Below are 56,807 nucleotides of genomic sequence, written 5' to 3' on the forward strand. Positions count from 1 at the left end.
CGGCAGCACCCTAAGCCTGACGATCCTCCTGCTCCTGGTGCCCTTCCCCCTCGCCGGTCTGCTGGTCGCGGCCATCCCGCCCGGCCAGATCGGGCACGCCGTCACCGTCACCTCCCTCCTGCAGGCCCTCGGCCTCTTCACCGCCTTCGCCCGGCTGCGCACCCTGCGCACCACCCCTGCTTGAGCCCTCGTCCCGAAAGGAACCGACGCCCCCGCATGCCCTCCACCGTGCAGGTCGGATTGCCCAGCCTCGACTTTCCGCACCGGGACGGACTCACGATCACCGAACGGTTCCGCGCCTTCGACTCCCAGCACCCCTGGATCTACCGGGCTCTTGAACGGCTCGTCGAGGAGCGTCTTGCTGCCGGAGCCGAGCGTGTCGGGATGAAAGCGCTGTTCGAGGCTCTGCGCTGGCGCCGGCCGCATGGGGTCAAGGGCCTGAACAACAACTACACCGCCTTGTACGCCAGGCGGTTGCTTGCCGCCCATCCGGAGTGGGCGTCCGTGATCGAGGTTCGCCGCCGGCGCAGCCCGTAGAGCCCCTCGGCCACCTGTCCATTTCTGATCTTTGAGGAGTTCGTTCTTGTCCGACCGTCCTGTCGTCCTGATTGTCGCAGCCGCCGACAAGGAAGCCGAGGCATACCGCGGCTACTGCCTTGATTCCGTGGCTGCCGCCTACGACGTCGTCCTGATCACCGGCGAGGAACCGTCGTGGGAGGTGCCGTACATCCGGGACTGCGTGGTCGCCGATCCGACTGATCAGGCGGCGCTGTCCGCTGCCGGCCGAGCCCTGGCCGAACGCTACAACCTGGCAGGAGTGTTCACGTGGACCGAGTGGTACCTCGTGCCCGTGGCTCGCCTCGCGCGCCAGCTCGGCCTGCCCACCACCGGCCCGGAGGCCATGCAGGCGTGCCGCAACAAGGCCACCTCGCGCACCCTGTTCGCCCGGCACGGGGTCCCGTCGGCCGCCTCGGCGAGCGTCCGCACCCTTCAGGAGGCACGTGGCGCGGCCGAGCGGATCGGCTATCCGGTCGTGCTGAAACCGGCCGCGCATGCCGCAAGCATCGGCGTCGTCCGCGCCGAGACCCCCGAACAGCTCACCGCCGCCTTCGAGTTCGCCAACAAGGCCGCCGGTCTGGGGCGGGAGAGCACCAGCGTGCTGGTCGAGGAGTATCTCGACGGGCCCGAGGTGTCGGTCGAGTGCGTCACCCACCGCGGTGAGACCACCGTGGTCGCCCTCACCCACAAGACCGTCAGCGACCCGCCGTACTTCGAAGAACTGGCCCACTGTGTCGACGCCGCCGATCCTCTGATCCACGTGGTCGCCCCGGCGGCACGGGCCGCGATCCGTGCCCTGGGGATCACCGACGGCATCGCCCATGTCGAGATGCGCCTGGTCGACGGACGCCCCCGGCTGGTCGAGGTCAACGGCAGGATCGCCGGAGACATGATCGGCCACCTGGTCCGTCTGTCCACCGGCATCGACCTGCCGCGCGCCGCCGCCGACATCGCCTGCGACCGTGCACCGGACCTCACCCCCACCCGCTACTCGGCCGCCGCGATCCAGCTCATCTACCCGGAAACCTCCGGCATTCTGCGCCGCCTCGACTTCGACGGGCCGCGCCCGCCGTGGCTGGAGCGCGTCCACTTCCAGCGCCACATCGGCGACCAGCTTCTCCTCCCGGCCGATGGCGGCGACATGTTCACCGCCCGTATCGGCTACCTGATCACCACCGCGCCCACCGCCGACCTCGCCCAGGCCCGCGCCGAGCAGGCCGCCCGCAGCCTCCGCATCGACGTCACACCGCACATAGCCGGTTACGTGGTCGCGGGCGGTCGGGCTGCATGAGCCATACCACCGCCTCCGCCCGCCATAGCCGGGGGCTGCTCACCTGCTACTTCCTGGGCCTGGGCATGGTGATGGCCGTGTGGGGCGCCCGGATGCCGGCCGTCCAGCAGGCCGCCCACCTCAGCACCGCCCAGCTGTCTCTTGTCCTGCTCGCCGCCGCTCTCGGGATGGTTGCCGGCCTGTGCAGCGGCGGCCGGCTGGCCCGGCCCGAACGGCTCCCTCTCCTCTTGATCTCGGGAGCTGTCGGCATGGCCGGAACACTCGCCGTTCTGGGCCAGTGCCGCACTCTGTCGTCGCTGCTCGTGGCGGCACTCGCCTTCGGCATCGCACACGGCGTCCTGGACGTCGCAACGAACTCCGCCGCGGTGCGCTGCCAGAACGCCTATGGCCGGCCCATCATGTCCTCCCTGCACGCCGCCTACTCGCTCGGAGCGCTCGGCGCCGCTGCCCTGGCCGCCACCGTCGGCACCAGCCACAGCACCCTGTTCCTGGTGACCGGCCTGGCGCTGATCGCTGCTGTACTCGCTGCCGGACCGCGCACCCTCGCCCTGCACGGCACCGATCAATCTCCGGCGCCTGCCGACGCCGGCTTCGGCGCTGCCCAGGCGGCACTGCCGCCCACGAGGCTGTGGCTGCTGGGTGCACTGGCGGCCGCAAGTCTGCTGGGGGAGGGGGCGGCAGCCGACTGGGCCGCCGTCCACGCTTACTCCCTGCACGCCACCACGGCCGTCGCAGCGAGCGCGTTCGCCTTCTACAGCGCCGCCATGGCCCTGGGACGGCTGAGCGGCGACCGGCTCACCACTGCCTTCGGCGCTTACACAGTGGTCCGTGCCGGCGCACTGCTCGCCGCAACTGGCCTGGCGGTCGGTGTCCTGGTCGACAACGTGCCCGCGGCGCTGGCCGGCTGGACGGTCTTCGGACTCGGTCTGTCCGGCACCGTCCCGTCCCTGATCACCGCCGCCGGGACCGGCGGACCGAAGGCCGTGGCCACGGTCTCCGTCACCGGCTACCTCGGACTGCTGGCCGGCCCCGCACTCATCGGCGCCCTCGCCAGCACCACCACCTTGCCCACGGCCCTGATGCTGCCCGCCCTCCTCGCAGCCGCCATCGGCTTCTTCGCCCACCGCGCCCTGGAGAACACCACCCCTTGACCCCTACCACTGGCCTCGACGCCGTGATCCTCGACTACAACGGCGTCATCGGCCTGCATCCCACCCGCAGCCAGTGGCTCCGCCTCGCCCGCACCGCGTCCTGGCCTGACGACGACCTCACCGGATTCCAGCGCGCCTTCTGGAGCGCCCGCGAACCCTACGACGCCGGCCAGCTCAGCGACAGGGCGTACTGGGCCCGCGTCCTCGGCTCCCACCCCGGCCCCCGACTCCTGCGCGAACTCCTCAGCGCGGACACCGACATGTGGACCGGAACGGACGAGCGCGTCCTGGCCGTCCTCCGCCGCGTCCACCGGACGGGGCTGCCGATGGTGCTCTTGTCCAACGCACCCCGCCACCTCAGCGAGGTGCTCGACACCCACCACTGGCAGCAGCTGATGACCCGGGCCTTGTACTCGGCTCGGCTGGAGCTGTGCAAGCCCGACCCGGCGGTCTACCACCACGCCCTTGTGGCCACCGGCGCCCGCAACCCGGAGCGCGTGTTGTTCGTAGACGACCGCGCCGACAACTGCCACGCCGCTCGCAGCCTGGGGCTGACCGCGCTGCACTACACCGGCCGGCCCGCCGACCTTGAAGCGGCACTGCTCGCCACGGCGTGAACCGCCCCCACCTCACCGTCCCAGGACCCTGTGCTACCCCACGACGACACCACCGACGGGGACGTCTACGTCTCCCCGCGCTACCTTGCCCGCGCCACCGCGATCGGTGATCCCGGCCTCGAGCCGCTGCGCAACCTCGGCTGGGAACTCCGCCACGACGATCTGGGCAACGCCTACCTGACCGCGCCCGACAGCAAGGTCCGTCTCGGCTACCTTCCCGAGGGCGAGGACGACGGCCTGTGGCGCATCAACGCCTACAAAGACCCCTTCGGCCCGCCCGTCTGGGGCGTGTGCTTCAACGACTCCTGCCCGACGGAGTTCGTCATCGCCTTCACCACCGCGCTCGCCGAGGCGTACCAGCAGGGCCCGGACAGCTACTTGGCCAGGCCCCTTTCCGGGAGCAAGGACCATGACCCCTTCCTCGCGGTCGCACCACTGATCAAACGGGGCTGGCTCATCGAGCGGCCTCGCTGGGGGGTCTTCGCTGTCCAGTCACCCGACAGGCTGGCCGGGCTCGAATACACGACCGGTGACCTCGACCCGGAAACCGAGCTGACCACGCGAGAGGCACGCTGGCAGCTGTGGGCCGGCACCTCCATCGACCGGCCTTACTGGTATGCCACCGCCAGCACGGACACCCCCGTTGCTCTGCTCAAGGCCGTCACCGAGTGCCTCTCCGACCCTGCCCCGCTGCCCCGCTGGCGAGAGGACACCTACAGCTACGTCAAAGGCAAGGCCCAGATCACCTCGATCATTCCGCCGGGGCCGCCAGCCCCGACCCCGCTCGACGTCCAGCGTGCCGTCGGCCGCAGGCCAACCGCCCGGCCCGCTGCCAGCGTCCCGCGCTGGAGCACCACCAGCCGCCCCGCGCTGACCGGGCCGCGCCGCTGACATTCCCGGGAGACCCACGTGGCAATGCACGCCCGCGAGTTCTTCGCCGAACTCGAGTTGCCCTTCGCCGACAGTGCCGTTGTCGGCGACACCTACTACGCCACCCCCATACCCGGTGGCCCGCTGCGGCTGCGGATCGACTTCAGCCCCACCCAATGGGCCAACGAGTACACCGGCCTCCGCATCGCCACCCTCCACCAGGACCGAGGCGAACTCGACGTCACCGTCCTACGGTTCGCCGATCACAAGACCTTCGATCACCGCGACTCCACGCGCGGCCTTCAGCCGCACAATTCGGGCTACGGCACGTTCAAGGAGTTCAAGGACCGCCCCGACTGGGTGCCGTGGGAAGGCGCCCACACCAACGGCCTGCGCGATGCGATCGAGCAGTACAGCGCCGTGTGGTTCCCCGGCATGTGGTCGGCACCCACCCCCAGCCACGCTGCGGGCCGAACGGCGCGGCCGGCCCCGTCGCCGTCGGCTCAACGTAGGGCTGCGCGAGCCCGCTGACCATCACAACCCACAGGCAGGACCCTTTTCTGTTGCACGACCCCTTCGAAGACCTCGACCGCGACCAGACGGTGCGAGTCCTGCCCCGCCACCTGGCAGGTCCCGGCTCGGCCGACCTTCGTGCCATCTGGCCATTCCCCTTCGACGACGACTGGTCCCTGCACCAGCCTTCCGTGGAGGAAGGGGCGGTCGCATGCAGCCCGTGCCTTCGGCTCCGTACCGGCTGTGTCCCCGACCCCGACAGGCGGGGCGGCATGCAGTGGATCACCGCCGCACACCGCGACCCCTTCGGCCCGGCCACCTGGCAGATCACCTTCGCTGGCACCACGCCCGTCGAGCTGCTAGGCGACGTGCACAGCGAACTACTCGACCTGTACCTCGAAGACCGACACAGCGACAAAGATCATCTGTTCGAGTCCCAGACGTCAGCGCAGGAGGCGTACGTACCGCTGCTCGCACGCGGCTGGAGGCACACGGTCAAGACCGACGGCACCCAGATCTTCCTCGCCCCAGACACCCTTGGCGGGGTGCAGCATCAGTACGACCGGACCCTCAGCTCCCGCCTCGCGCCGTCCTGGCGAGCCTGGGGCGGTCAGCCGGATGAACCCCACTGGAGCGTGCAGTTCTCCCCATCGACGCCCACCACCCTGGTCGCAGCCTTCACCGCCTCCCTGCTTTCCATCGAGCCGGTAGAGCGCACCGTGAAGGACATCCCCTTCTTCACGCGCCACCACGTCTCCATAGCGGCGGCCACAACGGCCAAGCCGCCCAAGCCGTTTACGCCGGTCGCCACGCCGCCCCTGAGGCCGACCATGAGCAGAACCCGCTGACACGCCAGTACCCACCACCAAGGAGCCCCTCTTCGTGCACGCCCGTATCGTCCGCGGCACCCTCCGATCCACTGCCATCGCTGCCGCGTTGACCGGCATCCTTACCTGGGCACCGACAGCTACCGCACAGCCCGCCCAGCCGACGCCCTCCACCACCGCCCTCACCGAGAGCGAGACCCCGGCACCCGATGCCGGAAGCGTCACGCTCACCACGAAGGATCCGGCCGGAGACGTTCTCCAAGGCGCCTCGTACCTGCTTCTCGACGCCACCGGCCAGGAGGCCGGGCACGGCACGACCGACGCACAGGGAACGCTGACCTTTCCCGGCCTCGCGCCGGGCGTCTACCGGTTGAAGGAGACCGCCGCCGGCAGCCCCCTCTACGACGTCGTCGCCGACCAGGACGTGATCGTCACGCCCGGCGGCACCACCCGCCTGGCCATCGTCGCCCCGTTCAAGTCCGCCCACGTCCTGCTCCAGGCCAAGGACGACAAGACCGGCAAGCTCCTGTCCGGCGTCACCGTGAACATCGGCAGCAGCGATACGACCCTGCTCACCCTCACCACCGGGCCGAAGGGCACTGCCACCGGTGACCTGCCCGTGAGCAGCCGGAGGGCCGATTTCTGGATCAAGGAGACCAAGGCTCCCGCCGGATACGACCTATACACGCGCACCAAGACCTTCACCGCAGGCCCCGGCGCCCCGGTCACCGTGACCGTCACCAACTCGAAGCGCTCGACCTCGCCGAATCCCCCGCCGACCAAGAAGCCCACCCATACCCCGTCCGCACCGGGGGACAAGCCGACCAGCGGAACCTCCGGGGGATCCGGGCCCAGCCCGACGACCTCTGACACGTCCGACAGCGTTCCTTCGGCTGCCCCGGTGCAGGACGCGACCGATGATGCATCGCCCACGGCTCCGGTCGGCTCCCTGGCCCACACCGGCGCCGACGCCAGCCCGTGGCTCCTGGGCGGCGCTGGACTCCTTGTCGCCGGCGGCACCGCGGCCGTCATTGCCGCTCGGCGCCGAGCCAGGACCGAAAGGGAGGACACCCCTGCCGACAACTGACCCCAGCTGAGCCCGCGCCCATTTGCCCCCGGAACCTCGCGGACCGGGGGCTGTCGGCTGTTCAGCCCATCTGTGAGCGGTGGCTTTCACCAGACGGTTTGGAAGAGCACCGGAAGCCGGCCCGTTACGGGTTGCTCGGCGTGTTGGTTCCTGCGGCGAGGAACTCCCGGGCGCCGCGCAGCGAGGTGACCAACTCTCGTTGGGTCGCGCGGCAGTCGAGACGGACGTCGAGCCCACCGGGGATCCCTGATTCGCTGCGCCGTCCTGCCCGCAGCCTGGAGACGTCGAGCCCATCGCGGCGAGCGATGAGGACACCGAGGTCGTAACGGCTGACAGGCTCGGCCCCCGCAAGATGGCGCACACCGGAAGCGTCTGAGAACACCAGCTCCAGCAGAGCGGCGGCCAGATCGGATACATGCACCGGGCAGCGGACGTCGTCCGTGAACAGCGCCCCGTCCCACCTGCCCGACGTCAAGTCATGCACTGCCCGGACATGAACAGAGCGTCGGTCGCCAATGATCAGAGAGGTACGGGCGACGACGGCGTCCGGGTACACGAGGCGGACGCCGGTCTCGGCCGCTGCCTTCGCCGCGCCGTACGGGGTGACAGGATCGGGTAGCTGGGACTCGTCATAGTGGACGCTCGCGCCGGAGAACACCGCGTCGCTCGACACATGGACCAGTCGACAGCCGCGCCGGGCGGCGGCCAGCGCGAGCCGCACAGGTCCCTCTGCCGTCACCGCCCAGTCGGCTGCGCAGCTGGTCGCGTTGATGATGACGCACGGCGCCAGGTCAGCAACGACACTTTCCACACGCTGTGGACTCCTCAGGTCAAGGGCGTGCCAGGTGGCTTCCGGGACCGAGCCCGGCCGAGTCGCGAACGTCGCGGCCGTGACATGCCCCGCAGCTGTCGCCTGACGGACCAGCTCGCTTCCGAGGAACCCGCTGCCACCAACGATTAAGACCGACATAACGCGACACCATAGAGAATCACGGATGTCTCCAACCGGTCTTCCATAAACAGGCATACGGGCAGGGTGCCAGTGTGCGGACTGATGAGTATTGGCCCAGGGTGGCGGTGGAGGGCGGCCCTGCGACACGATGCTGCGATGCACGAGGAGCCCTTGGAGGAGTGGGCGAGGCGGCGCGAGGAGCCCCGGAACGCCTCCAAGGGGAAGCTGCGCGCGATGCCGCTCACCTCGGGCCCCCACCGAGGGGCGCACGTGGGGCCCGGCGCGCCCAGGGCGATCGAGGAGTGGAACGGCACTCAGTGGGTGACCGTGGGCATCGTCCCAAACCTGGCCGCCGCGCAAGCGTTGCTGTATCCGCGACTGGCGGTGGAGGAGAAGACCGCTGAATGGGACCGACCTGCACTAGGCAAGGGGCGGGGCCGCCACCGCAAACCGTCCCCGGCGGACGAGCAGAAGCGATGACAATCCGCGGTGCAGAAGAGGCCCATCGATCAGCCTTCGCTGAGAACGTTCGGCTTCGGTGAGACGAACAAACGGACAGGTGTGGCACGACATGCGCAAGAAATCGAACACGTGATTGAATCTGGCCATGAGCCCCATCCCCAGCGACCTCACTCGTGCACAAGAGGAGTGGCGCGCCGTCTACCGCCAGCTCGCCGCGCGACCGCAGACCGCTCGGCGGCGCCAGCTCATCCACCTGTCCGCGCAGGTGCTGTTCCACCCGTACTGGCAGGGCCGGAGGACCGGGGTCTGGGCAGCGCTGCACAGTGCTCGCCATGTCCGAGCTGCCTCCTGACCCGCCCCGCCTTCGGGCGATCCTCGCCTACCTTGAGCGGCAGATCGCGGAGAACGACACGGTCGGCAGGTACCTGCGCCTTCAGCGCGACGCCGTACAGAAGGCTCTAAACCGCGCCGAGCGGCCGGCGCCACCGGCGCGGCGCCCGAGCCGCCCTGTATAGGGTGGCGGCTCACTGTCCGCCTTCGCTCCGGCGCAGGCGAGGGTCGGCTATGTCGTGCAGCGGAAGCGCACCCCGACCGGTCCGGAGCCTGCCCTCATTCACCTCACAGATTGCTCCATGATCGAGGGCACGCCGCACCCGATCAGAGCAGACGAGGCACGAGCCGCGCTCACCGATCCCACCATCGAGCCCTGCGCCTTTTGCAGACCGGACACGGAGCTGGGTATGGATCTCGCGTGACCCTCCTCGCTGTGCGCGCGACCCAGTGTGGCCGGATATATTCGCACTTATGGACGGGGTGCTTCAGCGCATCGACCCGGAAACGGACCGGACCGTCGCGGCACGCCTGCTGGGCTGTGCACCCGACGAGGTCGGGTACTGCCCACGCTGCCAAGGGCTGACTCACCGATACGGTCGTAATGCCAAGATCATCTGCCCGGCCTGCCGGGCCGCCGAGCCCACGCTGGCGGCTGGCCCTTCGGGGTGACATGGTGCTTCGACCACCGGTGGAACCGATGCTGGCGCAGGCCCGCAACAGCCTGCCCCCACCCAGCGCGCTTCCGGGCGACCTGATATTTCAGCCGAAGTGGGACGGGTACAGGGCGATCTTGTTCACTCCCTGCCCGTCCCCCGGACCGGTCCTGCTGCAGTCCCGCCGGGGGGCACTTATTCAGGCGCGATTCCCTGACCTGGTGGGCGCGGCGTCCAGCCTGCCTGACGGCCTGGTTCTGGATGGCGAATTGGTCGTACTTGCCGGTGAGCGACTTTCCTTCGAGGCCCTCCAACGCCGTGCGGCCTCCGGGGGACGGACCGCTGCCCGGCTTGCTGGGGAGTTGCCGGCCCACTTCGTAGTGTTCGACGCCCTTCAGATCGATGGGCGTGAACTGTTGCGGACGCCGTACATCGAACGACGCGCCTGCCTGGAGGCAACGTTCACCGAACACCGCCTGAGTGACCCCTGGAGACTGTGCCCGGAGACGACTGACGTTGCCCTCGCGCAGGAGTGGTTTACCTCCTGGACCCAGGCTCCCGGCATCGAGGGCCTTGTGATCCGAGGTAGCCAGCAGCGCTACCTCCCCGGGGCCCGAGCGCTCATCAAGGTGCGCCGTCGGGACACGACGGAGGCCATCGTCGGGGCGATCACCGGCACGCCGCGCCGCCCTCAGACCCTGCTGCTGGGACGCCTTGATCAGGGCGGGGTCCTGCGTCCTGTAGGGCGGAGCACGCCGGTGCGACCGGACGCCGCCCAGCACCTGGCCGAGCAGCTGACGCTCGCAGGGCCGGACCACCCATGGCAAGGCGTACGGTTCACCACCTCGTGGGGCTCACGTACCCCACTTGACGTCGTACTGGTCAAGCCTGACTTGGTAGCCGAGATCGACGTCGACACCTCTCAGAACCGTGGAGCGTGGCGGCACCCGGTTCGTTTCATCCGGCTGCGCTTGGACGTCACCGTTAGGGACGTGCCTCGCTTCGGTGCGGGTGCCATACCGTCCGCAGGATGACCAGAGCCTTCCGGCCCGCAGATGGCAGATCGGCACGTTGTGATGTAGGATCCGCAATTCCGTGAGCACTGGTTCTGCGGGAACGTCAGAATCCGGACCGGGTGAGCAGAGGCCATGTCGGTCGATCATGAGCAATGGGGCTCAGTCTGAGCGCGGGCGAAAGTCGATTGGGCCGATCCGGGTCGGTGCCGTACAGTTCACCGTACCGACGCGGGGTGGAGCAGCTCGGTAGCTCGCTGGGCTCATAACCCAGAGGTCTTCTCTGAACTAGACTCGCCCGTCTTCCCGGCGCGCTAGTGGCACCCGGGGCTGCATAACGATGGACGTTGTGCCTGCCTCCATGCTTCGATGCGATCAGCGTCGCGCGATCGGGGGCAGGCTTGAAGCAAGCAACTCGGGTTCTGAAGCGGAAGGCCATCGCCTCACTCAAGAGAATGACGGCCGCGTTCAACGCAATTGATGAGGAAGGCCGCACCTCATCTGTTCTGCTAAGCCTCCAGCATTCATTTGAGATGCTCGTGAAGGCGGCGCTGGTTCACAATAATGTGCCGGTCTTCGATAAGAGCCTTGGGCGATCGATCGGTTTCGAGAAATGTCTGCAGCTTGCCCGTCAAGAGCAAGGCATAAAGATCACTGACGCCGAAGCCGGAACGCTGCGCGCGATCGACGCCTTGCGCGATGACGAGCAACACTGGTTCAACTCTGTAAGCGAACCGATCCTGTTCATCCACGCTCGCGCCGGCGTGACACTGTTCGACGACCTCTTGAATCGCGTCTTCGGTGAGCGGCTAGCGGACAGCCTCCCGGTGCGCGTTCTGCCGATTTCCACTGAGCCCCCGATGGGGCTCGACATCCTGATTGACCAAGAGTTCACTCAGATTCGGGACCTCTTGCAGCCGGGGCGTCGAGCTCGAAACGAGGCTCGGGCGAGGATCCGAACCCTCCTGGCGATTGAAGGACACGCCTCAGAAGAGAGTCTCGTCAGCGAGAAAGACGTTGATCGAGTAGAGAAGGGGATCGTTGAGGGGAAGTCCAGGGGTGCCGTCTTCCCGGCCCTTGAACAGATTTCCACTGAATTCTCTGGCGAAGGACCGACGCTGGCCGTTCGATTTGATAAGAAGGGCCCACCGGTCAGGTTCGCAGGCGACGATACGGATGCTGCAGCGATCCGCGAAATCGATCTCCAGAAGACATTCCACTGGTCGGCAACGGATCTAGCCAAGAAGCTGGGACTGAGCACCCCGAAGTCAAATGCCTTGCGCCAACACCTGGGTATCGACGCGGATCAGAAGTGCTATTACGTTTTCGAGATGGGCTCACAAAAGCATCCTCGACTCTCGGACAATGCACTCAAGCGCATGAGGGATGCTTTGAAGACCATCGACATGGACGGCGTGTGGGACGCCCACAAGCCGGTAGGCAGAGGCAAGGGGCCTCGTCAGTGCCTCGTGGAGGGGTGCGCGCAGGCTCAGGAGTGATTACCAAGGGTCAGATCTCAAAGCGGGATCTTGGAGACGCCAGCAGATCCGACCCGAACGGCAATCTGACTGAAGCTCGGGATGCCCATGAATACTGGTGAATCCTTCTTCTTCTGCCTCGCGTCCAGCTGCATGATCTTCTCTTCTGCTGCGTCTCGGCTCACCGAGAGACCCTCAACTTCGCCGAGCCATCCCTCTCTTTCTGCTTCGGCAATCCGGTCGTTCAGGTTGTCGCGATTTCGACGAGTCGCCCTCTTTCGTTGGGGTCAACGATGAGGACTGGGCAGCGAACGCAAGCATGCTCATGAATGCAATCGGTCCCGAAGGCTCGTCCGCAAGATCCCAGCGCCAGCTTGCGCCTCTCGAAATGCTCCAGGAACTCCTTCCACTCTTCCGTCGTGACCGCTCGGTATTCATTGCTGGGGCGAAGGCTGCGACGGCGGGCGATGAATGACCTGTGGGCTTCGATAGCCTGAGCCGGATAGACGGCGTTGTAGCCCATGGTCGTGTTGATATTACTGTGACCGGCGATGACTTGAGCGATGTGTGGGGGCAGCCCGTTGAGGATCGCGTCAGTGATGAAGATCCGCCGAAAGTCGTGAGGCTGGAACTTCAACGGGTTTCCGGTGGCGTCGGTCAGCCCGGTCACCATGAGCACATCGTTGAGGGCATCGCGGACCGTATTAGAAGAAATGGGACGTCTATCGCCCGCGACATCCCATTGGTAGAGAATCGGCATGGGGTCATTCCAGACCTTCTCGTGAACGTCGTAGCTGGGGACCGAAGGAATTGCTCCGTTCTCGCCACGGACTCGCGTGACCACGGCGCTCAGGACGTCGGCCAGTTCGGGAGTGACCAGCAGCAGGCGTTCTTGATCTGTCTTCGACGGCGCGATTTGCAGCAGAGGAACGAACTCCCCTGTGGTGGGGAGCTTGTAGCGGATGATGCTGTGATGGCCGAGTTCCAGCAGCTCCTCGATGCGGATGCCGGTGTGCCGGAGGATCTCGATGGTGGCCCAGCCCCAGAACGCCCGCTTCTCCTCTGCCTCAAGGTCACGCCGGCAGCCCGAGGCGTCGTATGCCTGGCCGGTGAGGCCAGCCCGGGACGTGCTCTTCGGTGCCGTGAACGTCTCCCCGAGGACAGTGAATTGGGAGCCGAGAGGGGTGGTGTGAAGGGCATCCAGGCGGGCGCGAGATTCCTTGAGCCGGCGGTCGGCGACACGGATGAGCGCGGGCAAGACGGGGAGCCGCTCACGGGTCCGCTGGTCGGAGGCGGTCTTCTGCCGCTGCTTGGTCCTTTTGTCCGAGCAATCGGCTTCGGTGATCGGGCAGGGTGCTGCCCAAGGCCCCCACCGGGCTGGCTCGTCCAAGGCCCACTGGGCGATGTCGAGGTAGAAGGCCCGGACGAGGGTCTTGACCGCGGGCGCGCTATTGCGCGGTGTGGTGGTCTCCACGACCTGGCCGCCCGGCATGCGACGGCGGTGAGTGACCGTGTTGATGCGGGCCTTCCAGGCGGTGGCGACTTCCGGGGGCAGGTGAAGCGAGGTGATGTCCTCGTGGTGGCGTTCGAGGTCGCCCCAGAAGTTGCTGGCCAGGGCCGCTGACAGGCTTATCAGGGACTTGTGGTCGAGGGATGGCTGGCGTTCGGTGAGGTAGTCGACGATGAGGTCGCGGACCGGTCGGCAGCGCAGTTGATAACGGTCCACGAGTGCCGCGGGGGTCACTTGGCCCGTGCGGGTCTGGAGTCGGAGCAGGGTCGCCGGGGCGTCCGGCGGGAACTGGCCGAGTTCACGCAGAGCGGTGTAGGCGATGCGGGTGCCGCGTGCCGCGTCGTGACTGGTCTCCTGGAGCAGAACGAGGAGGTCGCCGACGGCGATGTCGTCGACGCGGCCGCCGAAGGCCGCCAGGATGCGGGCGACGGCCTTGAGGGCTGCGGAGGCGTGACGGGTGGAATGGATGGCCGCGGGGAACTGGGCCTCCAGACGGGCGAACCCTTCGGGGTCGCGGGCGGCCGCCATGGCTGGGCGCAGGGCGTTGGATGAGCTGGCCGCCAGCCAGGCCGGGGAGGGACGGATGACGTCCGCGCAGATCAAGGCCAGTGTCCCGGAAGCGAGGCAGGCCGAAGTCGGCCGTCGGCCGAGTTCGGCAGCAGCCCAATCGAGGACCGTGCTGTGCCAGCCGGCGGTCGAATGCGCTGCCGGGCTGGCGTCCCAGTTGGCCTGCCAGGTCGATCCGGGAAAGGTCGTGAGCCAGGCCAGGATCGCGCGGGCGCCGACCATGCGAGTGAACTGGGCGCTCTCCACTGCGGCGCGGAAGGGGTGTTGTCGGAGGGTGTCCAGGACATAGTCGGTGTCGGCCTCGGTCATGAACCAGGACTCGAGATTCTGACGCGGTGGGAACCTCTGCAGGAGCGCGGCGGCCTCGGCGCCTGCGAGCTTGCGAGGAGGCTGCGGCGGAGCGGTGAGCGTTGCGGTGGTCATGCGACGAGCCCTCCGAAGAGGGTGTTGAGGGAGTCCTCGTTGTAGGCAGGGGCGGTGGGAGCTGGCGGCGGGGCGTTCTTCTTCGCCTCCTGCCGGGCATGGTGGGCCAGACCTGCCGAGATGACCTCGTCCCGGCTCGGGCGAAGGTACTTCTGGAGCGTGCTCTGATCCTTGTGGCCGAGGATGTGTTGGACGTAGACCAGCGACATTTCGGGGTCCTCGGTCATGCGGTAGGTCGCGGTGTGCCGCAGGTCATGGAGCGTCCAGTTGGCGCCCAGGAGTTCAACCGCCCGCGTGAACATGGCGCGAGCGGCGTCGTAGTTGAGTGGCCGCCAGGGGCGTCGCAGGGTCCACCAGAGAGGTTGGTTGCGGCCTCGCGGGACCCCTTTGCGCCAGGCTTCCTCCTGGTAGAGGCGGAGCCAGACGAACGCGTCGGGGGACGCGGGCAGTTGCTGGTAGTCCCGGGTGCCTTTGCGGATCACTCCGATGAGCTGCTGGCCGGGCAGGGCGTCGCGTTCGGTCGCCGTCAGCAACTCGACCGAGCGGGCGGCGCTGGAGACCCAGAAGGCGAGCAGGGCGCGGTCCCGGTTCGAGCGCAGACCGGCGAAGACCTCGGTGTATTTGTCGTCCGGTATTCGGCGGGGGATCCGCTGAGGGACGGTCGGCCGGTAGCGGCCGGTCCGCTCGTGCTTGAACTCGTCCGCGGGGTTGTGGTGGGCGTGCGACCGTCCCTTGCGGCGGTTGCGGTCCAGCGGGAACGGGTTGACCAGCAAATGGCCGCTGTTGAGGTCGAGATGGAAGTCGTAGAAAGTCCGAAGCACGGTCTCGCAGTGGGCCCGGGTGGCGGGCGCGTACTTCTTGCCGATGGTCGGCTTCCCGGTCACCGGGTTCGGCGTTCCGGGCGCGAGCCGGCGGGTTGGGGGCTTGCGCCGGGCTATCTCGGCGGGATCCTTGCCGCGGTGCCGCCAGTGCACGCGCATCGGCTTGTCCGCGAGTTGCATCCAAAGGGTGAAGTCCCGAGCGTCCTCGCGTACGGCGCGGTCCCATGCGATGTCGTGGGCCCACAGGAATCGCCACCACCGCAGCAGGTCGTTGCCGTACGAGTACAGAGTGGTGGCAGGGCTGTCTGCGGTGAGCAGGTCCTTGAAGTAGACCGCAACCGGTTCGACGCGCTGCCCTTCTGGGTCGATGAGCCGATATGGCTCCCAGGCGTCCCCCGTCGCTTGCAGCCGTCCGATCTCGGGCAGCACAAAGGTCTTCAGGTCTCGTTCATGTGTTCTTGCTTCACGCACTGCCGGAACTTAACAGAAACACCATCTGACCTGCGAAAACGTCAGGGTTAGTTCGGTCAATACACCGCAGGTTCAAATCCTGTCCCCGCTACTCAGATGTGAAGGCCCGGTATCCACCGGGCGTTCACTGCGTGTGGGCCGGTTTGGACCTGGTTCTTGGCGAACAGGGCACCGAGGTCACAGAAGCCGTCAACGTACTGGGCCGCGCCGAAGCCGTATGCCGCCTCGGCAATCAGCCCTCGCGACCCCCGGCAGATCGTTGAGTCAGTGCTCATGACCACCCGGATTTGCTCGGACGGTGCTCATGATCAGCCGACGGTGCCCACGGAGGCCCCAGCCCGTGGTGACGAGGGGCCTTCACCACGGCGCGCCCGGCCCGAACGGTTCGAAGAACATGACGTCCAGCGGATGCAGGTCCCGGCCGGTCAGGCCGGGGAAGCCGGATTCGGCGGGGCCGCCGCGCAACCACGTGAGCAGGGTCGCCGTGAAGTTGCCTGGCAGGGGCGGTCCTTGGTCCCAGTGGCGTGGGTTGACGGCTACGCGCCATGTCTCGGGCGGGCCGTCCGCGCACCAGCCGATCTGGTCCCCGTCGATCGTCGATGCGAACGGCAGGAAGCCGCCGGGCTCGGGCCACGCGGGCATCGGGTAGTACTGGGGATGGGCGGCGCGCAGTTGGCGGTATCCGTCAAGCATGCCCTCGACGGTGGCCGCGAGCCCCTGCTCCCGTGGCCGGTCCAGGGACAGTGGGGCGCTCATGTCCAACCACCAGCTCCAGTTGCTCGCCCCGTACCGCTCCGCGAGCGCCACGAAGTCCGGCGGCAGCCGGGTGCCGAGCCGCTCGAAGACCTGCTCCCATGTGCCCTCGCCCAGATACGGCTCCAGGGGCGGTGGAACCAGCGCCATGACGGCGTCGAGGCCCGAGCCCTCGGTGAGCGCCGCGCGCTGCCGCGCGTCCACGGCGGTGCCCGCAGGCGGTGGCGACCAGGGTGCGGCCCCGGCCAGCGGCGGCCAGACCCGTATCCGTGAGGACAGCGGGCCCAGCAGCCCGCCTGGCTCGCCCGGGTGCGGCACGCCGGTGCGCAGCAGCGTGAACAGCAGCTCCAGGAACGGGACTTCGTAGTTCACCCAGGGCTCGCTCACCCCGACTGCCACATTCGTGGTCATGAGCGTGACCGGCCACTCGTCGGGGTCGTCCGACGCGCCCGTGTTCCAGAAGAGGTGGTCGCCGCTCCTCGTCGTGGCGAAGGCGAGCAGGCCGCCCTCCTCGGGCAGGAAGGGGCGCCGACGCGCGGTGAACATGCCGGGCCGGATCGCCGAGTGCCGGTGCGTCTCGACGATCCATGCTGCGTACTCGAAGCGGCCGTCGGTGCTGACGCACGGGGGGTGCAGCCGGATCGCCGCACCCGGGCCGCCTATCTCGGCCGCACCGTACGCCGACACGAGCGCCTTGTAGTCACCGGGCAGCGGGGTGCCGAGCCAGCCCTCGACCGCCGCCCAGTCGACGGCGGGCGCCGGGCCGGGCGGCGGTCCGACGAGACCTGTGAACGCGGTGATCTGCGCAGAGTGATCCATGGTGCCGAGGATGACATCCCCCACCGACATTGACACTGGGACCTGGCACCGCTCGGGGGTCTGACCCGCCCACTGACTGACGCTTCGGCTGTCCTCGGGCTGAATCGCCCGGCTCCCGGGCGGTGCCACAGCGCGCGTGACCGGCCGGGCTACCGTGACCTCATTGCCTCGCCCAACCCCCTTGCCCCGCAGATCACAGCGTTAACGCAACGGCGTTGGTGCCCACGGAATCGCGGACCCTACATATGAGGCTTATCGACAGCAGTTCGCCTGGGGCAGACAGGAAAGATCCGCGAAAGACTGGCCAACACTTCCAGTGGCATGTCAACGTAGACGACCTTCCCCGAAGGCACCAGGTCAGGAAGGTGATGGTGCCTGACGGTCGGCCGCCAGCCGCTTCTCCCGGAGTTTCGCCGAAGTGGAGACGCCGGCCGACACGCTCGTCGCCGCCGTGCCCGGGGGCGGCCCCCGATGCGTGCAGCGCGCCCGAACGCCGGGGCTCTGCTTATCGGCTGGCCGCCGTATCCGTATCTCCATGCAAGGAGGCTGTCCATGCCGTCTACGGAAATGACCGTTGGAGATCTCATCGACCTGCTGTCCGCCTGCGACCGTGACGCCCCGGTCCGGCAGGCGATCAACCCGTTCTTCCCGATGGAGCACCGCCTCGCCCAGGTCGTCCAGTCCGTCGACGCAGCCGGGCAGACGGTCGTCCATCTTGCCGAAGGCAGCGATGAGCACAGCCAGCTCGGTGCCCTGCCGCCCGAGGTAGCCGTGACGCTGGCCTGGCAGTCTCCCGTCCAGCCGCCGCGTCGCCCCCGCCGCACCGCTCACGGCGGCCAGTAGATCCTCATCATCCTGGAGGTGCCCCTGAATCCCGACTTCCCCCTCGACCCCGCCGCACCCGATCGAACCCAGGCCGCGTACTGGGTCGGCCCCCGCCACCTGGCCGGCGACGACGGACGTCTCTACGACACCGTCGCCGAAACCCTCACCGGCCTTGGCTGGACGAGCCTGACGATGGTCCGCGGCCGACAGGAGCCGGACGAGGCACCGGAAGACCGGCAGGTCGTACGCAGCACCGTCCTGCACCTCAGCCCCGACACCCTCCGATGGGCCCAGTGGATCCTCGCGGACGAGCCGTTCCTGCTGGGGGACCTGCCAGTCGCCTGGCACGTGTGTGCTCGTGCGGACACGGCCAGTCCACTCGCGCAGTGGTCCGCATACTTCACCCCCGACGTCCCCGGAGAGGCCGTCGTCGACTTCCTCGTCGCACTCGACGCACGGGAGCGCCCGGCCGAGGAGTTCGGCGGGACCGAGCTGGTCCTCGACGCCGTCACCACTCACGGCTGGCTCCTCGACATCGACCAGCCCCGTGCGGGAGCAATGGACGCGACCTTCACCTCCCACATCAGCTACGGCACGGTGCCGGCCCTCATCCAGGATGCCGACCCGCGCACCCTGACCGACGACACCGAGACGAGCCTGGACGGGTGGCAGGCATGGGCCGAACCGGTGCTCGGCGCACGGTGCCTGTGGGCCGCGTCGTTCAGTGCAAGCGTCCCGCACGACCTGGTCGCCGCCTTCGCCCGCTCCATCAGCTCCACCGCACCAGTCCAGCGCCGGGTGCTCCCCGAAAGCACCCGGGACCGGCTTCTGCGCGCTCCGGTCATCTGACCGCAGCGCTCAGATCATCCTCACGAGAGGGGAGAGCTGCTGTCGCGCCACACGGGATGACCCCTGCCGCCCTCCGACACCACGAAGCCCAGCCATTCTCACCGGATGGCCGGGCTTCAGGCATATGGGTGCGTTGAACGTCCGCTCAGTACGGTCTAGCGAGTGAGATCACGCCCGCTACCCACCCATTTACCGGTCCTCTCAGGGGCCTACCCGCCTCATGCGCGCCCCTTTGCGGATAACGCCCGTGCAATCCGCTGCGCTGCTCTATCGTCTGTCCTGCGAAGTCGACCAACGACCGCAACGGACACTCCGTTCCACCGCCCCGTGTGAATGCGGCACGCAAGTCGCGTTCCTGGATGAAATGGAGGCCGAGCGTGGGCGGCGGAAGGCATCGCAAAGATGAAAGGGAAGACCGACCACAGATCTTACGGTCGGTCCTGGCCGCACTCGCCAGCCGCCTCCTGACAGAGGCGTTCTGGTTAGTGGTCAAGGACCGATTCAACCTGTAGCCGGCCGCCCAGACACACAAAGAGGTGACCGCTGCAACGGTCACGGACTCGCCCAAGTGACGAGTCCTGCGGGGTCGCATCCGATCGGGTGCGGCCCCGCCCTCGTGTCAGCGACCTGCAAACTATGCATGTCCGCACCGTCATTCAACGAGCCGACAGGCAAGTCTTAAGCGTCGCCGACCCCTGCACTGTAGCGCGGTCCCTTCAGGCGTGGCAGCGTTCCGCGCTTCTTGCCGTTATGGGGTTCCCGGCTGGTCCAGGGTGCTACTACCCCGGGGAGCGGGGAGAGATCACGGGACGCGTTAATCTCCATCCCTGGCCCGTAACGTCACAGCCGCAAATCCAATTAGGCAATTGAGAGCAGGGCGAGTAAGCATCCTGCTGCTTGGGGCGGAAATGCCCCGGATGTCAGCAACAGCCGGGGCATCGCCGACGGGAGATGTCAGCGGCGTGCGGCCTTCGCGACCGCCTTATCCAGGTGCCGGTCCACGAGGGCGGGTGAACCGGAGACGACCACCAGGACGTTCCCGTCGCGGACGGCTGTCTGCTTCACCACACTGTCGTGTCCGTCGGCGGAGAAGGTCAGCATCTGGCTCCACTGCTCGTCACCCAGGTGGGGCGGCGCTGTCTTCTGGGTGGCTATGTCGACGGCGGAGCCGCCGACGAGGACCTGGTACTCCGGGCATCCGGTCATGGCCTCGAAGATCCTCGCCATGCCGTCGGAGAGCTTGTCGGGTGTGTCGCTGTACAACTCCTCGGAGACCTCGGAGCCACCGCGGCCAGCGTAGGTGAAGGAAATCTTCGCCTGGCGAGGGAAGTCGAGCGATCCTCTGGTGGCCGCGTCACCGCCGAGGTCGCTGAGCGCGGGGCAGCCGAGGACGGCGACGTCGTCGTGCTGAGCGGGGCGCATGGGCTTGCGGGTGTAGCCGCTGGCCAGGTCACCCTTGTTGAGCAGACGGGCCGTGAGCGTGGCCGACGACAGCGGGGTGCTGTTCTGCTCCATGGCGGCTGGGCTGCCAGGGCGAGTGGAAGATGAAGGAGCAGGACGTGCCGTGTCGGTGCGAGAGGAACAGGCGGGCAGGGCGAGGAGGGCGACGGCGGTGATGCCGACGGCGGTGGTGGCGACGCGAACGCGCACGACGTGACCCCTTGGTTCTCGGAGACGGTTGGGCAGTGCCGGCTCGTGGGCGCGGTGGGGTTGTAGAGGGAGGGGGTCAGTGGCCGAGGTGGCGCAGGCAGTCCTCGAACGTAGCGTGCGTGGCATCGACTGGCGCGGAGTGCCGGTTGTACCAGGCCGTGTCCAGGCGGGTCTCCTGCTGCTGGTGACCGGTGCGGCAGCGCAGCCAGATCTGGTCCTGGGCGGAGATGATGATCCAGTCCCGGTACGTGCCGCACTCGGCGCAGGCGACGATGTCGCCGTCCAGGACGAGGGGCGGCAGCCAGGGCATCATCCGGCCGGCGACCTGGTCGTGGCTCGGCACCCGCAGGTCCGGCGGCAGGAAGTCGTCCACCTCGGCCACCGGCTCGGACGGCTGCACATCGGGCTGGGGCACCGGAGCCGTGGGCAGGGGCATGCGCTGCCACATCTCGAACGCCTCCTGGTGACGGCGCTGCATCTCGATGTCGAACGGGTCCGGCTTGCGGCGGCGTATCCGGTCAAACACCCTGGCGTCCTCCTGTCTCTCGCCCTGCTCGCCTCGTGATCGTCCCCGACGGCGTCTGACCTGTTCAACTCGCAAAGTCCACAGTCACGACCGGCCTTGCCGGGCTCCGGTCCGGCCCTGTGCCTGGCGTCCCGTGCGGTCGGCCGGGCGCACCGTCCGGCGGTCGGCGGTCACGGCGCTGCTGGTGTCGGCCGGCAGGTCGGCGCTGCGGCGCAGACGCCACACCAGCACGTCGCTGACGGATTCCGCGGTGCCGAGTTCTCTGCGTCCCGCCGCATCGGCGAGGAGCATGGTGGTGTTGTGGCCGGCGGCTTCGGCGTCGGCGAGGGTGGCTGCGAGCGCGTACCAGCCGGGCTCGGCCAGGATCTGCTCGGCCAGCTCGGGCACGGCCTCGCGCAGCACGAACGTCTGCCGCTGGAGGAGCGGGCGGCCCAGGCGCCGACCGCGTTGGTAGAGGACGCCCAGCGGCTGGGCGGCGGCGGCCTGGTAGGCGGCCCGCAGGTGCTCGGCGGCCTGGCGGGCGGCGGCGGCCTGCTGGGCGTGGCCCTGCTTCGCGTGCCAGTGGATGACGGCGGTGACGAGGAAGAACAGCATGTCGATCGCCATCGCGGTGGTCGCCCCGTCCTCCCCGCGGCCGAGCGCGGGACCGCCCTGGATGAGGTCGCGGGCGGCCTGCCGCAGCGCCCGGTCGTGGCCGCGCTCGGCCCGCACATGCGAACGGGAGGCCCGCTCGAAGGCGACGGCAGCCTCCCGCAACTCCGACCGGGTGTGCGCGGCGGAGGTCTTCGCGAGCGCGTCGAGGACCTCACCGGCCGAGGCGATGTGCGCGGCGGCTACCGCGTCATCGCCCTGCTCGATGACGATCAGCGCCTGCCACGCCGCCGAGGCAGTGCCTCGGCGCGCGGCGGAGGGGGCGCCCGGAGCCATGGGCGACGGCCAGCTGGATGACGCGGCGACATGGTCGCCGCGGTCGGCGGACCAGCGTTCGCGGATGCGGGGCAGCGACAGGTCCGGAGCAAGTCTGGACCCCGAGTAGAAGATGGGTTCGCCGTCCTTGTTGCGGTCGTCGGGGAGCGCGACGGTGTAGCCGAGCAGGTCGCCGGAGGGGGCGATCCGCCGCCGGATGAGCAGGCCGGCGGCAGCGAGACGGTCGAAGAACTCCTTCTCGCCGGTGGCTCCGGCCACGGCACGGCGCACGGTCTCGCGCAGCTCCTCGCGAGGGGTGCGTTCCCGCTGCTGCCGTTCGGCCTTGTGTCGCTCGGCGCTGGTGGGCCGCTGGGCGGCAGTGCCGTCCCCAGTGTTGAGCCGCTTGAGGCCGTACTCGGCCTCGATCAGACGGGCTTCTGCCTGCGCGCGTCCCGCGTCGTTGTTCAGGCGGGGCCGACGGCCGTCCTCGCGGACGAGGGTGGCGATGATGTGGATGTGGTCGTCGGCGTGGCGAACGGCCGCCCAGCGGCAGCCGGCGTCGTCGCCGTCGGGCGCGATGCCGGTGGCCGCGACCATGCGCCGGGCAATCTCGCCCCACTGCTCGTCGGACAACACTGGGTCCTCTGGCGCAGCGCGCACGGACAGGTGCCATACGTGTTTGGCCGGGCGACGGCTGGGGGCGAGGGCTTCGACCGGCTGGTCGAGGAGCTTCTGCAACTCCGTGTGCGTCGCCTGCGGGTCGCGGCCGGGATCTGGGGCCAGGCTGTCCCAGGCTGCCACGAGGTGCGGGTCGACGTGTTCCTCGTGCGTGCCAGGCCCGTACAGGTAGTACAGGAGCCCGATGGTGAGCTTCCCGCGCTTGTGGACTCTGGGGATCATGCGGCGTGGTTCTCGTGCTCCAGGTAGTGCTGGGTGAAGGCTTCCACTCGCTTGGCGGCGCGGTGGACGGCGTCGAGGACGGCTCGGGTGTGCGGGACGTCAGCGCCGGCGTTGGTGGCCTTGGCCACCTGGTTGAGGTTGTTGCCGATCTGGCCAAGGTGTCGGCGCACCGCGAACAGCTCGGTCAACACTTCGCGCTCGGTGGCGATCTCGGCAGCGGTGCGGTCGAGGTCACGGGCGGCTTTGAGAGCGGCGTGGGCGAGGAAGGCGGCGACGCTCATGCGGCAGGCGGACGCGGCGCGTACGAGGAGTTGGTATTCGTCGTCGTTCATACGGCAGCTGGGCTGACGCATGCGCTTGTGCTCGTGGCGCAGGCGCTCACGCTGGCGCACGTGCGGCTTCGGTGGCGTGGCGTGTTCGCAGTGCGCTGTGTGACAGGCGTGCTGCTGTTCCCCTTCTGGATGCGGTCCGCCCTCGGTCGCATCCCGGTGGATCGGCGCCCCCTGGTGCCGTTCTCCTCCCGCCGATCCAGGGGCGGGCCAGGCAAGAGCATTGCTCCCGACGGGAGCAATGCTCTTGCGATAACTTGCTCGCCCCGAGACCGAGTTGAGGTCCTGAGCAGCTTCCGGGGTGGTGCCATTCTCGTTCGGGTTCGTCATCGGCTGTCGGGCCTCGCCGTGCGGAGCTGTCGCTGGATGCTGGCGGTCAGATTGAGGATGGCGGCCGGTCCTTCTAGGAGCTGGACAGGCCCGTTCGGCTTGTGCTGGACGAGCCACTGGCCGGTCGGGAGGGGCACCATGGCGTGGATGAGGTGCCGGCGGACCAGGACGGTGGCCCAGGCAGCCGCCGCGGTGGCCATGTGCCGGGACGAGGGAGTAGGGCGGTGAAACACGGATGCCTCTCGGGGCAGGGCGGTGGCCCGGCGCGCACCGGGCCACCGCAGGGGGACAGGGGGAGTGACCTGTGGGTTTGCGGGTCACCCGCACTCGGGGCAGCGCCCGACGTGGCCGCTGAGCGCCCGGGCCATCCGCGCCTTCGTGGAAGCGGCGTACGTCGCGCTGGCCTTCGCCGATGGCCTGCCGGCATGCCGCTCGGAGTGGGCGCTCAGATAGCCGATCTCCCGCTCGTACTCCTCACGGAGGGCAGCGAACTGCGGGCAAGTCCTCATCGGGTAGTGCTCCTTGTCGTCGTGATGCTGTCCGGGCTGCGCAGGGCCGCCAGGACCAGACTGAGTCGGTCATTCCGGCCGCCGGGGAGCTTCTCGCGGCGGATGATCTCCCTGAGCTGGACCCGGGTCACGGCCTCGTTGCCGTCCCGTTCCAGCAGCGCGGGTACGTGGGGGCGAATCAGCTCGACCAGTTGGTCGACGTCCTGCTCCGGCTCGCGCGGCGGACGCTGCGGCTGCGGGCCACGCGAGCGGCCACTGCGCTTGCCCTTCGTCTTGGAGGCCGGGGTCCGGCGCGCGGGAACCTTGTGTCCCCGGTCCCCGGTGGTGTCGGTCCCCGTGTCGGTCGGTCCCCGGTCCCCGGTGGTGTCGGTCCCCGACTCGGCGGTCCCCGGTCCCCGGTCCCCGGTGGTGTCGGTCCCCGTGTCGGTCGGTCCCCGGTCCCCGGTGGTGTCGGTCCCCGTGTCGGTCGGTCCCCGGTCCCCGGTGGTGTCGGTCCCCGTGTCGGTCGGTCCCCGGTCCCCGGTGGTGTCGGTCCCCGACTCGGCGGTCCCCGGTCCCCGGTGCCGTTCAGGGCGTTGTGCAGGCGCTTCATCGACCGGGAGGCCGGTCCCCGAGCGGCTCTCGTGTTCCTCACCGGACTCCGGGTTCACTGTCTCGGTCCCCGGCTCGTGGTCGCTGGGACTCGAGCCTCGGCCCTCGTTCCCCTTCGCGGTCCCCGTCTCACGGTCCCCGGTTCCGTCGGGCTTCTCGGCGTTCCCGGTCTCCGGTCCCCGGTGAGGTTGCAGTCCCCGGTACCGGTTCCGAGCGGCGAAGGTGCGGGAACTGTCGTTGGGGACCGAGCTGCTCTCGACGCTCGCGGCGGGGACCGTGGTCTCCATCTCGCCGGAGGGAGGTGGGGACCACGGGGAGGGCAGCGGGACGGTGGCGAGCGCGAGTGCGTGTCTGCGGGCGGCAAGCTGAGCGAGCAGCTCGGCGCGCTGGGTCGGGTCGGTCCCGACCGAGGCCCGGCCGATCGCTTTCGACAGCCGCCGGGTCAGGCGCTGGCCCCGTCGGCTCAGCCGCTGTTCGGTTGTGAGTTCAGCGAGCCGGGTGGCGAGGGCCACGGCGCGAGCGGTGGCGCGGTCCCGGGTGATCTGCGCGGCGTCGCGGTCACGGGCGGCGATGCCAAGTCGGGACAACAGTCGCTCGCGTGCTTCTCGCCCCAGAGTGGCTATCAGGCCGTGGGAGGCGGCGCCAGGGGTGCGCAGGCGCAGCTCGATGCCCATGGCCAGGTGCCAGAGCATCGCCGCCATGACCGGTCCGACGAAGGCGCGGACAGTGCCTCCTACGGGACCGCTCTCGGCGTAGGCGGGGATCACCTGGACCCCGGTGATGAGCCACACCAAGGTGCCCGGCAGCCCCGGGGCGCCTTGTGTGCTCAGGTTCTGCCTGGCCATCAGCGCGGTGGCGAACAGTCCCAGTTCCGCGGCGGCGAACATGCTGGCGCGTTCGGCGGTGCCGGCGATGTTGAGATAGTCGGCGGCGAAGCGCCAGCTGGTGTCGGCGCTGTAGGCGGTGCAGCCGAGCGCGGCCAGGGCGGCGACCACGACCGCGGCATTGCCGAGTCGTTTCTGCGGGTGCTGTGCCCGCCGCCGGAACGCCCAGCCGACCAGGGCCAGGGTCAGCGTGGCGGCGGGGACGCCGAGGGCGAGGAGGTGCGAGAGGTCGGGGCCGGCACCAAGAGACAGGACAGGGTGGGTCATGCGGCCTTTCCGAGAGGGGCGTGCGCCGAGGCGGGCGCCACCGGGCGGGTGACGGGCTGCTGTGCGGCGGGCCGGGCAGTTGCAGATCGACTGCTCTTGGCGGGCACGGCCTTCTTCTTCGCGTTCTTCCGCCGGGGCACGCCGAGAGTGCGGTCGCGGTCGAAGACCTTGTTGGCAGCCTGCCGCAGCAGGTCCCTGGCGTGCTTGGTGCTGATCTGCAGGGCGGTGGCGAGCCGGTCAGGGCGCCATCCGCGGACGTAGGCGTGGTCGATGACGACCTTCCGTTCGGCTTCGGTGAGGTGGACGTCGCGGCCGTTGAAGAAGGCGACCACGCGGCTGTAGTCGAGGCGGCGGGGCAATCCCTTGTGCCAGGGTTCGCGTTCTTCAGCGGTCAGCCCGCCCCAGACGCCCTCCTTGAGGTCGTTCTCCAAGGCGTAGTTGAGGCAGTCGCGGCGCACGGGGCACAAGGCACAGAGTTCCTTGGCATCGGCGATGGCCTCGTGGTCCCGGGGCAGGGGGAAGAAGGTGGCGTCGGCGTCCTCGGGGTCCATGCCGTGGCAGGTGCCGTGGGGCTGCCAGCTGGTGTCGCCGATGCCGCGCAGGCCGGTGGCCGGCGTGCTGTGGGTGGTGATGTGGCGCAAGGTGGTCTCCGGTGTGCTGCCGCGTCGGCCGACGGCAGGTCGGCGGTGGGCGGACGCGGTGTCGGGCGCCTGCTGCGGCGCGTGCCAGGGGCGCGGCAGCAGGGGCGGGACGGTGGTGTTGCGCAGGTGCACCAGACGGTGCACCGTCGTGCGGGCGGGTCAGGCCATCGCCGCCTGTTGGGCGGCGGCGAGGTCCTGGCGGCAGTGATGCGGCGTGGCCCGCGGGGCGCTGCCGCGTGCGAAGCCGTCGGGGTCAACGCGCCGGCGGCGGCACGGCTCGCCGACCGGTGCCTCGCACCAATCGCAGCGCACCGAGAGCGCGTCGGGCCGGCCCTGGGCGACGGCCGCTTCGCGGGCGGCGCGGGCGCGACGGAAGGGCGCGAGGGCAGCCCTGGCCTCTGGCGGGATGCAGGAGCCGACCTCCTTCAACCGGGCTTCCAGCCTCGGGCTGACCCGGCTTGCGGCGAGCTTCCGGTACATCACCGGCTGGGCGGAGCCGGTGGCGACCGCACGGCGGGTGCCGACCAGCTCGGCGGTCCAGGCCGCCTGGTCGTCCGGGTCGGCCGACGGGGTGGGGTCGGTGTGCCGGTGCAGGCGGTCGCGCTTGTAGCTCTCCCACGGGCGGGCGATGTCCGCGGGCAGGATCTGGTACGGCGAGACGCGGATGTGGCGGCGGGCGATGACGCAGGCGTCCCAGCCGTGCGGTGTGGCCAGCGGGACCTCGTCCAGCAGCTCATGCCACTGGGCGAGCTGGTCGCGGGCCTCGCCCTGGTCGGTGCGGATGGTGCGGGGGTCGAGTCGGCCGATGTAGGCCAGCAGGGCGGCGGTTTCGCGGCGGTCCATGGGCTACTCCGTTCCGGTCGGCGTCGGCTCGTTGAGGGCGGCGAGGAGGGCGGCGGTGTGGGCCTCGGCGCGGGTCATGCCGCCCGTCGGGGCGTGGCCGCTGCCGGGTATGGCGTAGAGGTTCGGGCGGGCCGGAGCGTGCTCTCGGGCGATCCAGGAGCGCCAGTCGGCAGCCCAGGCATCGGGCGGTCGGGGGGTGTGCCCGGCGCGGTGGACGCGCCACTTAGCGTCGGCTGCTCGCAGGCCCTCCTCGCCGAGGCGGTCGAGGTGGCCTTGCTGGCGGGCCCAGGTGTGGCTGGCGGGGTCGACCTGCCAGTCGGCAGCCGAGGTGACGGCAGCACCACTACTGCTGCCTTTCCGGTTCAACTTAGGTTCTCTACGGTTCTGTGTGTCGGATTCCGTACCGTGCTGGGGTCGGATTCCGGCACGTCGGGGGGTCGGATTCCGACGCGAGGGGCCGGATTCCGTACCGGCCGGATTCCGGCGGGAGGTGTCGGATTCCGTACCCTTCTTGGGCCAGATCCCGTACCGCCGCAGGCTCTTCTCGGCCTCCTCGTCCAGCTCCGGCACCGGGTCTGAGTCGGTCGGTGGGTCGACGTACGCCTCCGGGTCCTCGCGTCGAGCGTCGGCGACCTTCGCTAGCCATGCGGCAGCCCGGGGCAGCCGGTACACCGTGGTGCGTTGCGGGCCCTCCAGGTGTCCCAGCACCTGCAGCTCGCCGCTCTTGTCGAGTGCGACCAGCGCGTCCCGCACCGCCGTCCGGCTGGCGTTCGTTCGCTCCACCAGACTCGTCAGCGAGGCCCAGGCGACGCACTTGTCGTCGGCGACCCGGTCGGCGATCGACAGCATGACCAGCCGCGCGGTGCCCCGGCTGGAGCTGTGCTCCCACACCCACTCGCGTGCGTTGACGCTCATCGGACACCCCCGGTCACGACACCCGGCCAGCTGTTCGCCGAGACCGGGATGGCGCGCAGTGTGCCGACGCGGAGTGACGCCAGGGCGAGGGTGGATGCCACGCAGGCCGGATGACGGGGCCTTTTGCGTATGGCGGGAGGCATGGAAGAATCCCCTTTGCAGTGTTGCCACGCTGAAGCGCCCGTCGGAAAGGGATCAGCGTGGTGATGGTGGGCAATCTCCGCCCTCTCGGGCCTAGCCGGGCCGGATCGGGGCGGTACGTGCCGCTACGCGTTCGGCGTCCAGGAGTAGCCGCTCCTGGGCGCCGTCGCTGTATATGGACCTGCGCGAGCCGTTGGGTTCCTGCCCTCCTCCTCACGCTCGCTGGGCCCCAGGCGAGCTGCCCGGGGGACGACGAACATACGCACGGACCCGTGTCAAGATCCAGAGTTGGCTCTAAAACTCTGTACTAGTTGCAGACAGTGACGAGGTCGAACGTCCGGTCGACTGGTGGCGATCACCCCATGTACTGCGGAGCCGCTGCGGGGGCGACTGCCGCGATTACCCGCAACACTCATAGACACGAAGGCGTAATTCGAGACGCTAAAATCTGCATCGCAAATATTGCGTCAATTCCGACGCCTGTCGTCGTCCTTAGCGCACCGAATGGCGAACCAATAAGCGTCGCGCTGCGATTACCGCTATCCGGCTGCGGGTTGTTTCAGTGGGCCAGCTCGACGAATGTTCCGGATCGTCCTCGACGCCGACAGGCAGCCGACTGAGTGGTGGGCACAGACCGAAGGGCCTGAGCGTCTCGGACGTGATCCTCACTGCGTGCGACCCCCTTGTGTCTCATGCCACATTGATGGGCGGAACTGCTGGCCAGAGCGATTTAAGTCAAGCCCGCCCGAGCGCGTCAACGGCAATCATTTGTCCAGTTTGTGGGGGTAGGTCGCTGGGGTGGTGCAGTCGTTGGTGCGTACTTACGGCGCCGTAACTCACGCATGAGGTAAGGGAAATGCCAGTAGCAGCGCCAATGGGGTGCCCGCTCAGAAGCGTGGTCTAGACCGTCCAACGCTGCGCTCAGCGAAAAGCGGCAACGTTTTGCCGATTTACCGGCCGACTCTGGAAGTGGATCTTGATCCATGTCCGTTTAGGGTGTGAACGTGCCACCATGTCGCGCCTCGTTTGTTCGACGTTGAACCATGTGGCCCTCTTTCGTGGGTGACCCACCCGGTTCAAGATTGTTTAAGGATTGCGTATGGTTCTTCCGGGAGGCGAAGGGTGGGTCCAGCGCATTCGCTGCCGCTGTGCCCTTATGTGCGCCCAGAACGTCACGTCTCCTGATAGTCAAAGGCAGGATTTTCGTGGTCACGCAGGAACAAAAGCCCAGCGGGAATGACGCTGCGGGCGAGCAGATTTCGGAGCGCGACGGCAGCGGACAGCAGTTGGCCGGCCACTACATGGGCTTTGGTGCCCTCCTGCGCAGGTGGCGCAAGGCGGCAGGGGTAACCCAGTACCGGACGGCCAGGGCTCTGGGCATGAGCGAGCGCACGTATCGCAAGATCGAACGTGGTGCGACACCACCCCGTCTGTCCCGCACGCAGTGCGAGGCGCTTTCCGAACTACTTCGGTTGGACCGCGACGAGCGTCACGCACTGCTGCTCTACAACGTCGGCTCGATGCTCGTTCCGCCGAGCGGGTCCGGCCAGCCGGAGCTGCAACAGGCTTTGCGTCTGCTCATCGACCGGCAGATGCCCAGCCCCGCGTACCTGTGTGACCAGCACTGGAACATCTTGGCCTTCAACACCGCCATGGCGGAGTGGTGGCCGTGGGTTATGGAGCCGGGCGCGAATCTCATTCGGTGGGCTCTGACGACTCCGGAGGCGCGCGCCCAGTACCAGGACTGGGACAAGCACGCCTCGGCGTACGTGAAGATCCTCAAGTTCGCCCAGGCCACCAGGCCGAACGACGCCGAGCTGCGCCGGCTGATCGAGGACGTCAAGAAGGACCCCGACGTGAGGCACGTCTGGGAGACCGAGCACGATATGGGGGAGACACGCGATGGCCACGTCTTCCGGATGAACGTGCCGACGCTGGACTGGGAGACGATCGAGGTCGTCAGCCACGTCCTCTATCCCGCATCGATGCCCGACTGCCGCTTCGTTGTGATCACCTGGGTGGAGGGCCATGGTGACGAGGAGCGCGACGCCCTCGGCGGCGTCCGCGACGCCTGGGCAACCATGACCGCGAACGAAGAGGACGTGGCGACGGCCCAGCGGCACGCGCAGAACCGCGCGGCCGAGGACGCCGCCACCCGCTGGCGAAGGGAAGCGGCAACCCTCGCCTCTCGCATGGTCGTCGCCACGGCAGAAGAAGCGGCAGCGCTAGCCGGTGAGAACGGCGTCCCCCTGCCGGCCATCAGCAGAAACGTCGGTCCCGATGTCCATCTGACGCTTTCGCCGGACAAGCGGACCGTGGTGTGGGCCACAGAAGAGACAACTGGCTGCTGGTCCGTTACCCACGTCTCCCCGTCCACCGTTATCGCTCGCGTGCCCAGGCACACGATCGAAGGCGCGTGCCTACTTGAAATGCGTCAGCTGGTGCGTGCTGCCCTGCCGGCCGATCCTTCGGCGGCAACCGTCCGCATCGGGCAACTCCTCGCCGAGCGCGACACCGAGCAGCGTGTGCTCCGTGATGTCCTGCAGCAGGTTCAGAAAGGCAATGCCGAGTCGCCGAAGAGCCGCATGGCAGGCTGAGGACCGAGATGGATGGCCCTGCTCAGAGCCACCCGCAGGCTGCATCAGTGGCTCCCATGCCAGTTGTAACCCCCCACGCACAGGAAGACCCCTCTCGTGAAGAAGTACACCTATGCCCTCCCGTTGCGCTGGGCCGACGCGGACGCGTACGGGCACGTCAATAACGCTCTCTTCCCCCGGTACATGGAGGAGGCGAGGACCCGGATGTTCCAGGAGATGCTGCCCACCGACGAGGCCGGCCGCCGCCAGCACGCATTCGTGGTCAGCCGCTCCGTCGTGGACTACCGAGCCCCCCTGTCCTACCGCGAGGAGCCCGTGGATGTGCACGTCAGGGTCGTCAGCTGCCGGGGGGCAAGGCTGGAACTCGCCTACGAAATTCGTGACGCGGACCAGCTGTATGCCGAAGCCACGACCTTGATGGCCGCGTACAACCTGGAGACCGGCAGGCCGCGGCGGATCTCTCAAGCCGAGTTGGACTTCCTCTCTCGCTGCACCGAGTCCTGAACCACTGCGCTATCTCTGCATGAACGCCGGCCCCGGCTGACGATGTCCAGCCGGGGCCGGTGCGTCTTTGACCGCATGTGTCACTGCCGGGAGAGGCAGTTGAGCATGCCAAGAAGCGGGCAGCACGGTGGCAGGGCTGCGTCAGCGAAGCAACTCGTCGCCAGAATCCTGTGCCGGAAGGAACTTCACGGCTTTTCGGGCCAGGACGGCAGTGAAGTACTCACGTGCGTCGGGACGCAGTCGCGCCAGGGTGACCATGCCAGTGATGACAGCGTCGGCCACCTCGTCCTGGACGTCTGCCCAGGTGTGGCTGTGCCCCTTTCGCGGATTGGTGCCCCGGGCGCCGATGACGGCCTGCGCAGCCTCGCCTACCTCTTCGGCGAGCTTGAGCACTTGCAGGGTCCATTGCTCCTCTGGTGCGAGTCCCTTCTCGGCATCGAAGCGGCTGAACGTGTCGGCCAGCCGCTGGATCGTGTCCCAGTCGTCGGTCGGAGAGCCGCACCTGTGCTGACCGCGGGATTGCGGAGGTAGTGCGGTTCTGCGCATGAGTGCCGGATCGCTGACGAATCCGAGCCCCTCGTACAGAGACCTCGATTCGTCACTGGCGTGCACTTCGAAAAGGGTGATGTCTTCCTGCTCCAGGTCGTTGAGGAGCGCGGTGAGGGCAGCCTTGGCGTAACCACGGCGTCGGTACCCGGGCTGGGTGGCCACGGCTTGGATGCGTGCGGCCAGTCCCTGCGGGTACCGGGGTGCGGGCAGTACGGGACTGACGAGGGCCAGGGCGCAGGTGACGAGTCCTCCCTCGGGTGCGTCGACGACGTAGGCCCGGGCATCGCCATGAGCCTGGAGGCGTTCGGCCAGTTGGTCTCGGCAAAGGGCCAGCCAGTCCGGGGGGAGCGGTTGAGAGAGGATCAGCTCGGATCGCAGGCGAGTGATGCCTTCGGCATCGGCGGGCGTGGCACGGCGTGGAGTGGTCACGGGATCGGTCCTGTTGATTCAGCGATGGTAGAGGCGGTAGGCGGTTCACCGTGCGGTCCCGCCCAGTCAGAAAGGCTGGGATCACGCGGAGGCGGTCGTGTGCGGGTCGGTGATGGGTGAGAAGCGGGCTGGAGCGTGGTCGATCGGGAGATCCGGGCGCCAGGCTGTGAGGATCTGGGCGCTGCACTCGAACAGTTCCGGCGGCAGGGCATCCAGCGGCCACCAGCGCCAGTCTCCGACACTCTCGCCAGGCTGGTCGGCCGGTTCGCCCTGCCAGTGGGTGACGAGCGCACCGAAGGTGATGCGGACGACGTCGCCAACCTGGTCGAGGAACATGCCGAGAAGACGGACGTCGGCTGGGTCGGCGCACAGACCGGTCTCCTCGGCGAGTTCCCGCACGACTGCCTCTTGCAGTGACTCGCCCGGCTCCACAGTCCCGCCGGGCAGCTCCCGTGTGCCCAGCCGGTGCCGCCCCAGGAGCAGGCCCTGCGGCCCGAGCAGCACTGCCCCGACGCCGACGGCCGCATGGGCGACGGGTGGCTTCGCGGTGCGGGGACGGGCGGTGATCCGGGCCGGCCGGTGGACCTGGAACAGTCGGTAGGAGGCGTGGTTGTCCTTCTCCGGCGCGTCGAGGACAGTGATGCCCAGCACGCGGAACCCATGGTGCACGAGCAGGTCTTCCCACAACTCGGGTGTGAGCACCCACATGTGCACGGTGAGATCGTCGCCGCCGACCGGGCGCAGGATCTCCGGGCGTGGGGTGACGGTCGAGGTGGGGCCATCGCCGGCGGAGTTGGTGTGCAGCACCGTGAAGTACAGCCGCCCGCCCGGTTTGACGGCGGTCGACAGGGCGGGCAAAAGCCGGTGCGGGTCGACGAAGTGGAACGTGCTGAGGGAGTAGATCACGTCGTACGGGGCTGTCGTGCCCAGGTACTCGACAGCGTCGGCGTGGACCAGCCGCAGGCCCGGTACATCGGGGTAGCGGGCACGCGCTCTCTCGATCTGGCTGAGGGAAGCATCGACGCCGTCCACCTGCGCTCCGTAGGTGCGGACCAGGTGGGCGGCGTGCCGACCAGGGCCGCAGCCGATGTCCAGGACCCGCAGGCCCTCGATGTCCCCGAGTATGGCGTCCCCCGGCCCGCTCGCAGCAGGGCCCCAGCTGATCTGGTCCACTTCCGGCAGGGGCGTAGCTCGCGCCAGGTGGTGCTTTCCGTAGGCGTCCCAGGCGAGACGGGTCTGATATTCGACGTCCAACACGTCGCCTTCCGTGCTGAGTTCAGGGGTGGAGTGCATAGCAGCGCAGCACGTCGAGATCGGCGGTGCGCACGACGGACCAGCCCGCGGTAAGGGTCTCGGCCTCGGCGGGTGTGATCCCGAGGTGCCTGTACGGATCGTTCTCCTTGCGACGGCCGGCGAGTTCGGTGACGATCCAGAAGGTCCCGCCAGGTGCCAGGACCTGCCGGACGCGGTCGAGGAAGGCCGCCTTGTCGTCCATCCACCGATAGACCAGGCGGCAGGTGACGACCGCATACGTGGCATCCGGCAGGGCGCTGAGGTCATCGGAGACGAAGTCCATCACGTGCCAGGCCGGCCCGTCGCCCTGCTGAGTGGTCCGGGCTGCGGCGATGGCGCTGGGCGCGAAGTCGATGCCGGTGGTGCGGTAACCGAGCCGGTGGAGGTGGCGGGCGAGGGAGCCCTCGCCGGTGCCGACGTCGAGAGCCGGGCGTCCGCGGCCCGGTCCGACATGGTCGGCCAGCAGCGTGGCTTCGTTGCTGGTGACCTCCCGATACCGGCGTCCACCGGCCCAGAGCGGCTCCCAGTAGTCAGCGGTGGCTGGGCTGGTCGCCACGCGGCTGCTGTGCGGGTGGGCGGGACTGCCAGAATCCTGGTCCTGGGCATTGGCTGAGGGACGGTGCAGCACCAGGGAAGCCGCTGCTTTGCCGGGAACGACGGGCCAGTCGATCTTGATTCGCGTGTGCTTCTTATGGAACACGTGCAGGCCGTCGGTGTAAGCGCTGGTCGGTCCAGTGGCGTCCTTGGGCTGGACCGTGATGTGCGGGCAGGGCGCGGCGCGGTGGTTGCGCTGCCAGCGCTGGACGTGCTCGGCCATTTCTGTGGCCACCAAGTGACCGACTGGCCCGTAGCCGTGGATGACGAACTCGTATACGCCTTTGCCGTTTTCACCGTCTCCGATCCGCTCGTGTGCCAGACGGGCCAGTGACGTCCCACGCACGATGGCCGCGCCGGGCCAGTGCGGGGGTGGGGGGCTCATGAGGCCAGTGTGGCCATCAGTGTCGACGGACAGGCGGCAGAAGCCGGGCAGCGCGCCGGCCAGATACAGGGTGAGGGGGTCGAAGGGTTCCTCACCCCCGACGGTGACGTGCGTTCGGACTGTGAAGGGCGCCTTGTCGAAGGCCGGGCCGAGCTGGTCGACAGGCAGTGGGATTCCGTCCTCGAAGGCAAGGCGGATGCCGCGTCCTGGAACGGCGCGCAGGTTCGGGTCCCATGCGCCGGTGCCCTGAATGGGGACGAAGCCGCACACTGTGAGTGGCTCCTCACTGACGAGCGCACCGTCGCGTTTGGTGAAAGCGATGGACCACACGTACTGGTGGAGGCGTAGCGGGGCGACGAGGCGTCCGCCCTCCGCAACCATGGTGATCCACGGCAGATCCCAGGTGTCGACCGTGACGATCACCGCGTCGAAGCCGCCCTCGGGGATGGCCTCGGGGGGTAGATGTTCGGCGTCCGCGGTGAGGACACGGACACGGTCGTATCCGGTGGCGGAGAGGAAGCGGGTGGCGCGGTCGGTGACGTCAGGGTCGATGTCGACGGTGGTGACCTGGCCGGTCCGGCCGACCAGTTCGGCGATCAAGGCGGCGTTGTAACCGCCTGAGCCGACCTCCAGGACATGGTGGCCAGATCGGAGGCGGGCTGATTCGAGCATGACGGCCTGGAGCCACGGTGCGCTGACGGAGCTGCTGATGCGGCCGTCGGGCGTGTGGCGTGTGGGGATGATGTCGTTGGCGTACGCCGTCTGCACGGGCACGTCCGGTGCGAAAGCATGGCGGGGAACCCTGCGCAGGGCGGCCTCGACAGTGGCGGTGCGGACGTGGCCGGCCGCGAGGAGCTGATCGACGAGCCGGTGCCGCAGTGCACTGGGGTCGTGTTCCTGCGTGGTAGTGGGGGGCCTCGTCACCCTGGGGCCTTTCGAGCGGGTCATGCGGGATCCGCGACGGTGGGGGAGCCGGGACGGGGGATGGAGCCCGCGGGGGCGTACTGGGCGGCTTGCGCGTCGAACATCGAGGCGTAGCGGCCTTGGGTGGCCATGAGTTCGTCGTGGCTGCCGTGCTCGACGAGCCGTCCGTGGTGCAGGACGTAGATGCGGTCGGCATGGCGGACGCCGGACATGCGGTGGGTGACCAGGACGACGGCCCGGTTCGGGGCGGCGAGCCGGCGGATGCGGTCGAAGGCGGCGATCTCCGCTTCCGGGTCGAGGGCGGAGGTGGGCTCGTCCACGATGAGCACGCCGTCGGCATCCGAGGTGGCGCTGCGCCAGTGGGTCCGGGCGAGGCCGATCTTCTGCCACTCGCCGCCCGACAGTTCGCTCGCGCCGCGGAACATCCGGGCCAGCAGGGTGCGCAACCCGTCGGGAAGTTTTGCGATGACAGGTCCGGCACCCGCGTAGTCCACGGAAGGCTGCAGGTGCTCGGGGTCGGCCGTTCGGGCGGGCCGCCCGATCCGGATGTTCAACGCCGCTGTCACGGGCCAGCGTTGGAAGTCCTGGGTGAGCAGTGAGACGCGGTCGAAGACCTCGGAGCGGTCCAGGGAGGCGATGTCGGCCTCACCCCACAACACCGTCCCGGTCTGCGGCAGCAACAGGCCCGACAACACCTTCATCAGAGTGCTCTTGCCTGAGCCGTTCTCGCCGACCACGGCGGTGACCGAGCCCATGGGCAGCGTGAGGGAGACCTCGTCCAGGGCGGGGGCTTCCCGGTCCGGGTAGCGGTAGCTCACTTTCTCCAAGACGACCTGCCTCACCCGTGCCGGGACGGAGTCGCCTCCGCTGGGGATGGTGCGCCGTGCCGCCTCGTCCAGGAACCGGGCGTGGTCGCGGACGTAGAGGGACTCCTCGTGCAACCGGTTCACGTTCATCACCAGCGCGCCCAGGCTCGCCGAGCCCGACCGGACGGCGATGACGGCGGTCCCGGCCACGGCCAGACTCATGTGACCGCTCATGATCAGGAGGAACATGGCCCCGTACGTCGCCGCCATGGCGAGGCCGGACAGCGCGGCGGCCACCCACTCGGTGACGGCCTTGCCGGTGGCCAGGCGCTCCTGCTCGGCCTCGGCGCTCTCCGCCATGCGTTCGTAACGGCTGAGCAGGAACGGTCCGACGGCGTGGATGCGGACCTCCTGCGCGGCGGAACGCTCCGTGAGCAGGTTGCCGATGAGACGGCTGGCCCGCACGTGCTCGACCCAGCTCATCACCGACACGTACCGTTCCTGCGCCACCCGCATCGCGCCCCAGCCGCGTGGCGCCGCGATCAGGAGCAGCATCGGCAGCAGCACAGGGTGCAGGATGGTGAGCACACCGGCCGTGGAGACCAGCGAGATGGTCCCGTTCAGAGCGGCCACGCAGGCGCTGATCATGCGGCGGGCGGAACCGGCGCCGTACTGGGCGACGTCGATCAGCCGCCGGAACTCCGGGTCCTCGATGGCCTCCAGCTCCACGGACGCGGCGGCGGCCAGGTACCGGGTCGTGGCGATCCGCTCCACCAGCGGCTCCAGCCGGCCCGCCCGGGAGGTGGACCAGCCGGCCAGGCCCGAGTTGACCACGGCCGCTCCGGCGGCGGCGAACAGGCCGGGCAGGACCGCGTGCAGCCGCTGCCCGGGGGTGCCCGCGCCGAGCAGCGCGTGCATCACGGCGTTCACCGCGAGCAGCCCGACGGCCGCGGCGAGCCCCTGCCCGACCTCGCTGACGGCGACCGTGCGCAGGGCGCGGCGGTCCGCCTGCCACGCCATGCGCAAGGTCGCCCCGACCAGCCTCGGCATGGAGCGCAGAGCCGACGTCATGGTCAGATCGAGCGGGGCGTGCTCGTGTTCCGCCCAGCCCAGGTCGTAGCGCAGGGGGCCGCCGAAGAGCTCCTGCTCGGCGTCGGAGACCTCCGGCTCGGCCATCCGTACCCGCCCGAAGAACCTCTTCACAGCGTGCCTCCCCGCCGGGTGCGGCCCGGCGCCCGGAGGGCGGGCGTGGGCAGCCCGCACGCCCAGGGGACCGTGATCCGAGCCGGATCCCTGCGGCGGGTGTCCGGGTACGCTGCCTCCGCACCCCGTGTCATCGCCCGGGGAGTGGCGGGTGCTGGTGTCCTGGCCGACGTCACGTGGTCCCCCTCGACGGTCGTGTGGCTGCTTCCGTGGTTCAACGAGCCGGCCGACATTTCGAACACATGTGTTTCGGTCGGGTCGGCAACCCCGGGATTGCGCGCGTGCCGGAGGGTGCGGGGTGCATCGACCCTTGCGGCGCCTGGGCCGCCGGCCGGAGCGGCGGTGGCCAAAACGCCGAGCATGCCGCTGCCGCTGCCGCTGCCGCTGCCGCTGCCGCTGCCGCTGCCGCTGCCGCTGCCGCTGCCACTGCGGCGCGCGGGGCCGGCGCACGGTCTGGTCGAACCGTGAGATCAGAGCGCCGGATCCAGTGAGCGGTGGTCGACCGCGGGCATCAGGAGAAGCGGGCGCTCGCAGGTTCGGTGTGAATCCGCAACAAAGTGCTGGCCCTGGCAAGGTCCTCGGGAGTGTCGATTGCCAACCCTTCGTCCGCGACGCCGAGCATCCGTACGCCGTGGCCATGTTCGATGAAGCGCAGCATCTCCACGCCTTCGGTACGTTCCAGCGGCCCTTGAGGGAGATGCCGGAACGTGTTGAGGCCCGATCGGGTGAAGCCGTAGAGACCGAGCTGACGCAGGTACCTCGGTCGGTCACCACGCGGGTAGGGGATCGGCTGCCGGGAGAACATGAGGGCGTTGTGCTCGGCGTCGACGACGACCTTGACGACGTTGTGGTCCAGGACTGCACCGGCGTCGTCCAGCTCCGTGTACGCGTTCACTGCCAGGGTTTCGGGTGCCAGGTGCTCGATGGCTTGGGAGACAGCGTCGATCGCGATGGGGGAGATGAACGGCTCGTCGCCCTGGACGTTGATGTACCCGTCTGCGAGCAGGCGTTCTGCGCACTCCGCGACGCGGTCCGTGCCGGTGTGGTGGGCTCCGGTCCGCATGCACTCGATGCCCAGGCGGTGACACACCTTCTCGATGCGCTCATCATCGGTGGCGACCACCACCCCGTCGAGGCACTTTGCCTCCAGGCAGCGCTGGTGGACATGCCACAGCAGCGGCTTGTCTCCAAGCTGCGCAAGGGGCTTTCCCGGAAACCGGGAGGCTCCCCAGCGGCAAGGGATGACCGCTATGTGGTGGCGGCGCGCGGTGCTCGGCGGTGCGGCGGTGCTGGCTGTCACGGCGTACTCCCGTCGGTGAGTGTCAGGAATGAGTGGGGCGGGGGAGGAGGGCCAGCTTGGCGCGGACGGTCGGCGAGGCGGAGTCCTCGAAGGACCGCCACTCGTAGCCGCTGACCTCTTCGGTTTGGAGGCTCACGGTGTGTTCGGCCCGAAGGAGGAAGGCCCAGCGGAAGTCCACGTGCTGGTGTGCCGGCTCGCCCTTCGCGGGGTTGGCGGCGATGTCGTGTACGTCGATGTCCAGCGGCACGGTCTCGAAGCCGGGGAGGGGGACGACGGCGTCGCGAGGAATGCCGGCCTCCTCGCCCAGTTCACGAAGGGCGGCACCGGGAAGGTCTTTGTCGCCTGGCTCGTTGTGGCCGCCGGGCGCGAGGGCCTTGCCCGTGGCGTTGTGCTGAATGTGGAGCACCCGGTCGTTGCTGTTAATAACGATGGCGCTGCAGGTGACGTGCGTGGGAAAGGTCTTGCGGCTGGTCGGATCGTCCTCGCCGGTAAGGACGACGAAGAGCGCAGCCAGGGCGTCCCGCTCGGACGGGTGGCGGGTGAGGTACGCCTCAACGGTGGCGCTGATGTGGTCGGGGGAAGGCGGCATGGGATCACCCGTCGAAGTAGTCGAACCAGGTCCTGGCGATGGCCTGGCGGTCGGGTGCGGGCATTTCGTGGAGACCGGACTGGAAGCGGCCGTGGCTGAGGGCCGCGGTGGCGGCGAGTATCTCGGCCTGAACGAGATGGATGTATGAGCCGACGGCGGCGCCGTGCACGAAGTTGACGGCGCCGCCGTCAGCGAGGACGTAGAAGTAGTGGCCAGTGATCTCGTAACGCGTCAGATGCTCGCTGACCGGGGTGCGCTTGTAGAGGCCATGGAGGCTGCCGAGTTCAAGTTCGTCCTCTGAGGACGTCACCGAGGCCAGGTACGCCCCGTTGCGCAGGGTGGAGAAATCGCCCTGGCGGAGGGCGAGGTTGCCGGTGGCGCACAGGACGAGTTCCGCCTCCCGGAGCGCCTCGGCCGTCGACGCGCTCGTACGGAAGCCATGGGAATGCGCCTGCACTCTCTTGACCGGATCGGTGTCGTGGACGGTGACGCGCAGGTCTTGGGCGCGCAGCGTCTGAGCGATGGCCCGGCCGACCTTGCCGAACCCGATGACGCAGGCGTTTCGGCTGGTCAGAATGTCGCCGCGGGCGCGTACGAGGGCGTCGGTCGAGAAGACGATGGATCGGCCCACTAGGTGGTCCTCGCAGTCCTTCAGCGGGGAGCGGGCCACCGAGACGACGGGACAGGGCAGGCGGTCCAGTGCCGCGTACCGCTGGTGTCCGTTCTCGGTGTCCTCGACGACGCCGAGGACGCGGCCGGAGAACTTCTCTACCAGGGTGTCGAGGCACGGCGCGAAGTAGCCGCCGATGTCTATCAGGATGACGTTCCGGCCGCCTGCTGTGTCCTCCAGGTACTCCAACGCCCAGGTCGAGTCGGCAAACAGTTCTCGGCTCAGGTCATGGACGGTGAAGGCACGTCGGACCTTCTCCAGCGTCGGCTGGTCGACGGACCTGGGCTTGGGTAGTACAGCACCGACCGTGGACGTCGCGGCCATCGCGCGGAGGAACGCCGGCCGCTCGGAGAGCAGGTGCGTGATGATCAGCGTGGTCACGTGCTCGCCAGCGGGGAACCGTGTTGTGATCTGTCGGAAGAAGGCTTCCAGTCGCGCCTTTTCAGGACTCTCCACTGCAACTCCTTTTGATGTCCCGCTGGTTATGCCGCGCGGCCGTACGCGGCGGTCTCGGCGGCCAGCGCCTGCATGTGGGCTCGCATGCCGTTGTGAAGGTCGACCTGGGGCTGCCAGCCCAAGACCTCATGGGCCCGGCTGGGGTCGGCGCGGGTGGTGAGGACGTCACCGCTGCGGGGGTTTTCGTGGTGAACCTGGATCTCGCGGCCGGAGAGGCTGTTCGCGATGTTGATCACTTCCAGCAGGGAGGCGCTTGAACCACCCCCTACGTTGATCACTCCACTGGCGGTCGGGATCGTGGCAGCGGCGATGGTGGCGGCGACCGCGTCGTCGATGTACGTGAAGTCCCTGCGCTGGTGACCGTCTCCGTACAGACGTAGTGACTGGCCGGTCAGGGCGGCCGAGAGGGCGCGGTGCGTGAACATGTCAGGGCGCTGCCGGGGGCCGTAAACGGTGAAGTACCGCAGAGCGACGACGCTGGTGGGGCAATGGGCCTGGACAGAGTGCGCGAGGCAGAGCTGCTCCTCGGCGAGTTTCGTGACCGCGTACGGGGATGCCGGCTGTGGCCGGTCGGTTTCGACGCTCGGACCGCCCTCGGTGGGGCCGTAGACGCTGGAGGATGAGGCCACCACTAGCCGGGGAATGCCCATACGGGTGACGGCGTCCATGACGCGGTGGGTGGCGAGAACGTTGGAGGCCACGTACTCGCTGAACCTTGGTCCCCAGGAGGGGCGTACCCCGGGGATGCCGGCCAGGTGAAAGACGGCGTTCGCGTCCAGGAGGAGTGGCTCGATCGCGCAGTTGAGGAGGTCAGCGGTGACGTGCATGTACCCCGGGAGCCTCTGCAGGGCGGCAAGGTTGGCTGCGGCCGTGGGATCGGTGGCCGGGTCACGACGGTCGACGCCGACGACGACGGCGCCAGCCTGGACGAGGGCATGCGCGAGGTGGGAGCCGATAAAGCCGGCGGCGCCGGTCACCACGGCCCGGCGGGGGACCGTGGTGGTCAGGTGGGATGCGTGCTGTGACACGGAGTTCTCCAGGAATCCGAGGAGGGGTGTGGTTCAGGCGAGCCGGGCCAGAACGGTGCGGCCGTGGGTGCTGAGGGCGAGATCGTCCTGCTCATGTCCGCGGACCAGGGCGGTGACGGCCTCGATCGCGCCGAAGGACTCCAGCAGTCGCTGTTCGGTGTCGTTCAGCGGCGTTCCGTATCCGGCGAAGAAGGCCGTGCGGAGGTAGGGGGCGGCCTGCCAACGGCGGAATTCGAGCCGGGCGAAGTCGCGGATGCGGGCGTCCCGGCGCATGTGCTCGAAGTCGCACATACCGAAGGCGTCCCCAAGGAGCCAGTTTCGAGGCTGGTAGTCGAGGTGGCATACCGCGCTGTCCATGAGCGTGTTCGCCAGGACGTCGGCGCTGTGGCCCATGCGGTCGCGTTCGGCCGTGGAGATGAGGCCGGCCCGGTCTGCACGGGCGATCCAGTCGCGCAGCCGCTGGGCGAGTTCCGTGCCGATGGCGCCGGTACGCGGTACCGAGGTGGCGTGATGCAGCTTGCCCAGCACGCGCCCGGCATCGTAGTGAGCCTGTTCCTCCTCCGGCGACCCGGGCGCGACCGCATCCGCCCGTACGCCGCGCACCGCGGTGAGCAGCAGGGTGCATGTTCTGTCCTGCCGGCCCACCACTCGGGGGACGTGCCCGATCAGGTGAGCTCCCCAGGCGAGATAGGCATGGAGTTCTCGGATGTATCGGTCGCGTTCGCTGTGCTGCTTGGCGAAGAACTCATTGCCGTCGGCGTCGACCAGACGCAGGACTCGGGGCGGGAGAGTCGGATCGTGCACGATGCGGACCGCTCCGAGCGCGCCGCGTGCCAGGCTCAGGCGCGGATCATCGGACAGCGTGATCACGCGACAGCCTCCTGCGCTAACGCGGCCAGGTGCTCGGTGTCGTTGTGGCGGTCGAGTATCCACCGTCTCTGCCCAAGCCGGTTGAGGTGGTGTTGCCACCGGGTGATGGACCCGTGAGAGACCGTGAATCCGGCCGGAGATCCGAGCGGGATTCCCAGGAGCAGGGTGTGGGCGACGATCACGGTCTCGCCGTGCGCGGCGAACAGGATGCGCTCACCCTCATGATGGTCGATGAGCTCCTGTAGGAGGCGGCCGGCCCGCTCCAGATAGCCGTTCCACGTGTCGGATCCAGCAGCCCAGGGCCTATCCGGGTGGGCGTGCGGCCCACCGTCGGCAGCAGTTTTCACCTCGGCCCAGGGTCTGCCGTCGGCGGCACCGTGGAGCGGACCGTCGAGGCGGTCGTCGGTGGACATGGGGAGGCTGAGGGCCTGGCTGATGATCTCGCCGGTCTGGCGCAGGCGGAGGCGCGGGCCGGCGTACAGCGCTCCGAACGGCTTGTCGCGGTGCTCGGCGGCGAGGCGGAGCGCGACCCGTTCGGTCTGGGCATACCCGCGGTTGGTCAGCCCGGTGCAGGTGCGCGGGCCGCCGACCAGGCCGTCGACGTTGCACTGGGCTTCGCCGTGGCGGACGAAGACGAGTTCTGTGGTGATCATGCGGATCCTTGGGGGCAGGGTCGGGGCGACCAGCGGTAGCGGTAGCCGTTGCGCCCGGCGTAAGGAGCGGTCAGCACGGCGTGCAGCGCGAGGAAGTCGTCGAGCCGCTCGCGATCCGTGATGCCAAGCCGGGGGTCGTGGCGTACGGCGGCCTCGTTGTAGGCGCGCAGCGCCGAGTCAATGGTTGGAGCCGGCAAAGGCCCGTACGTCAGGACCAGCGTCGCGATCAGCTTCGCCAGGTCGTAACCCATCGGCGCCAGCGTCAGATCGTCGGTGTCGACCGTGTAGATCTCGCCGGCCTCGGTGATGATGAAGTTTCGCGGGTTGCTGTCCTTATAGAAGGCGGTCGGCCCCTCGGCGGTCTTCTCCAGCAGCGTCAGCAATGCGTGCAAGGCCGCGCGGTCCGGCAGGTACCCGTGTTCCAGCCTTCTTCGCAGGGCAGCCTGCCGGGGACCGATGTAGTCGCCGAACGCGATGCCGTCACGGAAACGGTGGGGCCGGTTGAGTGCGGCCGGCCGGAGATCGGTGGTCCACGCGGCCCCGTGGGCGTCGCCCAGCAAACCAGCCAGGGCCGGCAGGTCCTCGGTCCGGGCAGGACGGCCGTCGATCCGCTCGTATGTCAGGCTCGTCGGCCCCACCACCGTCAGCGCCGGCAGCCGCAACGGCGGTGCATGCTCGGCGAGCCAGGCGTGATGCCGGGCTGCCGAGGCCACCCGGCCGGGGGTCTCGTAGTGCTTGGTGAACTGGCGAACGCTCACAACCGTCCTCCCCCTGACTGGGCCACTACGAAGGTGACGAGGGACTTGGTGGTGAGGGGCCGGTCCGGCAGGAACTCATGCAGTGTTGCCGCGAGCGCGCCCGGACTGCCGTAAAGGCCCGGGGCGAGGTCGTACTTCGGGTTGGTGGCCAGGTACTCCGCCACGTGATCGTGGCCGTCGAAGGTGAACCTGTGTTCCTCGTGCTCCACAGCGCGTACGTCGAGTGACGCGGCGGCCAGGTCGGCGAGGTTGCCGCTGTGCGCCGAGATGTACAGGCTCTCGTGTTGCTCGGCCCGCGGGTCGAGGCCAGCGGCAGCGACCAGCTGGTCCATCTCCCAGTAGCTATCGAGCCCCTTCGTGACGAGCACGGCCAGCCCTCCCGGAGCCAGCACCCGCTTCATCTCCGCGACCACCGTCTGTGGCTGCGGTGAGTGGTAAAGGCAGAAGGCTGCGACGGCAACGTCGAATGACTGGGCAGGCAGCGGCAGCTGGTGAAAGTTGCCCAGGAGGAAGCTAACTGGGATGTCGGGGAGCCGTTGAGCGCGGTGTAGGGCCTGTTCGATCAGGGCAGGAGCCGCGTCGAGACCGAGTACGCGCTGCGGCCGGAGTTGCTGGGCCAGGGCCAGACTGCTCGTACCGCGACCACAGCCGACGTCCAAGACCAAGCCGAGCTTGTCTGCCTGCTGGTGGTGAGCGCGCACCAGGCGCACGATCGTGTCTGGTACCGGGCGTCCGGAGGTTTTCGCCCGCATCAGGGCATTGGACCGGCCGGCCAGCCGAGAGGCGTGCCCGTACAGTTCCGCTTGCCGCGCGGGGTCCAGGAAGGGGTTGGCGCCACTCATGCCGCACCCGCCCCTCGGAGGCGCGGAGCGCTCAGCGGTGCTCTGCGGCGACCTTGCGCAGCCAGCGGCGCGTCTGTCGCCGGTTGCGCAGCAGCACCACGTCGGCACGGCCCGAGGCGAATTCCTCGATCTTGACCATGACGCGCGGGCGCATCTTGCGGCGGTACGTCGCCACGTACTTGATCACGCCCCAGTGAATGCGGTTGTGCACCCCGTTGCCCTTGTGCCCTGCCCCGTGCCGGATCTGGCGGGAGAAGATCCCGTACAGCGCGGCCACGGTCGAGACGTCCATGAGGACCACCGTGTCGCAGGCTTCGAGCCGGATCTGCAAGGTGGAGTTGTAGTTCCCGTCGATCACCCACTTCGGCTGCGCCACCAGGTCCCGCTGAAGGGCGGCGAATTTCTCCATGGGCAGCGCGTTCCACGCGTCGTCGTAGAACGCGGCGTCCAGGTGCGTGACCGGGGCGTCGAGGATCCTGCCCAGCTCGCGTGCCAGGTAGGACTTGCCGCTGCCTCCGCAGCCGACGATGGCGACCTTCTTCATGGTGCTCCAGCGTAGAGGCGCTCGGGGGCCCGGTCGGACCGGCCGGTCGGACACGTTCGGATGATCCAGGTGCCATGGCCTGGGAAGGCAGCTCCATCACGCCGCACCCCATTCCACATCTACGGGGCAGGCGGCCATGTCCAGGACGGCTTCCAGCGCGTCCACCTGCCGACTCAGGCGGAAGAGGTCCAACCGGTCCAGGCAGGCCGCGATCAGGTCCGCGTGCTGCTGGGTGCCGGCGATCCGCTGGAGGTGGGCGAGCCGCTCGATCACCTCGCTGCCCGAGCTGACGATCAGATCCTTGGGCACGAAGCGGTCCGCGTGCAGGATGTCGGCAGGAGTGAGCGGCAGGCAGCCGGCGAGGACGGCCTCGAAGATCCGCTGCGTCATCTGCCCGACGACGGCGTACCGCTCCGGCAGCATCAGCACGGTTGCCAGAGACCTGCCGTACACGGCGTGGACCGCCTCGAAGGGGAGCCTCCCGAGGAACCGGACGTGCCGCCAGCGATCTGTCTTGGTCCACTTGCCCCCGACAAGGTGATCGAAGCGGGTGGCGGCCGGCGCGAAGAAGCGGTCGAAATGCTCGTCGCGGTCGTACTGGTTCCCGACGTACCCGAGGGCGAGGTCCCGGGGCTTCTTGGCGAGCCTGATCGGATCCGTCTCGTCGAGGAGACGGTCGTCGACAGGGAATAGCAGGCGGTGGGCGCCCGGCGTCGGCTCTAGAGCGGCCTCACACACAGTGGTCTTGCGGATGCGCCGCCACACGCTGTCCGGCCGGAGCTGGCGGTCCTTATCCCAGATCACGGTTGGAGTTCCGAGCCGAACCGTGTACCAGGTGACCAGCTGTGTCTGGCGGTGCAGGTCGCAGGTGTGCCCCTCGGTGCCGCACGGGGTGGTGTTGCGCCCGTCGATCGCCCAGCGCCACTCCAGGAAGAGGACGTCGACGTCCGGGGTGCCGGTGTGGAAGGCGTAGGCGTTGCCGAGGTCGTCGCCGGCCTCGATCAGGTCGCGGTTGGCCTGCAGGAAGACGATCTCGTGGCCGCGGCCGAGGAGGGCGTCGATCAGGGGACGTCGGTGGCTGCGGCCCCCGTCCGGGGTGTCAGTGATCCCGTTGCCGAGGAAACCCCAGAAGCTGTATCCGATCTTCACTTAGTGATCCACCTGCCTTCCAGCAGCAGGGCGTCCAGTCCGGAGTTGGCCAGGCAGTCCAGGGCCATCTCCGGCGTCCCGCAGATCGGCTTGCCCTTGACGTTGAGGGAGGTGTTGATCAGCACCGGCACCCCGGTTCGGCGGGCGAAGGCGCTCAGCGCGTCGTGCATGAACGCGTTCTGCGACCGGGTGACGGTCTGGAGGCGGGAGGTGCCGTTGGCGTGCACGATGGCCGGCACGCGCTCGCGCGCCTCGTCGGTCACGCCGGACGCCATCGACATGTACGGCGCCTCTTGGCCGAGAGTGAAGAACTCCGCGGCGCGTTCGGCCAGGACCATGGGGGCGAATGGGCGGAACGGCTCCCGGAACTTCACGGTGGCGTTCAGACGCTCGACGACCCCGGGCTCCAATGGAGAGGCGAGGATCGAGCGATTCCCAAGGGCACGAGGGCCGGCTTCGACTCGTCCCTGGAACAGCCCGACGATCATGCCGTGGGCAAGCTGGTCGGCGAGGAACTCGGCGGACTCCACGCCCAGCGTCTTCTGCTGGAGCCCGGGCCACGGCGTGAGGTCAAGGGTCTTGCGCTGGTACGACGGGCCGAGATAGCAGGCCCGGGCGACGCCGGACACAGGCCGCCGGCTGCGGCTGCCGGTGTGCACGGCGATGGCGGCCCCGATCGCGGTGCCGGCGTCGCCCGGGGCGGGCGGTACGAAGACTTCGTCGAAAATTCCGGCCTCGATGATCCGCCCGACGCTCACGCAGTTCGTAGCGACTCCACCGCCGACACACAGGCGACGCGATCCGGTGATCGTCCGCGCCCGGTGGGCCAGATGCAGCATCACCTGCTCGGTGCGCTCTTGAAGTGCGGCGGCCATATCCCGGTGGACGTCTTCGATCGGCTCGCTCGGGTGGCGCTCGGGGCACGTCTCGGCGATGAAGCGGCGAGAGGTCCTCGGGTAGCCCGAGGTCAGCACGCGCGGCGGGAAGTAGGCGGGGTCGACCGAGAAGCCCGTGGGTGTGGTTCGCACGGCCCGGGCAAAAAGGTGGCGGAACCGCTCCGGATCGCCGAGGGCGGCGAGCGCCATCACGGTGCCCTCCTCGTCACCACGGCGCCACCCGAGGTGCTCGGTGACCGCGCCGTACACGTAGCCCAGGGAGGCAGGGTCGTTGATCGCCTCCAGGGTGCGCGTGGAGGGGTGGAGCGCGTTGTGTCCACGGGCGATGGTGGTGGTCTGCCGCTCGCCGAGGCTGTCCACGATGAGCACGGCGGACTCGTTCCACCCTGAGGCGGCGAAGGCCGTCAGCTGGTGGGCCCGGTGGTGCAGCACGGGGAAGACACAGGAGGAGGGGAACCGCTGGCCGAGGGCGCGGGTGCGCAGCTGGGTCCGCAGCGCCACCTTGGCGAAGCCGCGCGCCCTCGGCAGCGCCCGGTCGCGCGTCGTCGGTGACAGTGCGAGGCGCAGTGCCGCTGGCGACTCGGCAAGGTAGTGGGCGGGCCGGAAGTTGTAGGCGACGGCGTCGACGTCGGCTGCGGTGAGCCCGGCCTCGCTCAGCAGCCACTCGACGGCGTGGCGGGGGTAGTCCTTGGTGTGCTTGTGCTGAGAGAGGCGTTCCTCCTCCACGAAGCCGAACATCTCCCCGTCTACCAGCAGGGCAGCGGAAGAGTCGTGCGTGAAGGAACACAGCCCGAGGATGACCGAGGGCGCGCGGTCCATGGTGGCCATCACCGCGTCCGCGCCGTCTCGCGCGCGGTCGAGGCACTGGCACGGCGGTTCAGCTCGCCGTACCAGGCGATGAGCGCCTCGCCCAGCGGTCCGTCGATCTTGTCGGCGACCCGCCACGCCTGCTCACGCGCGCCGTCCTTCCACAGGCGGTAGCTGCGCAGTGTCTCAGCCATCGTGTCCCAGCCCGGGTGGCCGGTCACGTCCCGGGCCTCGACCTGGGCGAGCAGATCGTCGAAACCCCGCCACGGTGTGGTGAGGTCCGGCATGCCCGCGCTCGCGGTCACCGCGGTCAGCTCTTCGGCCTGGTCGAGATGGTTCTCGTAGATGTGCAGTGAACCCACGTGGTGGTGGAACTCGCCCAGCTCGGCGCCGAGCCAGCCCGCGACCAGCTCGTGCAGCACGGTGTAGAAGAACAGGTCGTACGGCATGCCGATCCACACGTCCTGACCACGCATCGTCGTCGACATGTGCAGGCGGCCGGCGCGCAGATGGAAGCCGAAGCCCAGCGTGCAGGGCACGTCCTTGTGCCCGGCGGCGTCTTGGGCCGGGTCGTAGAGCTGGATCAGGGCCCGGCGGGAGTCGGGGTCCTCCTTGAGGATCTCGACGACACGGCTCAGCTGATCCACGTTCCCGGCCCACTTCCGCATCCGCGGCCCGTACGCGCCCCGCAGGACACCGTCGTCGGCGTACTGCCGCAGGCGCGCGTTGTAATCGAAAATCCACGGGGCGTCCGAGCCGGAGAGGTGCCACACAGTCTCCGCCACGGCGAATGCGGGGTTGATGACGCGTGCCGGCGGTGCGTACAGCAGGCGGGCCCGCGGCTGGGTCAGCCGCATGTGGACGTCTAGCACCTCACGGGTCGCCACGCCACGAGGGCTGACCCTCTCGCCGCTCTTGGCCAGGGCGACAGCGCCGACGAAGAGTTCGGCGACGCTGTCGGCGGTCAGGTGTGTCATCGGGCAGGTACTCCTTCGCCCTGCGGCAGTCCGGAATCGGCGCTGCGGGCCTCGTGGTTGATGTGGAGGGAGTGCATGACATGGCCGCCCGAGCGGCGGGTGATGAGGCATGCGACTTGGGCGGCGCTGTCGCCGCGCCACCGGCACACCGCGTCCGTCGCCGCCCGGTCGGCAGGCGGGCGCGGACCGCGCAGTGCGAGGAGGGCGTCGGCGATTTCATTGGCGGTACTGCATCGCCGTGCAAGGCCGTGGTCGGAGAGTCCGAGCGTGCGCTCGCCGGGCGAACCGAGTTCGAGCACCGGAACGCCCACCAGCGCGGCCTCGATGCCGCACGTCGAATAGGCGCTCGCCAGGGCGTCGGCACCGGCGAGGCAGCCGCGAGCGCCGACCCGGGGATCGGCCACGGCCACCAGGGGCCGACCGTCCCGTTCGAGCAGGGGGGCGAAGACGTCGACGCTCTGTGCCGGATGCGGCGCGATGACGAGGCCCCAGTCGCTGCCGGCCTGCCATAGACCGTCCAGCAGCAGGTCGGCCTGGGCCTTGAGCCGGTCAGGACCGAAGGGCTGGCAGGCCCACACCGCGATACGGGCAGGACTGCGACGCGGGCCGGGGGCCAGCAGATTTTCCAGGTAGCGCCGCTGGGTATCGCGGCCGAGGCCAGCGAGTACATCGAAGCGAGGCTGGCCCAGGACATGGACTTTGGCGTCAGGGTGGCGCACCCACTCCTTCGCGAGGGGGAGATCCCGCTCACCCATGACCACGATGTCGCGGCTGTGCAGCGCGGGCCATGCGACCGACTCAGCCGTCCAGGCCCCGTGCTGGACGTGCACCGTATTCACCCCATGGCGCTCTGCCACATGTACGGCCAGCGCCCCCAGCGGGCTGGTGTCGTTGCTGACCAGGACGGTATGCGGCCGTGCGGCGGCGAGAACGTCGTCCAACCATGTCTCCGCCAGGACCACGGATCGCCAAGACGGCTGGGTGCACCCGCCGCTCGTCTTCAACAGAACGGATACGAGGCGGAGCAATCGCGCCAGTTGAACCTCGTGCTCGTCGACTCGAACGACGTGGCCGTCATCCTGCGGCTTCAACCCGTCCACGGCGCCGGAGAGGTCGAAGAGACTGGGCGGAGGCGAGCACAGGTTCACCCCCGCGACCCCCGAAGCCGGGCACCGCTCCGCCGGGTCGGTCGCCAAGTCCACCACGAGGCTGGGGCGCCCGTTCCTGGCCAGCTCCTCCAGCACTGGCAGCAGAGTGGCCGCGTGACGGGACGACCACGACAGCGCCACCACCTCGCTCACTGGAAGCTCCGAGGGAGCCGGGCTCGGCACCGATGCGACCGTCGGGGCATGAGGGAGGTTGCGTAACTGCGCGGATCGGAGGGGGTTGTGAGGGGCTGCGGCTCCGAGCAGGTAGGCGATGCCCGACCAGGTGACCGTGTACGCCCGGTACTCGCGGGAGCTGCTCGACCGCAGTCCGACGAGTCCTTCGTAGGGCGCGAGTCTCAGCGGACCTGGGGCCTTGGCGAACGGCTCCCACGCGCTGAGCGCCGCCAGCTTACGTACGACCTGTGCCACCAGGCGCCGCGCCGGCACGTGCTGGACGTACAGCCACCCCGCGCCACCCGGCGTCCTCGCAAGGTCGGCGCCGTACGCTTCGAGGGCCTCCATCACATGGTCGACCCCTGCTTCCGCGTCGCGCGGGTCGAAGGGCAGGGCCTCCAGTTCGGACGTGGTGATCCGGTCGGACTTCATGGTCGCGAGCGCGCCCTTGCCGACCAGCGCCCACAAGGGCTTGCCATCGGAGTCGGCGCGGGCGATGCCCAAGGCGCTGCACTTGGTCGGCGTCATACAAGGCTCCCTTCGAGGATCGGCCCGGTGTCCATGAGCCGCAGCAGCTCCTTCGGCGATGCGGCGACGACGGGGGCCGGGGGGCTCGGGGTGCCGTAGCCCCAGCCCGCATGCACGTACGAGACGCCAGCGCGACGGGCTGCCTCCTGGTCGACCGCCATGTCGCCGACGTACAGCGCATCGGCCGGGTCGGCACCCAGGTCGATCAGGGCGAGCAGGATCGGGTCTGGCGCGGGTTTCCCCCGCCCCACCCCGTTCGGCGTGCGCACCGTGCCGAACGGGACGCCGAGCTGAGCCAGGAGAGGGGTGGCTCGCGACAACGGCTTGGACGTGACAATCCCCAGCCGCCAGTCGGCAGCGGCGAAGGCATGCAGGACCTCCATGACGCCGTCGAACTGTCGGGCAAGGTGCGAGGCGGCCGTCGACGCCTTGGAGTAGGTCTGGTGGATCGGCTCGGCGTCAGCGAGCCCGAGCTGCTGCATGATGTCGGCGAAGGGCCGACCCAGGTGACGCTCGTACTCCCCGAACGGCACGTCGAGGCCGTGGTCTTTACGGACCTGATGCCACGCGCGCTCCATGACCGGGCGGGTGTCGACGAGCACGCCGTCCAGGTCCAGCAGCAGCACACGTACGGCATCGGCGTCGAAGCCCCACCTCGTTCCGCCGGAGGTCGGCGCGGGTGAGGAAGTAGGCCGGGATGACATCAGGGATCTCCAAGGGAAGGGGGTTAGGAGGTGAAGGGCGACTCGGTGCGCCTCACGAGCGCGATCACTCTCTTGCCGCGTCCGTCTTCCTTGGGGCAGGCAGCCCAAGCGTCGGCCGCTGCCGACACGAGGTGTAGGCCCCGTCCGCTGGTGGCATAGAGCGAGGCGATCTGAGGCACTGGGGGCTCAGGGGAGTTGTCTTCGACCTCGATCCCCACAACACCGGCCTGCAGGGCTAACGTCAGCGTGATCTCTTCGACGGGCTCGCCTTCCACCCTGGACGGAAGGCTCAGGCCGACGCCTGGAGTTCGGCCGTGCCGCTCGGCGTTGGTGGTGAGCTCGCTGACGATCAGTACAGCCTGGTCCAGAAGGTCTTCCACCCCCCACGCCGTCAGCGCTTCCCGGGTGAAAGACCGTGCCTTGCCCGGGGCCCTGTCGTTGGCGGCGAGCGTCAGGCTTTTCTTCCGTTCGGGAGTGCTGATCACACTGCCCAGACTTTCGATTCGGTCCATGCTCGCCTTCTCACAACTGGTGCTTGAGCCCGCGGAGGACTCGATCGGCGGTCTTGTCGGAGTGGTCGAAGGGGCGGAGGTTCTGCACGAGTACGGCCACCGGCGGCGAGTGGTCGAGGTGCCGTACGCCGGACGTCGGAGCGGGAGCGCGCCCGTCGCCCGACCCAGTCCGGGTATCGGCGCCAGTCGTGTGGCTGGTCTTCACCGGTTTCCTCCCGGACAAAGGCAGTTGGTGGTTTCGTTGACCACGAGCGAACCGTGGATCACATCGCGGCGGTATCTCCCGGCGGCTGCCGGGGCCGTCAAACCCGTCAAAGATCGTTTTGGTGAACCGAGGTAGACGATGGCGCGCGAGCGGAACGTGAAGCTGGCCGACGCGATCGCGGAAACAGGCTGGTCGCAGCAGAAAGTGGCGGCTGCTTTCGTGAGGGTCGCGGCCGAGGTGGGAGCAAAGGAATTGTTGGGCACCAGCCGCTCGCACATCGCCATGTGGGTGGCGGGAACGCAGCCCTCGGGCAGAGCGCCGCTTATCTTGTGCGAGACGTTGTCCCGGCGACTGCAACGCCCCATCACACCAGCTGAGATCGGGTTCTCCGTGCTGGGCGCGGATGCAGTCGCGGCATCGGAGTGGAACGTCGATACGCTGACTGCGCTGGTAGACCTTGGGAGAAGCGACGTGGACCTCGAACGCCGCCGATTGCTGGCCGGCGCCGCCTACTCGGTGGGTGGCCTGGTTCTGCCTGGACCGCAGTGGTGGGATGAGGCTCCCCAACGGGCAAAGTCCCGTCCCGCTGCGACGAGCCGCAGGGTCGGGGCCGCCGAAGTCAGCGCTGTGCGTGAGATGACGGAGTTCTTCTCTCGAAGAGACCAGCGCCACGGCGGCATGGACGGCCGTACGGCTCTCTACCAGTACCTCGTCGACGACGTGGCCAGGTACGTGGGAGGGACATTCACCAGCGACGGCACCCGTCGTGCCCTGCTCGCCGCTGCCTCCGAGGCGGTGTACGTCGCCGGCTGGATGAGCTTCGACGCCTCCCGCCATGAGGCCGCGCGTCGCTACTTCACTCTGGCCCTGAAGCTCGCGGCGGAAGCCGACGACGCTCCCCTCGCCGGCCACATCTTGCGGGCGATGGCTCACCAGGCAACGGACCTCGGCCACCCGGGGGCTGCCGTCGACCTCGCCACGGCTTCCGTGGAGCGTAAGCGGTACACCCTCGCGACCCCTCGCGAGCGGGCACTGCTCGGAGTGGTGCAGGCACGCAGCCTTGCCGCCGACGGACAGAAGCGTGCCGCGATCGCAGCGCTTCTCCGGGCCGAGGACGACCTTGCTGCGGCGGACGTCGGCGACGAGGAACCGAGTCGGGTGTGGTTCTTCCAGCGGGCTTCCCTGGCCCACGAGACCGCCCGCACCCTGTGGACGCTCGGCGATCTCGACGGCGCGCTCCAAGAATTCAACAACAGCGTGCTGACCAGGAAGGCGGACACCTTCAGCCGGACCCACGCGGTGACGTTGGGCTACATGGGCGCCGTGCAGGCCCGCAAGGGGAATGTGGAGGCCGCCTGCCACACCTGGGCACAGGCCCTGGACGCGATGGAGGGCGTCCAGTCGGGCAGAGCACGCGAGGCAGCCGTGAACATGCGCCGGGTGCTGTCCCCTTTCCGCAATCGGGGAATCAGCGTGGCGGCGGAGATCGACGAGCGCGCCAAGGCCGTACTCGAACGAGTAGCCTGACGGCGCCATGGTGGTGAAGGCGGGCATGCTGTGGCTGACCGCCTCGCCGTGCCGCGAGCGGAGAAGGGGGAACCCGTGTCCACACAGTCCATTGAGGTGCCGGTGATCGCCGAAGTAGTCGGGGGCCACAAGGGGCGCCTCGACGACTTCAAGGGCGGTGTGGAGTCGATCATTCGGCTGCGCCCGGAGTTCCCCGAGGAGACCCTGCAGGGGATCGAGGAGTTCTCTCACCTCCAGGTCACCTGGTTCTTCAACTTCGGCTCTCCTGAAGACGTTGCCCTCCACGCGCGCAGCCCGCGGGACAACCCGGACTGGCCGGCGACGGGAACCTTCGTGCACCACAACCACCGGCGTCCGGCTCGCCTCGCGACCTCGTTCCCGCGGTTGCTCCGCGTCGACGGACGGGACCTGCACGTCGTCGACCTCGATGCGGACGACGGCACGCTGGTGGTGGACCTGGTGGCGGTCTTCAAGGAGTTCCTGCCGCGCGGCAACGTCACCCAGCCCGCGTGGCCCAGCGAGATGCTGAAGGACTACTGGAGGAACGCCGCCGAGCGCTGACTCGAGGCACCCTCCGCAAGCGATGCTGGCGGCCGGCCGGGACGTAGCCGCCCGAGCAGGCGCCAACCACGGTCGCGCAGGGCTGTACCGGCAGGCACTCATCGCTCGGTGCCTCCGGCGGCGAGGGATGGGGCGCCTTCGCCTGGTGGAGCCGTCTGCTCACCACGGATCAGCAGCAGATGGGCGCCGATTTCGGTCAGCTGACTGCGCCGTTCAGCCGCTATGGCCTTGGGGCCGAGGTGCGACGGGGTGGGAAGTACGACCCCATAGGACCGAGTGGCCGTGAGGGCGTCGAGCATGCCCACGAACGCGTACGGCGTGGAAGAGCAACGCTCCATGTAGACACCGGCCAGTGTCAGCTCGTGACGACGGCAGTAGTCGCCGATCGCCATCGTCAGGGCCAGCTGACGAGCACGTGAGACCCGCAGCAGGCGCAGGTAGCCGAACACGAGCGGACCGGTGACGTGTCGCTGTTCGGTGAGGGGTTCCAAGATCATGACCGTCCATCAGGCCGTCTTCGGAGGGGCACTTCGAGCCTGATGGCGGCCGAGTGGTCAGGGAATCCACGGCCGTCCCACTTCTGTCCCACTTCCGTCCACCTGACGCGACACAGCGTGCTTCGATGGCAACGGAAAGGAGTGGCACGTGGCGACCGTTCATGAATGGACCGGCCTGGAGGCGCTTGCCCTCCGGAAGGCTCTCCGCTTGAGCGTGCGTGCCTTCGCCGAAAGACTGGGCGTCTCGGTCAATACCGTCAGCAACTGGGAGAAGTTTCTGGCCAAGCGGCGACCCAATACGGAGAGCCAGGCCATCTTGGATACAGCGCTGGCCCAGGCGAACGCGCAGACCCACGTGCGTTTCGAAACAGAGCTCGCCAAACTTGCCGAGGGGTGCACCCCTCCGGAAACGACCGGGCGCGTCACCATTCCCCGCCCACGAGCCTGGGACTACGAGACGTGGGCCGACGACTTGGAGCGCGCAGTGGTGGCCCTTGCCCGTCAGAACTTTCCTTTTGCAGAATCACTTCTGCACCGCTGGACCTCTCGCTACAAAGCCTCGGAACTGGATGAACGGGGCTTGTCCTTGCTGGCACGTTCCACCGCGCTGCAGGGAGACCTGTTGCGAGACCAAGGGGCCGTCGTAGGCCCTCTTTCGGCCCAGCGCGCATACGCCAACGCTCGTTCGCTTTATACACAGTTGGAGATCCCGCGCCGCGTAGCTCAGCTCGATCTCTCCCTAGCCGTTGTCATAGAGATGGTCGGCGAACTTGAGACGGCGGCGCGCCAGTACGAGGACCTGGCAGCCGACGATCGACTGTCCCCTCGTGATCGTGCCCGCGCTCGTTTGTGGGTGGGCACGGCTCTGAGCAAGGACGGCAACCACGACTATGCGGTCAGCGTTATGGAAGCAGCGGTCCACGTCTTCGAGGACCTCGCCGAACAGGAGGACTGGTCGGTCGCGCAACAGAAGCTGGCCCTCGCTCACCGCGGTTCCGGGAACCTCGATGCCGCCCTACGCCTCATCGACCTTGCACGCAGTACAGGCGTCACGGACTCGCCCATGCAGCGGGTACGCCTGGACACCGCATATGGCCACATCCTGCTCTCCGATCCCGCAACCCTGGATGATGGGCTACACGTCCTCGACGACGCTGCCAGGGAGGCAGCCCAGTACAGGCTGAGCCACCAGCTCCGCAGCATCACGGACATCCGGAGGACGGCCGACGGGGCAGCCCGCCCCACACGACGGTGACCAGGGAGACAAGCGAGTGACCGACAACCAGCCGGCCATCACCGAGGAGCAGATCAGCAAGGCCAAGCTGGTCTGGGACTTCCACCAGATGCATCACGACGTGGGCCCCGTCGACGTCGCGATCGGGCTTGGCAGTCACGACCTCGGCGTGGCCGCCTTCAGCGCCGAGCTGTACCGCGCCGGCCTGTTCCCCACTCTCGTGTTCACTGGCGGCAACAGCCCGACCACAGCCAAGGTGTTCCCCCGTGGGGAAGCCGTGCACTTCCGCGAGCACGCCCTCGCCCTTGGTGTGCCGGATGGCGCGATCCTCGTGGAGCCGAACGCCGGCAACACTGGCCAGAACATCACCCTGTCCCGCGATGTCCTCGCGTCTGCCGGCATCACACCGAAGTCCGTGCTGCTCGTCTCCAAGCCCTACATGGAGCGCCGCTCCTTCGCCACCGCCCGCAAACTCTGGCCCCAGGTCGAGGTGACCTGCGCATCGGAGCCCATGGAGTTCGACGACTACCTCAAGAGCATCGGTGACGAGAAGCTCGTCATCGACATGCTCGTCGGCGACCTCCAGCGTGTTATCGAGTACCCGAAGCTCGGGTTCGCC

58 protein-coding genes (2 of these 58 cut by a window edge) are annotated in these 56,807 nt (G+C 68.7%); 23 read left to right on the forward strand and 35 right to left on the reverse strand.

The window, feature by feature from the left end; genetic code table 11:
* The 9 genes from AQI95_RS39515 to AQI95_RS39555 all read left to right on the forward strand — a co-directional run.
* Positions 1-184, forward strand: the 3' portion of a protein-coding gene (locus tag AQI95_RS39515; protein ID WP_079071847.1) for an MFS transporter. Its footprint begins 944 nt before the window's first position; the window shows 184 of its 1,128 coding nt (coding positions 945-1,128); its start codon lies off the left edge, out of view; it ends in the stop codon at positions 182-184.
* A gap of 32 nt (positions 185-216) precedes the next feature.
* Positions 217-537, forward strand: coding sequence for a hypothetical protein (locus AQI95_RS39520; protein WP_067135594.1), 321 nt, complete (start codon positions 217-219; stop codon positions 535-537).
* A gap of 46 nt (positions 538-583) precedes the next feature.
* Entirely contained in the window at positions 584-1,849 is a 1,266-nt protein-coding gene (locus AQI95_RS39525; protein WP_067135596.1) for an ATP-grasp domain-containing protein, read from the forward strand.
* The gene (locus tag AQI95_RS39530) at positions 1,846-3,000 is read left to right on the forward strand and encodes an MFS transporter (protein ID WP_067135598.1); all 1,155 of its coding nucleotides are present in this window, start codon (positions 1,846-1,848) and stop codon (positions 2,998-3,000) included. Before AQI95_RS39525 ends, AQI95_RS39530 begins: the two co-directional genes overlap by 4 nt.
* Positions 2,997-3,617, forward strand: a complete 621-nt coding sequence (locus tag AQI95_RS39535; protein WP_067135600.1) for an HAD-IA family hydrolase — start codon at positions 2,997-2,999, stop codon at positions 3,615-3,617. The genes AQI95_RS39530 and AQI95_RS39535 overlap by 4 nt, the downstream gene beginning before the upstream one ends.
* Before the next feature lie 30 nt (positions 3,618-3,647).
* A complete protein-coding gene (locus tag AQI95_RS39540) occupies positions 3,648-4,508 on the forward strand; it encodes an SPDY domain-containing protein (protein ID WP_067135602.1) in 861 nt (286 codons plus the stop codon).
* 24 nt (positions 4,509-4,532) lie between these two features.
* Positions 4,533-5,018, forward strand: a complete 486-nt coding sequence (locus AQI95_RS39545; protein WP_341849503.1) for a hypothetical protein — start codon at positions 4,533-4,535, stop codon at positions 5,016-5,018.
* A 173-nt stretch (positions 5,019-5,191) separates the two neighbouring features.
* Entirely contained in the window at positions 5,192-5,848 is a 657-nt protein-coding gene (locus tag AQI95_RS39550) for an SPDY domain-containing protein (protein ID WP_279617049.1), read from the forward strand.
* A gap of 34 nt (positions 5,849-5,882) precedes the next feature.
* The gene (locus tag AQI95_RS39555) at positions 5,883-6,914 is read left to right on the forward strand and encodes an MSCRAMM family protein (RefSeq protein WP_067135606.1); all 1,032 of its coding nucleotides are present in this window, start codon (positions 5,883-5,885) and stop codon (positions 6,912-6,914) included.
* A gap of 124 nt (positions 6,915-7,038) precedes the next feature.
* Here AQI95_RS39555 and AQI95_RS39560 read toward each other — a convergent pair whose 3' ends face one another.
* Positions 7,039-7,884, reverse strand: a complete 846-nt coding sequence (locus AQI95_RS39560) for an SDR family oxidoreductase (protein WP_067135607.1) — start codon at positions 7,882-7,884, stop codon at positions 7,039-7,041.
* Positions 7,885-8,022: 138 nt separating this feature from the next.
* Between AQI95_RS39560 and AQI95_RS39565 the strand changes: the two genes are divergently transcribed.
* The 5 genes from AQI95_RS39565 to AQI95_RS39580 all read left to right on the forward strand — a co-directional run bounded on the left by AQI95_RS39565 (position 8,023) and on the right by AQI95_RS39580 (position 11,826).
* Complete coding sequence (locus tag AQI95_RS39565) at positions 8,023-8,346, forward strand: DUF6087 family protein (RefSeq protein WP_067135608.1); 324 nt, start codon at positions 8,023-8,025, stop codon at positions 8,344-8,346.
* Positions 8,347-8,473: 127 nt separating this feature from the next.
* Complete coding sequence (locus tag AQI95_RS39570; RefSeq protein ID WP_067135609.1) at positions 8,474-8,680, forward strand: hypothetical protein; 207 nt, start codon at positions 8,474-8,476, stop codon at positions 8,678-8,680.
* Positions 8,681-8,897: 217 nt separating this feature from the next.
* Positions 8,898-9,083 carry a DUF6233 domain-containing protein gene (locus AQI95_RS49470; protein WP_244189014.1) on the forward strand — a complete coding sequence of 62 codons (186 nt, stop codon included), beginning with the start codon at positions 8,898-8,900 and terminating at the stop codon, positions 9,081-9,083.
* Between the two features lie 275 nt (positions 9,084-9,358).
* A complete protein-coding gene (locus AQI95_RS39575; RefSeq protein ID WP_244189022.1) occupies positions 9,359-10,348 on the forward strand; it encodes an ATP-dependent DNA ligase in 990 nt (329 codons plus the stop codon).
* A gap of 434 nt (positions 10,349-10,782) precedes the next feature.
* Complete coding sequence (locus tag AQI95_RS39580) at positions 10,783-11,826, forward strand: hypothetical protein (protein ID WP_067135611.1); 1,044 nt, start codon at positions 10,783-10,785, stop codon at positions 11,824-11,826.
* Between the two features lie 17 nt (positions 11,827-11,843).
* On the opposite strand, the gene AQI95_RS49475 is transcribed toward AQI95_RS39580, so the two are convergent.
* The 4 genes from AQI95_RS49475 to AQI95_RS39600 all read right to left on the reverse strand — a co-directional run bounded on the left by AQI95_RS49475 (position 11,844) and on the right by AQI95_RS39600 (position 17,169).
* The gene (locus tag AQI95_RS49475; protein WP_244189015.1) at positions 11,844-11,990 is read right to left on the reverse strand and encodes a hypothetical protein; all 147 of its coding nucleotides are present in this window, start codon (positions 11,988-11,990) and stop codon (positions 11,844-11,846) included.
* 59 nt (positions 11,991-12,049) lie between these two features.
* Positions 12,050-14,305, reverse strand: a complete 2,256-nt coding sequence (locus AQI95_RS39585) for a tyrosine-type recombinase/integrase (protein WP_244189016.1) — start codon at positions 14,303-14,305, stop codon at positions 12,050-12,052.
* Positions 14,302-15,597: a tyrosine-type recombinase/integrase gene (locus tag AQI95_RS39590; RefSeq protein ID WP_067135612.1), complete on the reverse strand. Its 1,296-nt coding sequence runs from the start codon at positions 15,595-15,597 to the stop codon at positions 14,302-14,304. The genes AQI95_RS39585 and AQI95_RS39590 overlap by 4 nt, the downstream gene beginning before the upstream one ends.
* Positions 15,598-15,954: 357 nt before the next feature.
* A complete protein-coding gene (locus AQI95_RS39600; RefSeq protein ID WP_244189017.1) occupies positions 15,955-17,169 on the reverse strand; it encodes an SMI1/KNR4 family protein in 1,215 nt (404 codons plus the stop codon).
* A 552-nt stretch (positions 17,170-17,721) separates the two neighbouring features.
* Here AQI95_RS39600 and AQI95_RS39605 point away from each other — a divergent pair.
* Positions 17,722-18,012, forward strand: coding sequence for a hypothetical protein (locus AQI95_RS39605; RefSeq protein ID WP_067135616.1), 291 nt, complete (start codon positions 17,722-17,724; stop codon positions 18,010-18,012).
* Positions 18,013-18,024: 12 nt separating this feature from the next.
* Positions 18,025-18,843: an SPDY domain-containing protein gene (locus tag AQI95_RS39610; protein WP_067135617.1), complete on the forward strand. Its 819-nt coding sequence runs from the start codon at positions 18,025-18,027 to the stop codon at positions 18,841-18,843.
* A gap of 954 nt (positions 18,844-19,797) precedes the next feature.
* On the opposite strand, the gene AQI95_RS39615 is transcribed toward AQI95_RS39610, so the two are convergent.
* The 10 genes from AQI95_RS39615 to AQI95_RS39660 all read right to left on the reverse strand — a co-directional run bounded on the left by AQI95_RS39615 (position 19,798) and on the right by AQI95_RS39660 (position 28,134).
* Positions 19,798-20,493, reverse strand: coding sequence for a hypothetical protein (locus AQI95_RS39615; RefSeq protein WP_067135618.1), 696 nt, complete (start codon positions 20,491-20,493; stop codon positions 19,798-19,800).
* A 76-nt stretch (positions 20,494-20,569) separates the two neighbouring features.
* Positions 20,570-20,929 (reverse strand): hypothetical protein, encoded by a 360-nt coding sequence (locus AQI95_RS39620; RefSeq protein ID WP_107121889.1) that lies wholly within the window; start codon positions 20,927-20,929, stop codon positions 20,570-20,572.
* A 174-nt stretch (positions 20,930-21,103) separates the two neighbouring features.
* Positions 21,104-22,825 (reverse strand): relaxase/mobilization nuclease domain-containing protein, encoded by a 1,722-nt coding sequence (locus tag AQI95_RS39625; RefSeq protein WP_067135620.1) that lies wholly within the window; start codon positions 22,823-22,825, stop codon positions 21,104-21,106.
* The gene (locus AQI95_RS49480) at positions 22,822-23,178 is read right to left on the reverse strand and encodes a plasmid mobilization protein (RefSeq protein WP_244189018.1); all 357 of its coding nucleotides are present in this window, start codon (positions 23,176-23,178) and stop codon (positions 22,822-22,824) included. The genes AQI95_RS39625 and AQI95_RS49480 overlap by 4 nt, the downstream gene beginning before the upstream one ends.
* A 302-nt stretch (positions 23,179-23,480) precedes the next feature.
* A complete protein-coding gene (locus tag AQI95_RS46870; protein WP_067135623.1) occupies positions 23,481-23,684 on the reverse strand; it encodes a hypothetical protein in 204 nt (67 codons plus the stop codon).
* Positions 23,685-23,801: 117 nt separating this feature from the next.
* Positions 23,802-23,993, reverse strand: a complete 192-nt coding sequence (locus AQI95_RS39640) for a hypothetical protein (protein ID WP_067135624.1) — start codon at positions 23,991-23,993, stop codon at positions 23,802-23,804.
* A complete protein-coding gene (locus AQI95_RS39645) occupies positions 23,990-25,735 on the reverse strand; it encodes a hypothetical protein (RefSeq protein WP_067135625.1) in 1,746 nt (581 codons plus the stop codon). The genes AQI95_RS39640 and AQI95_RS39645 overlap by 4 nt, the downstream gene beginning before the upstream one ends.
* Positions 25,732-26,376, reverse strand: coding sequence for a WhiB family transcriptional regulator (locus AQI95_RS39650; protein ID WP_067135691.1), 645 nt, complete (start codon positions 26,374-26,376; stop codon positions 25,732-25,734). Before AQI95_RS39650 ends, AQI95_RS39645 begins: the two co-directional genes overlap by 4 nt.
* Positions 26,377-26,535: 159 nt before the next feature.
* Positions 26,536-27,219 (reverse strand): zinc finger domain-containing protein, encoded by a 684-nt coding sequence (locus AQI95_RS39655; protein ID WP_067135627.1) that lies wholly within the window; start codon positions 27,217-27,219, stop codon positions 26,536-26,538.
* Between the two features lie 3 nt (positions 27,220-27,222).
* The gene (locus AQI95_RS39660) at positions 27,223-28,134 is read right to left on the reverse strand and encodes a DNA-binding protein (protein ID WP_067135628.1); all 912 of its coding nucleotides are present in this window, start codon (positions 28,132-28,134) and stop codon (positions 27,223-27,225) included.
* A 1,346-nt stretch (positions 28,135-29,480) separates the two neighbouring features.
* Between AQI95_RS39660 and AQI95_RS39665 the strand changes: the two genes are divergently transcribed.
* Together AQI95_RS39665 and AQI95_RS39670 are read left to right on the forward strand one after the other, a co-directional pair.
* A complete protein-coding gene (locus AQI95_RS39665; RefSeq protein WP_244189019.1) occupies positions 29,481-30,872 on the forward strand; it encodes a helix-turn-helix transcriptional regulator in 1,392 nt (463 codons plus the stop codon).
* Positions 30,873-30,968: 96 nt separating this feature from the next.
* Positions 30,969-31,376: an acyl-CoA thioesterase gene (locus AQI95_RS39670; protein ID WP_067135629.1), complete on the forward strand. Its 408-nt coding sequence runs from the start codon at positions 30,969-30,971 to the stop codon at positions 31,374-31,376.
* Between the two features lie 141 nt (positions 31,377-31,517).
* Here the strand turns inward: AQI95_RS39670 and AQI95_RS50235 are convergent, their stop codons facing one another.
* The 4 genes from AQI95_RS50235 to AQI95_RS39690 form a co-directional block, all read right to left on the reverse strand.
* Entirely contained in the window at positions 31,518-32,354 is an 837-nt protein-coding gene (locus AQI95_RS50235) for a GNAT family N-acetyltransferase (protein ID WP_341849502.1), read from the reverse strand.
* A gap of 81 nt (positions 32,355-32,435) precedes the next feature.
* Complete coding sequence (locus AQI95_RS39680) at positions 32,436-33,611, reverse strand: bifunctional class I SAM-dependent methyltransferase/NUDIX hydrolase (protein WP_067135697.1); 1,176 nt, start codon at positions 33,609-33,611, stop codon at positions 32,436-32,438.
* A 19-nt stretch (positions 33,612-33,630) separates the two neighbouring features.
* Positions 33,631-35,550: a methyltransferase, FxLD system gene (gene fxlM, locus AQI95_RS39685; protein ID WP_067135630.1), complete on the reverse strand. Its 1,920-nt coding sequence runs from the start codon at positions 35,548-35,550 to the stop codon at positions 33,631-33,633.
* Positions 35,551-35,570: 20 nt separating this feature from the next.
* Positions 35,571-37,559 (reverse strand): ABC transporter ATP-binding protein, encoded by a 1,989-nt coding sequence (locus AQI95_RS39690; protein ID WP_079071840.1) that lies wholly within the window; start codon positions 37,557-37,559, stop codon positions 35,571-35,573.
* 342 nt (positions 37,560-37,901) lie between these two features.
* On the opposite strand from AQI95_RS39690, the gene AQI95_RS49970 reads away from it, so the two are divergent.
* A complete protein-coding gene (locus tag AQI95_RS49970; protein ID WP_279617047.1) occupies positions 37,902-38,027 on the forward strand; it encodes a hypothetical protein in 126 nt (41 codons plus the stop codon).
* A gap of 43 nt (positions 38,028-38,070) precedes the next feature.
* Here AQI95_RS49970 and AQI95_RS39695 read toward each other — a convergent pair whose 3' ends face one another.
* From AQI95_RS39695 to AQI95_RS39765, 15 genes are all read right to left on the reverse strand, one after another.
* Positions 38,071-38,859, reverse strand: coding sequence for a 3-deoxy-manno-octulosonate cytidylyltransferase (locus tag AQI95_RS39695; protein WP_079071841.1), 789 nt, complete (start codon positions 38,857-38,859; stop codon positions 38,071-38,073).
* 22 nt (positions 38,860-38,881) lie between these two features.
* Positions 38,882-39,448: an NUDIX hydrolase gene (locus AQI95_RS39700; protein WP_067135631.1), complete on the reverse strand. Its 567-nt coding sequence runs from the start codon at positions 39,446-39,448 to the stop codon at positions 38,882-38,884.
* A gap of 4 nt (positions 39,449-39,452) precedes the next feature.
* On the reverse strand, positions 39,453-40,574 hold the full coding sequence (locus AQI95_RS39705; protein ID WP_067135633.1) for an adenosylhomocysteinase: 1,122 nt from the start codon (positions 40,572-40,574) through the stop codon (positions 39,453-39,455).
* Between the two features lie 26 nt (positions 40,575-40,600).
* Positions 40,601-41,602, reverse strand: a complete 1,002-nt coding sequence (locus AQI95_RS39710; protein ID WP_244189020.1) for an NAD-dependent epimerase/dehydratase family protein — start codon at positions 41,600-41,602, stop codon at positions 40,601-40,603.
* Positions 41,603-41,635: 33 nt separating this feature from the next.
* A complete protein-coding gene (locus tag AQI95_RS39715) occupies positions 41,636-42,472 on the reverse strand; it encodes an aminoglycoside phosphotransferase/kinase family protein (protein WP_067135634.1) in 837 nt (278 codons plus the stop codon).
* Positions 42,469-43,125 carry a histidine phosphatase family protein gene (locus tag AQI95_RS39720; protein WP_067135636.1) on the reverse strand — a complete coding sequence of 219 codons (657 nt, stop codon included), beginning with the start codon at positions 43,123-43,125 and terminating at the stop codon, positions 42,469-42,471. Before AQI95_RS39720 ends, AQI95_RS39715 begins: the two co-directional genes overlap by 4 nt.
* Positions 43,122-43,883 (reverse strand): phosphotransferase, encoded by a 762-nt coding sequence (locus tag AQI95_RS39725; protein WP_037857406.1) that lies wholly within the window; start codon positions 43,881-43,883, stop codon positions 43,122-43,124. Before AQI95_RS39725 ends, AQI95_RS39720 begins: the two co-directional genes overlap by 4 nt.
* Positions 43,880-44,725, reverse strand: a complete 846-nt coding sequence (locus AQI95_RS39730) for a class I SAM-dependent methyltransferase (RefSeq protein ID WP_067135638.1) — start codon at positions 44,723-44,725, stop codon at positions 43,880-43,882. The genes AQI95_RS39725 and AQI95_RS39730 overlap by 4 nt, the downstream gene beginning before the upstream one ends.
* Before the next feature lie 31 nt (positions 44,726-44,756).
* Positions 44,757-45,269, reverse strand: a complete 513-nt coding sequence (locus AQI95_RS39735; protein WP_067135640.1) for a P-loop NTPase family protein — start codon at positions 45,267-45,269, stop codon at positions 44,757-44,759.
* Between the two features lie 96 nt (positions 45,270-45,365).
* The gene (locus AQI95_RS39740) at positions 45,366-46,418 is read right to left on the reverse strand and encodes a glycosyltransferase family protein (RefSeq protein ID WP_067135643.1); all 1,053 of its coding nucleotides are present in this window, start codon (positions 46,416-46,418) and stop codon (positions 45,366-45,368) included.
* Positions 46,415-48,133: a carbamoyltransferase family protein gene (locus tag AQI95_RS39745; RefSeq protein ID WP_037857507.1), complete on the reverse strand. Its 1,719-nt coding sequence runs from the start codon at positions 48,131-48,133 to the stop codon at positions 46,415-46,417. The genes AQI95_RS39740 and AQI95_RS39745 overlap by 4 nt, the downstream gene beginning before the upstream one ends.
* A gap of 8 nt (positions 48,134-48,141) precedes the next feature.
* Positions 48,142-49,098, reverse strand: coding sequence for a thymidylate synthase (locus AQI95_RS39750; protein ID WP_067135645.1), 957 nt, complete (start codon positions 49,096-49,098; stop codon positions 48,142-48,144).
* Complete coding sequence (locus AQI95_RS39755) at positions 49,095-50,948, reverse strand: hypothetical protein (RefSeq protein ID WP_067135647.1); 1,854 nt, start codon at positions 50,946-50,948, stop codon at positions 49,095-49,097. The genes AQI95_RS39750 and AQI95_RS39755 overlap by 4 nt, the downstream gene beginning before the upstream one ends.
* Entirely contained in the window at positions 50,945-51,574 is a 630-nt protein-coding gene (locus AQI95_RS39760; RefSeq protein WP_067135649.1) for an HAD family hydrolase, read from the reverse strand. Before AQI95_RS39760 ends, AQI95_RS39755 begins: the two co-directional genes overlap by 4 nt.
* Before the next feature lie 101 nt (positions 51,575-51,675).
* Positions 51,676-52,164, reverse strand: coding sequence for an ATP-binding protein (locus AQI95_RS39765; RefSeq protein ID WP_079071842.1), 489 nt, complete (start codon positions 52,162-52,164; stop codon positions 51,676-51,678).
* Between the two features lie 343 nt (positions 52,165-52,507).
* Between AQI95_RS39765 and AQI95_RS39775 the strand changes: the two genes are divergently transcribed.
* Together AQI95_RS39775 and AQI95_RS39780 are read left to right on the forward strand one after the other, a co-directional pair.
* Positions 52,508-53,896: an NsdA family TPR-like regulatory protein gene (locus AQI95_RS39775; protein ID WP_067135653.1), complete on the forward strand. Its 1,389-nt coding sequence runs from the start codon at positions 52,508-52,510 to the stop codon at positions 53,894-53,896.
* A 75-nt stretch (positions 53,897-53,971) separates the two neighbouring features.
* A complete protein-coding gene (locus AQI95_RS39780; RefSeq protein WP_037857391.1) occupies positions 53,972-54,457 on the forward strand; it encodes a TrmO family methyltransferase domain-containing protein in 486 nt (161 codons plus the stop codon).
* Between the two features lie 98 nt (positions 54,458-54,555).
* Here the strand turns inward: AQI95_RS39780 and AQI95_RS39785 are convergent, their stop codons facing one another.
* A complete protein-coding gene (locus AQI95_RS39785; protein WP_067135655.1) occupies positions 54,556-54,954 on the reverse strand; it encodes a hypothetical protein in 399 nt (132 codons plus the stop codon).
* Positions 54,955-55,102: 148 nt separating this feature from the next.
* On the opposite strand from AQI95_RS39785, the gene AQI95_RS39790 reads away from it, so the two are divergent.
* Both AQI95_RS39790 and AQI95_RS39795 read left to right on the forward strand, forming a co-directional pair.
* On the forward strand, positions 55,103-56,209 hold the full coding sequence (locus AQI95_RS39790) for a helix-turn-helix domain-containing protein (protein ID WP_067135657.1): 1,107 nt from the start codon (positions 55,103-55,105) through the stop codon (positions 56,207-56,209).
* Between the two features lie 16 nt (positions 56,210-56,225).
* Positions 56,226-56,807 carry the 5' portion of a YdcF family protein gene (locus AQI95_RS39795; RefSeq protein ID WP_067135659.1) on the forward strand. Its footprint extends 87 nt past the window's final position, so the window shows 582 of its 669 coding nt (coding positions 1-582); its start codon is at positions 56,226-56,228; its stop codon lies beyond the right edge, outside the window.

The organism is Streptomyces yokosukanensis (assembly GCF_001514035.1).
Lineage (GTDB): Bacteria > Actinomycetota > Actinomycetes > Streptomycetales > Streptomycetaceae > Streptomyces > Streptomyces yokosukanensis.

Coding starts and splice junctions, on each gene's coding strand:
- AQI95_RS39520 (WP_067135594.1), top strand. CDS start 217: ATGCCCTCCACCGTGCAGGTCGGATTGCCCAGCCTCGACTTTCCGCAC.
- AQI95_RS39530 (WP_067135598.1), top strand. CDS start 1,846: ATGAGCCATACCACCGCCTCCGCCCGCCATAGCCGGGGGCTGCTCACC.
- AQI95_RS39545 (WP_341849503.1), top strand. CDS start 4,533: ATGCACGCCCGCGAGTTCTTCGCCGAACTCGAGTTGCCCTTCGCCGAC.
- AQI95_RS39560 (WP_067135607.1), bottom strand. CDS start 7,884: ATGTCGGTCTTAATCGTTGGTGGCAGCGGGTTCCTCGGAAGCGAGCTG.
- AQI95_RS39565 (WP_067135608.1), top strand. CDS start 8,023: ATGCACGAGGAGCCCTTGGAGGAGTGGGCGAGGCGGCGCGAGGAGCCC.
- AQI95_RS39570 (WP_067135609.1), top strand. CDS start 8,474: ATGAGCCCCATCCCCAGCGACCTCACTCGTGCACAAGAGGAGTGGCGC.
- AQI95_RS39575 (WP_244189022.1), top strand. CDS start 9,359: ATGCTGGCGCAGGCCCGCAACAGCCTGCCCCCACCCAGCGCGCTTCCG.
- AQI95_RS39580 (WP_067135611.1), top strand. CDS start 10,783: ATGACGGCCGCGTTCAACGCAATTGATGAGGAAGGCCGCACCTCATCT.
- AQI95_RS39585 (WP_244189016.1), bottom strand. CDS start 14,305: ATGACCACCGCAACGCTCACCGCTCCGCCGCAGCCTCCTCGCAAGCTC.
- AQI95_RS39600 (WP_244189017.1), bottom strand. CDS start 17,169: ATGGATCACTCTGCGCAGATCACCGCGTTCACAGGTCTCGTCGGACCG.
- AQI95_RS39605 (WP_067135616.1), top strand. CDS start 17,722: ATGCCGTCTACGGAAATGACCGTTGGAGATCTCATCGACCTGCTGTCC.
- AQI95_RS39620 (WP_107121889.1), bottom strand. CDS start 20,929: ATGCCCCTGCCCACGGCTCCGGTGCCCCAGCCCGATGTGCAGCCGTCC.
- AQI95_RS39625 (WP_067135620.1), bottom strand. CDS start 22,825: ATGATCCCCAGAGTCCACAAGCGCGGGAAGCTCACCATCGGGCTCCTG.
- AQI95_RS49480 (WP_244189018.1), bottom strand. CDS start 23,178: ATGCGTCAGCCCAGCTGCCGTATGAACGACGACGAATACCAACTCCTC.
- AQI95_RS46870 (WP_067135623.1), bottom strand. CDS start 23,684: ATGGCCACCGCGGCGGCTGCCTGGGCCACCGTCCTGGTCCGCCGGCAC.
- AQI95_RS39640 (WP_067135624.1), bottom strand. CDS start 23,993: ATGAGGACTTGCCCGCAGTTCGCTGCCCTCCGTGAGGAGTACGAGCGG.
- AQI95_RS39645 (WP_067135625.1), bottom strand. CDS start 25,735: ATGACCCACCCTGTCCTGTCTCTTGGTGCCGGCCCCGACCTCTCGCAC.
- AQI95_RS39655 (WP_067135627.1), bottom strand. CDS start 27,219: ATGGACCGCCGCGAAACCGCCGCCCTGCTGGCCTACATCGGCCGACTC.
- AQI95_RS39660 (WP_067135628.1), bottom strand. CDS start 28,134: ATGAGCGTCAACGCACGCGAGTGGGTGTGGGAGCACAGCTCCAGCCGG.
- AQI95_RS39700 (WP_067135631.1), bottom strand. CDS start 39,448: ATGCCGCCTTCCCCCGACCACATCAGCGCCACCGTTGAGGCGTACCTC.
- AQI95_RS39720 (WP_067135636.1), bottom strand. CDS start 43,125: ATGATCACCACAGAACTCGTCTTCGTCCGCCACGGCGAAGCCCAGTGC.
- AQI95_RS39730 (WP_067135638.1), bottom strand. CDS start 44,725: ATGAGTGGCGCCAACCCCTTCCTGGACCCCGCGCGGCAAGCGGAACTG.
- AQI95_RS39735 (WP_067135640.1), bottom strand. CDS start 45,269: ATGAAGAAGGTCGCCATCGTCGGCTGCGGAGGCAGCGGCAAGTCCTAC.
- AQI95_RS39745 (WP_037857507.1), bottom strand. CDS start 48,133: ATGGACCGCGCGCCCTCGGTCATCCTCGGGCTGTGTTCCTTCACGCAC.
- AQI95_RS39750 (WP_067135645.1), bottom strand. CDS start 49,098: ATGACACACCTGACCGCCGACAGCGTCGCCGAACTCTTCGTCGGCGCT.
- AQI95_RS39755 (WP_067135647.1), bottom strand. CDS start 50,948: ATGACGCCGACCAAGTGCAGCGCCTTGGGCATCGCCCGCGCCGACTCC.
- AQI95_RS39765 (WP_079071842.1), bottom strand. CDS start 52,164: ATGGACCGAATCGAAAGTCTGGGCAGTGTGATCAGCACTCCCGAACGG.
- AQI95_RS39775 (WP_067135653.1), top strand. CDS start 52,508: ATGGCGCGCGAGCGGAACGTGAAGCTGGCCGACGCGATCGCGGAAACA.
- AQI95_RS39785 (WP_067135655.1), bottom strand. CDS start 54,954: ATGATCTTGGAACCCCTCACCGAACAGCGACACGTCACCGGTCCGCTC.